Source organism: Paenibacillus sp. FSL R5-0636 (genome assembly GCF_037974255.1).
GTDB classification, from domain to species: Bacteria; Bacillota; Bacilli; order Paenibacillales; family Paenibacillaceae; genus Paenibacillus_AQ; species Paenibacillus_AQ odorifer.
This window is the reverse complement of record NZ_CP150232.1, coordinates 3460287-3517957: the sequence shown is the minus strand read 5'-3', so window position 1 is coordinate 3517957 and position 57671 is coordinate 3460287. Positions and strand designations below refer to the sequence as shown.

The window sequence follows — 57671 nt, the reverse complement described above, 5'->3', positions numbered from 1 at the left end:
ATAAGCCCGTAAAAACTATTCACAAATCCTAGCGCAAGCGTAACTACGGTTAACCCAATAATGCTGGCTACTAAAAATACTTTACGTCCATATCTGTCTGAGAAAGGTCCATACAAAAGACAGCCCAGAGCATAACAAAGAGAAAATGAACTCCCAATCCAAGCCGCCTCACTCGGGCTAATTTGAAAGGCATGTGAAAATACTTCGGATAATGGAATTGTAATATACATGCTAGTTAAAATAACTAATCCACACCAAAATAAAATAATCGTCATTAATGAATAGTTCTTATTGTAATTCTGAACGTCTATCGTCTGATTCATAAAGTGAATATCCCCCGGTTTACTATTAATTTGCAACAGTGATGCCTTCCAAGACATGGATCAACAAATCCTTTATGTAATCCGCATCCGGAATTTTTTTATAGATGAGAATTTGAAAGTAAATGGGACCATAAAGCAGATCTAAAGTTATATCCAGGTTAATTGTTGACTTCAATTCTCCCTTATCTATGTCTGCTTGGAGTAATTGTTTGGCTTCATTTCTTTTAGTCATTAAAAACAATACGTAAAAATCTTTCGCGATTTCTTCGCTCTCTGTAACTATAGTTAAAGTGGATTTCCCGATTTTGCTATTGAGGATACGAGCTAAAGCTTCAAGCTGTTGTTTAAAGTTAACCTCAATGGATTTATTGCTATCAAATTCAAACTCTGATTCTACGGTCATTAGAAAAGCGTCCAATACAAGCCGTGCTTTATTTTCCCACCATCTATAGATGGTTGTTTTGCCAACTCTAGCTTGTGCTGCAATAGCCTCAATCGTTAATGATGAATAACTGTTAGATTCCAACATTTCTAGAGTTGCAGTAAGAATCTCCTTTTTACTTCGAGGTTCTTTGTTTTTCACGTTCAATTTCATTTCACCTCCTAGATGTTATTTATTAAAAGTATGTAATTATAGAACGATACGTATCGTTTCATTTGTTACATTATCTTATATCATTTTCATCAAATTTAAAATAGCTAATTTGAGAATTATTATTTTCTGGATTTAGGCATGCGTTAGATGAGTAAACATAACTTGTGCATACAAAAACTAACGCTTCGGAATGGTCCGAAGCGTTAGTTTTTGTGGATATTTGCAATTTAGGATTTGATGACTAGTTTATCAACTATAAACATAATAAAAATAATAACAAAAATAATTACGATAATTATACCTACTGGTGATTCGAAAAAAATGAGCATGAAATAAAGTAATATCATCTCCCAAAATGACCAGTCAAAATCAACCATAGGTTCCACCTTTCTGATAATCTTGGCGAAGTGATTAAACCTTCCTGTTCGTGGGACTTGTCCCGAGTGTTATGCTTGTAAGCGTTCCTATTCTATCTTATCAAGAGTCCCAGGCCACTCATTACATAAGGACGAACAATGTCCACAAGTAAATCGGTCTGATCAGCCTCCCCCTCAATTAACCAAGTAAATGCAGCGCCATAGATCGCTGAACCTGTCATTGCTGAAATGATCTTTGTATGTTGGCGGTCTGCGATATCATAATTAATCCCTTTCAAAAATATGTTTTCAATGATTTGCTGCAGCATATTTTTCACTTTCTCATCCACTAGCTTAGCAATGGATTTAGAATCCATTCTGCATTTCTGATAAAAATCAACGATGTACTCATGAGTCAACAAGATCAACTGATTACATATTTCATCTGAAAACTCCCGTGCATTCTTTACTTGTTCAGGAATCATTTCATGAAAAGACTGTTCTGTAAATTCATCGAGTAAAGCATATTTATCTTCATAATGGGCATAAAAAGTAGCCCGGTTTATCGTAGCTTTCTGTGAGATATCTTTTATTGTCATTGAATCAAATCCTTTAGTCTGTAAAAGATTTCTGAAAGCTTCTCTTATTAACAGGCGAGTCCGTATTACTCTCGGATCTTCTTGATGTACCATCTGAGTCTCCCCTTTCTAAAACATCAATTATCGGAATGTGTTGTCTATGCAACTCTTTTCTTACAATGACGGTTGTAAGCATAATCTTGTCATACTATTATCTTATCAAACAGATGTTGCTTAAACAATCAGTGACTAGTTAGTCGGAAGGAATGATAATAGTGAACATAAAACAAAATAGGCTTCTAATATTTGGCGCTGGCGTAATTGGCAGTTTATACGCTCTTAGATTTGCACAATCGGGGTTTGACGTCACTTTACTGGCTCGAGGAAAAAGGCTGGATGAACTTAAGCGGAAGGGTTTGAGATACAACGACAACGGTACGATAAAGCAACTATCCATTAAGACGGTCGAAAAGCTTGTAGATGATGACATCTATGATTTTATCTTTGTTCCTGTACGATATGATCAGGCAGAATCTGCCCTGTCTGCGATCAAAAATAATCAGAGCAAAACAATAATTACACTGACCAACACTATTGGTTATAATTCCTGGCTTGAAATCGTGGGTGATCGGTTACTTCCAGGATTCCCTGGTGCAGGTGGAGACATTAAAGAGGATATTTTATACGCTCAATTTGGTTCCAAAACTTATTTTGGTGAAATAAATGGACAAACGACCGAAAGAGTTAAGGAGCTTGCTTTGATATTCGAAACAGCTGAAATGCAGTATGAAATACAAAAAGATATTCAAGCATTTCATGTTTCACATGCTGCACTCGCTGCAGTCAACAAGCATTTTTATACGAATGAAGGAATGGTAGATATTGAGACAGCAATAAGCGAAAGCATTCTTAGCAAAGTAGCTACAGATATCAAACAAAATCTTTACTTGGTAGAGCAAGCTGGAATCTCTGTAATCCCGACTGAAACGAAGTCAATGGGAGAACTGATGGAAGAAGAGATTATATCCCGGTATCGGCAGATGCTGAGTGATGAGTTTATCATTGATGTTAAGTTTGGAAACCAAGCTGTCAGCAGAAAAGCAGAAATAATATTATTGGATGAAATGTTTCATGAGAAGTTTTCGATTTGATCCAAGCAAATTTTTTCCATAAAAGTTATCAAATGAGTTCACACCCCATATTACTTAATACTAAAACAATGTAATATGGAGGTGTTAGATTGCCACTGAATCAAGATCAGCAGATCTTTCAACAAAGCACAACAACTCAAAGCTGGGGAAATATCCAGGGACAGACCTTAGTTGCAGGCCAGAGTAGCTTGAGAAGAGGAATGAACTATAAGTTAGGCGCTCAGGCTATGGCACAAATCAATAATTTATTAAATAAATGGGCTGAATTAAAAATATTGGGGAGTGCCGAAGTTTCGCTTCTTCTCCAAGTACAGATACAAACGCCCCTGGATCTATTCGACGAAGCCGGGCTAGCCGGTCGACTTCAAGCCGTTCTTAAAGCGGCGGTAGCGGCTGGATTAAGCATGAATATGACAGTTAAAGAGTTATTGAAAATCCTGAAGAATAAACCGTCAGGAAATGGTTTATCCGGTGAATTGATTGAGCTATTGTTAGAAGAATCAAAGCTCGAAGGTTATTTGTACGCCCAATTTGCGGTTGGTTTTATGGCGTATGCCAATTTTGTTATGCTTGGTAATTTACATAAGACAGCTACTCTAGGGGAATCTGGATTCCAATTTGTCTATGAGGCGGGAATGGGATTTATTGCGGGGGGTGGCTATAGAGGTGGCATCAATTTTAAATTCCCCGATCCTGCAAAACTGGTCAATCGTTATGGGGACCGCTTAGTTGAGGGCATTGTTAATAAAGCTATTGACACACAGCAGGAACAAGCATTAATGCTCGGTACTATGCTAAGGATAGGAGTGAAATCAGCCTATGAGGTCAGTAGACAATTAAATGAAGGTACCGGGAGCAATAACGAAAAACTAGCGCAAACCGTTCTTACATTTATTGGCGGACAGTTCCAATCGTTGTTCTTCTTGACTATGAATGTGTTCTTTAAGGAAGAGATCCTTCGTTTAATTGGCCTTGCTTCTTTACCAGCTGAACAAACCTCAGAAGTCATTCAAACCCTGAAAGGTTTTAATTCTTTTCAGTTAGTGCCGGATAACCATGAAATTTTTGTTCGTTTAGACTCATTATCAGCATTAATTCAAAACGAGCAGCTTAAGAAGGAGTTTGTCAGAAGTATTTCTGCTTTGTGGGTATCAGCTTTGTTGCTCCCCCTTGCAGTGCAAGCGGCAGATAAAGCAACCATGCCTACTTTTACGGCACAATTGTCTTACCAACCTCCTCCCGCTGTCAAAAGTGCAATTAATACAGATTTGAACCGTCCGTCTGACACAAATTTGAACCAGGGGGATCTTCTATCATTTCTACTTGATAAACCTTTGACGCTTACCATACAACATGTAGATAGCGTTCGGGAGATAGCAGCAATTCTCAAACCTGCCGTTTCAGGAACGGCCCAAGATGCAATGAAGTTCTTATTTAGTCACTCATTTCCTTCGACTACAGGGGAAAACTCTTTTAGATCAACACTTGGAGCCATAAATCAAGCTTTCGATCATTACGTGGATACGGAAATAAGTGCTAGAAAAACTGCAATCTCGAACACTTTGGCTGGCGAGGAAGAGATTAAGATTCTATTTGAGCAAGCCCTGATTCCCTGCATACAACTGACTTCTGATGTTCTAATTCCAGAGATCGTTAATGGATTTCAAAATTTTGACATAAAAACTATGCAAGAAGCATTATCCAGCGTATTACTCACAATGCTTGGAAGAAGCGTTATTCATGTCATGGACGGAATTCAGACTTCAGTTAATAAACAAATCGAGGGTCTTCTTCGCGAAGCTGCTGGTCAGGCTGCAAATGTTCTTGGACCACTTGGAGCTCAAGATATTTTAAAGAAACCGTTGGAGGCAGCTGTTAAAATTATTGCGGAAATGGTAGCGCCTTTGACACCTGAAGCACAAGAACAACTTTTTGAGAATGCTCTAAACATATTTACTCCAATAAAAGGTAACGCCGTGGACTTCGCCAACCATTTGCAAAGCGATCCGATGTGGATGCCTCAAATGGCTGAAATAGAAGCAATAGCCAAAATTTTGATAAATCATTTAACTGATCATATGATTCAATTCGCTCTAAAACTGATTCCAGCGTTGTTTCAAGCCTTGATCGATGAGCTCCTGGCCATAATCGAACACTGGCTAAATGTAATAGCCAAGATATTAAATACTATTACCGATTTCATAACTAAGTTAATGCAAGAAAAATTAATGAAAGAACTGATTGAACCTGTAATGGAAATCGCTGAAAAAGCCGCTGACGTATTAACGTTTAACATTTTTTCTCTAATCGGTGCCGGTAAAGTAAAAGATGAATTTTTCAAAGGGTTAAGAGGAGCAGTCGAAGCTATAATTCAAGAAGCAATCATCCCTCCTGTTGTTATGACAGTGAAAGAAATCAAGTTCAATCCTCGTAAGCTCGTGGATCTTTGCCGAGACGTTTCCGACTTTACTTTTACTAAATTTTCTGAGATTTTTAACGATTATATTTTTGGGGAGATCCAGAATCAACTTGAAAAAGGTTTAAATATGAAAAATTTCAAATTGGATATTAAAGTGCCCGTTTCTTTTTCGATTGACTTACCATGGCCTTTAGGGTCACAATCCTTATCTCATACGTTTAGACTTACAGATGTCCTCATTCCGTCATCAATCGTTTTGGACATTGTAATGAATTTAATACGTAACAATCTAAAATTAGGAGGAACATCGGAGTATCTTTTCCAAATGGTTGTAACAACTATCGATAATTTCAAAAAAGTAGATCAATATAAATTGGATATGGCAGATGCTTTGAAAAAGTATAGTAATTAAAGGAATATCTTTTAATTTTTCAACTTCGAAATGCTGCCTAATTGAAACCTTCTTCGCATTGTTGTATCTTTCAAACTAGCACCACCTATCGGACATAGATGACGCTAAATGCAGTATTATTGCACTTTTGGTAGGCTAACGGTCTTCATAGCCACTATTTGCATGAAATATACCACATATGAACCTCTTTATAAGCAATAGCGTCACTGGAGTCCGAAATGTTGTTCACAAGGCTGAAAATCAGAAAATAGTGTCATCTGAGTCCGAAACCCTCAGAGGCTCAGATAACGATGACACTGTTGAAGCTGGCGGCTACCAATAAACTAAAAGCAGCAAAAAACTAAGAGCAGCGAATCTCTCTTCATTAAGAGAATCGCTGCTCTTCAGTTTTTTACGATGCGACAGTCTGTTTTACTCAAGTGGAGAACGTAGTTTTCACTGTAGCCCCATTGGACTATTCATCCATATGAAATTTGACAGGTAACCTTAGCAATCGCCTGCCTCTGCCTATTGGATCAGCTCAAGAAGTTCTGCAACATTCGCCTTGTACTGTGGCTTGAAATCATCTGATTTCATATAACCCGCAAGACTGAATAAGAACTGTCTGCCTTCCGGCGTATCGCTAACCTTATCAGCATCCAATGCGCATATCAGCAGGTTGCCTGCTCCTACACTGCATTCCACTAGGAAACTCAGCTTATGATTGCGTTCAAAATTATCGATAGTCTGCACAACGGGATTCCAATCGCGGTCAGCTGCATCCATGATGAGCGATTTCGAATTCTCAACAATACTCCACCAGGGATAGGTAGAATATTCCTCGCTCGGGAACTCACGAAGCACCGGGTGCTTGTTATCAATCAACAGCCCCATAGTACCAATGGGTACTGGCCGGTTCATGCTCTCTGAGATCGAGCGGAACATTGGATAACACCAGAAATCTGTGCAGTAATAACCTTCAACGGCATTTTGGAGAGATTCCGGTTTCGGCATAAGCAGCACATTCTCACCTTGCTCCAGCAATGCAAGCGCATCATCAGACAGCTTGTCGAAGACATGGACACCTTCCAGCATGTTGCCACTCTTCACTGGATAAATCCACAGGTCGTAACTCTTACGGATATCTGTTCCCTGTATGGAGAGGGACAATACGATAGTACTCATACGGTCAACTTCAGGTAGTTTTATTGCCAGATCGCAGATATCGATATAATTCGTTCCTGCAGGTACGTCCACCTCGGTTGAACCTGCGGCGAGTATACCATTATCCGCGGTAAGCTCCCAATGCAGTTCAAATGCACTCGGCATACCACTGCGGAAACAGCTCAGTTCAACATGGGCATCGAACGATTCACCAGAGACATAGTTATACTTAGGGAATCTTGCCAACAGAACGGCATCATTACAAAAAGTTCGCCAGTCCTCCGGACTTATCATTCCTTTGGAATCCATAAAGGCGTCGAGGACACCCACCAGCGCCGTTCCCTGGCCACTGAAATCCTGCAAATCAAGCAGTTGGAAGCCCGCAAGCCGCCGGGAGCGGAATGCCGCCTCAAGTTCCTCTTTGTAGCAAGCTACTGCCAGTTGCCCCGAGGATTCAAAATATTTGGCGGCCAAATGACCCAACCCTTTACTTTCCAGTCGTTCACGGAAAATTTTGAAATTCTCAGCTTTGAGCGGACCGTTGTATTTATCGATTTCCTCATAATTAGGATAGGTAGCATACTGTCCGATCTCATGCGAGATTACCGGAATGTGCGGTATCCATTCTGCGGAAGCGTCTCCAGCCTTCACCGTCTTGGCTTCCGTACCATACTGGATCTGAATCTCTCCGCCAGCGGCAGCTTCCATCCCCTCTCCGTTGAAGAAATCCTGAGGGACGATCTGATCGTCATAGTCTTTCATCGTGCCTGGCAGATCGATCTGGACATGACCTAATGGAGCATCACACATCGCATAGGAACCTCTGAACAGCCGATCTCTGGAGAAGCGCACGCCGCTGAAGAAATCGTCATGTTCCAGAATTTCTGGCACCCATTGGTGGTTATTGGACCCCTGTGTATAGAGAATCCGGTTATCAAATGCTTTATAGTCCTTTAGGAAGGAATCAATCTTGGCTTTGCTGCCCCATAGCTCGTTGCCAAGCGACATCATCACGAAGGAGGGGTGATTGCCAAAAGCCTGAAGTATGGCATAGCCTTCGCTGATCAGATAGTTCTGCTCCGCTTGATTATGTCCCTCGTCGGTTTCTTCTGTGATTGTTCCCCAGAATGGAAGCTCTGGTTGCATGTAGATACCTAGCATATCCGCTGCGGTGAAAGCAGCTTCCGGCGGACAGCAGGTATGAAAGCGATAATGATTGATGCCGTAAGACTTGGAGATGCCAAGGATTCTTACCCATTCCTCGACGTCAGTCGGGGCATAACCGGTAAGCGGGAAGATCAGGCCGTCATGTTTGCCGCGGAGGAAGGTTTTTTCTCCGTTGATTGTAAACTTATCGCCCTCTGCCCGGAATTCCTTCAATCCAAAAACGAGCTCCTGTCGGTCCGTTATATATCCATCGCTGTCTTTCAAAACAAGGTTTATGTTATAAAGATTGGGAGCGCCTTCACTCCAGAGCAGCGCGTCTTGACCAAGCTCATAGTTGACGGAAAAACGACCCGGTGAGACTGGGTACTCCCTCTCGTCCACAGCATGTGTATTGTCGCTGTTGAAGCTCTGAGCAGACACTGTAAGTATAGATTCGTTCCTGCTGTCCAAGGTTGCCGTGATTCGGACTGAGCGTGCTGAGAGATCCGGATCGAGCCGGATGCCGCTGAGCCGTGACTCACCATAGAACTGAAGCTCCATACGTCCGGTAATCCCATTCCAGTTGGTCTGGGTATCCTGCGACGTTAAATGTCCACCTTTGGTTGGGTAACCAGTATTGTCCACACGGATGGTGAGCGTATGATTCCCAGGTTGAAGCTGCGGCAACTCGTATATATGTGGGGTGTTCAGACTGTTACGGCTGCCTATTTCCTGATTGTCCAGCCATAGAGTCGTCAGCCTCGTGCGTTCCAAATATAGGAAGCAGACTTTGCCGGCTAGTTCTTCCGGAATGACGACCTCTTTTGAATACCAGACTTGCCCTTCAAACAAATACTCATCCGTTAATGCGCTTACTAAAACATCCTCGTTCTTCGAACCTTTGCGTGCGTAGGACGTTGTTCCCGGCAGTGTGATAACATCTGTAAAAGGCAATGCCAGTCCTTGATTTCCCTCATCCAATTGCAACTTCCATTCGCCTTCCAGGCTGATCTTTGTCTGCAAAATATCACTCCTAATAATGATAATCTCTGAACTCCTGAGGTGTAGTGCCGGTTGTTTTCTTAAAAAGGAAGGCAAAATAAGCCGCGGTTTGAAAGCCCACCTGCTCGGCAACCTCGTAAACCTTAATATTGGGGTCACGAAGTAGTTCCTTGGCTTTGTTCATACGCGCTTCCTGCACGAAATCGGAAATCGTCCGGCCCATTTCTTTCTTGAAGAGAACACTTAAATAGCTGTGATTCAAGTGAAACTGCTCAGCAAGCTGCTTTACAGTCATGTTCTCATGCAGATGCTCCTCCAATTGGCGGGCGACTCGCTGGATAAGGTTATGCTGCTGAGCGACCTGCTCTCTTTGATTAAGCTTAACATATTGCGCCAAATATTCCAGTACGACCTTCCTGACTTCATCTACGCCTGTACAGTCGATCAACCGCTGCCACATGAGGATGTTCAACTCTGTATCCTTCTCATGTATACGCTTCAGTTTTCTGGCTAGTTCGCTAAGCAAACCCATTCCGAAAGCCTGCACATAGGAAAAGGACACAGGCTCTCGCGCAAGTAACACTTCGAAAGCATGGTTGAAATAAGCGGAAGCTTTATCGCTCTCTCCTCTGTCCAATAGCTTAACGATTTCCGGAATGTATTCTTCACGCAAGCGGAAATCATGATATTCGTTCATCAAGTTCCGGTCGAAATAGAGGATTTGTCCGTAGCCGGCCAGTCTGGCACCGGCCATCATATGCCTTACTTCCTTATACAGCAACGGTATTTCCGTCCAGAACAAACACTCTCTGCTGATTCCGACCGAGACGGAGGCTTTATACTGCTCTCTTAGGATGTCTTGGATAAACGCAAGCTGCTTCTCAAGTCTTGCCCGCACCAATGGCGTTGCGTTCAGCACAATGACGGCAAGTTCATCCGCTCCTGTCTTCCCTATATAGGTACCGGAGAAGCCAGATAGACCAGTCTTAACGCAGTTCAATAGCCCTTCGCTAAGCAGGATCCGATCCTTGGCATCATGCGGATTATCTAGGAACCTGCGGTCATATCCGAACAGGAATAATGTTGCCTGCCATTCCCCAATAGGCAGATCCAGCAGGCGCCGCCAGGATTCGAGCAGCTCATCACTGTGGATCCAGCCTTCGACCATATCTTTGACGAAACGTTCCTGCAGCACCTCATAGCTCTCTGTAACTTTCTCCCTAAGTACAGTGGTTTCCTGTTCAATCTGTTTTTTCTTCTCAACTACTTCTCTGAACGCAGCCAGTTTCATTTCGAGTTCTTCCGTCTTGATGGGCTTCAGAACGTAAGCTTTAGCTCCCAGATGTATAGCCTCCTGCACAAATTCAAACTCGTCATATCCACTGATCATCACAGTCTGTAAAGACTGGAGTAACGGATAATCCGCTCTGCATCTTGCGAGCAGTTCGATCCCTGTCATACCGGGCATCGAGACGTCAGCGATCAGCACTTCCACAGGAGTTTCTCCTAGGATTGTTAGTGCTTCTTCACCAGATAATGCAGTTAACGGTTCCTCATACCCCAGAGCTTTCCAGCCAATATGACGAAGAAGCCCTTGAATCTGCATAGGCTCGTCGTCGACAATTAATGCCCGCATTAAGCTCCATCCCCCTTTTTTATCTCAGGACTTTCCTCGCAAACAGGGATATCAATGGTTACACAAGTCCATTCGTCTTCTACACTGTCAATCTCAAAGCCGCCCTCTGTGCCAAAATACAAGGCAAGACGTTCACGGATATTGTTCATCCCGAATCCGTTTTGCGTACCCGTGTAGCTGCCGGTACGGATCTGTTCCAGCTTCTCACTGCCAATCCCTTTCCCATTATCAAAAATCTGAAACTGCACCGTATTCTCCACTCGTTTGATCGTAATTTGTATAAAAGCATGAGTTCTAGTTGTGATGCCCCCGTGCAGATAACAGTTCTCGACCGTTGGCTGTAGAATCAGCTTAATGCTGTACAGGTCAAGAACGTCAGGCTCTACCAGCCACTCTACGGATACCTGACCGGGATAACGCAGCTGCTGAATTTCGATATACGCCTTAAGATGCTCAATTTCGTCACGGATCAGCGTCACATTAACCCGGTTATTGAGTGCCAGCCGATAGAATGTCGTCAGCGCATCTATGGTTCGGATTTGCAATTCGTCCTGCTGATCTAATGCCCGCCAACGGATCAGACTTAGCGAATTATAGATGAAATGAGGGTTAATCTGTGCCTGCAACGCCCTGAATGATTGCTCCCGCTCTTTGAGCATGGCCTCTGTATGTTCTTCGACCAGTTTTCTCAAACGGCCAGACATGGAATTGAACAATATCTCAAGTTCACCCAGCTCATCGTTGTCACGGTTTCTCACTGTAACTTCGAAATAGCCCTGTGAGATATCTGTCATTCGGATGCCCAGCTTGCGGATCCGCCAAATCACATTTTTAAGTACAATCATGATTAGAAAGATGGACAACAGCAGGAAAAATGCAATACCTGCTCCGATATAGTACATAATCCGCGTAGACTGCTCCTCCAGTCGGTCAAGATGCACAAGCGCGGCAACCGTCCAGCCAGACTTAATCTCCTGAGTGATCAGCATCATCCCGCTTTTTGTCGCCGATGTTTCCAACGAGTTATTCCAGTACTGACCTAAGGAGGATGAGGATAACCGGCTGCCAATTTCAGAGGGCTCCGAGGATGCAATAATTCGTTCGTTGTCGTCAACAATATACAATTCTCCGGCCCCTTCAAAAGGATGCTCGAACGATTCCATGAAGACACCGTTATAGTTCAGTAACAGGTACACAATCCCGTAAACATCTCCATATGCGTTCAGAATTTTATGGGATACTACTAGCTTAGTCCTGTCGTCAGCTGCATTAGTCCATACCAGATTGTCTGTTGTGCGAAGCATTTTCGTATACCATTCCCGCTCTCGAATTCCCGAAAGGCTCCGTTCTTCCGGCTTCCACAGAAGCCCTCCATCTTGCACTAGTGTATCGTTGGTATGATAGATCCGGAAATTCTCAATACCTGGCAAGTATTTACTGGTGAGCAGGAAGGAACGGTCCACATAATTGACCGTACCCAATTGTTCATCGATATCCGCATAGTCCCTGGCTAATCTAGAGATCAGCTCACCATCCGTAGCCGTCCGGGTAGCCAGCAGATCATAGCTTTGCTTCCTGAATTCAATACTCTGCGCACTTTGCCGAACGGCTTCCCTGATCGTAAGCATATAATTGGCCCGCACCGTATGAAGCATCATGTACCCTGCACCTGCAGCCAGCAGTACGGTGGGGAGAAATACAATTAGTCCGTAGAATAATACAATCTTACTCCTCAGGTTCATAGAACGGGTCATACGGATGATCCATTTCTCTATTTGTTGTTTAATCATAGATTTCCCCCATGAAGTGCAAAGGGAGCCCCCTCCAAGTGAGAGGTGCTCCATTAATTTTTTTATCGTTTAAGATCCGCGACTGAAAGAGCATCACGGTTGTCTATTGCAAGGCGGTTACTTCCTCCTTGTACGTATCCAGCCACTCCTGCTTGACTTCACTCCAGTGCCCACGCTTCTCTAGTGCTGCTTGGAAATCGCTCCAATTCTTCTCGAATTGCCCCTCGTCTTTGGCCATTAAAAGCTTGGCTCGATATTCCTTGCGGATATTTTCGATCTCCGGTGAATATTTCTCCCATGCGCCGCCCTGTTTCATCTGGAATAGATCATAAGACTCTGCCACGCGGATCGTTCCCATTTTGCCGATAGCTTCTGTGAACTTAATTGTCTTAGCAGCTCCGGCTTTTCCTGCATCCTCTGTGTTCCACCATGGGTACCATTCATTGCTGTAAGAGGCAGTCATGTAAAGCTCAGGGGTGACTTTAGCTTTTTGTGCGGTGTCTCCGGAATTGCGGCTCGTCTTGTAGGTTTCGTCGGTGAATTTCCATTTGCCCAACGGTTGATCAATCCAATCCCAGTATAATCCCGCCGGTCCTTCATTAATGACCTGCTGCTGCTCGGGTTTCGGCTGCAAGGTATAATCGAAGAATTTCAGAATAGCTTCCAGATTTTTAGTTTTTTCACTAACATAGACATCATAGCCTGGATTCGGATTGGTAACCTGATTAATCCCGACTTTCTCTACACCATCCACTTTAGGAAAAGGGATCGCTTCGTAAAACCACCCTGGCTCTGTTGGGCCGTCCAATGTCTCCCAAGCTGAGGCAGGAATGTTCCAGAAGCTGCCGACATTGAAGGCAATACGACCTGATTTGTTCTTTTCTGTATACTGTTCTTTTTTGCTGGTAACGACCTCTGGATCGATCAACTTCTCCTGGTACATCTTGTTCATCCATTGATAAGCTGCTTTATAATTGGGATCGTCGTAAGCGAATACAAAATCATCGCCGCGTTTATCAACGCCATTACCCGCTGTAGTCACCCCAAATGCTGTCAAAATTGCGTTTTCATCGCTCCAGCCCAGATTATCACTAGTGTCCATCAGGAATGATAGAGGAATCAGCGATTTGCCGGAAGCATCCTTCTCTTCTGCGGCTTTCCGAAGGAAGGTCTCAACTCCTTCTAACGTTGCTAAGTCCTCTTTGGTCATACCTGTTTTCTCCAGCACATCACTTCTGACAATCCAGGCTTGAGATGCCCAACCTGGCCACGGATCTTCCGGGTTTTGGTCAAACCAGGTAGGGATGGACCAGATATGGCCCTCATTATCCTTCATAAGTTCCAGATACTGCTTTGGAATAGACGCAAGTCCTGGATATTTGTCAGGCATGTCGAAATACTGCTCTAGCGGCATAAGCTGTTTCGACCGGTTCATCGCGCTTTTGACCGTTTCGTTTCGGCTGAAGATAGCTGCATCCTCAAAGCCGCCAGTGTTTATCTTCAAATTAAGTGCAGTCATCGCGTCGCCTTGGGTGGTTTCCAGCTTCACATTTACTCCAGGCTCCTGTTCACGCCAATATTTCTGGACCATACTATCATTATTGATGGTTGCCGTCCATCCGAGCCAGAGATTAAAGGAAGTCGAGCCACTGGCGGGCTGGTTATTTGACGTTTCATTGTCACTTCCAGGCTTGTTCGCAGTATTCCCACCTGATCCGGAGCATCCGGCAATAGACATCAGTAAGGTTGCTGCAGCCAAGGCGACTAGACCCGTTTTTTTGATCATCATTGTTTAATTCCCCCTGTTCTATTATTGTAGATCAACCTTTTACTGACCCTACAAGAACTCCTTTCACAAAATATTTCTGCAGGAACGGATACACGCACAGGATGGGGATTGCACTCACCATAACGACTGCCATCTTAATCGACATCAGCGTAATATTCTGCATTTGTGAGCTCCTCGCCAAAGCTTCCTGGTTGGTATTCGAGCCAAGAACAGCGGATAAATCCTGAGCAGCGAGCAATTGCTGCAGGAAGGTCTGCACCGGAATCAGATTCTGCTTCGTGACGAAGAAAGCACCGGCGAACCAATCATTCCAGTGTCCCACTGCGGTAAACAGTCCCAGCGCTGCAAGCATAGGTTGAGAGAGTGGAATAATAATCTGAATCAGAGTACGAACAGGACCGGCTCCATCTAGTTCAGCGGATTCTACCAGAGCTTCAGGGATTCCCTGTATAAACTTCAGCATGACAAACATGTTCCAGACCGAGAACAGCCCGGGGAAAATATACACCCAGAACGTGTTGATAAGCCCGAGATTATTAAGCTGAATATAGAAAGGAACCAGTCCTCCACTGAATAACATGGTTAAAAGAATATAGCCTAGTATCGTGCTTCTTAAGGGAAGACCGCGGTAGGACAAGCCAAATGCCACCAGAAGTGTGACGATAAGTCCTGCGAATGTGCCAATGACTGTCCTAGCGATTGTAATTAGATAAGACTGCCGGATAATTTCATTTCCTAATACGATCTCATAATTTATTAATGTGAAATTCTTGGGCCATAGATACACGCCACCTTTGGCTGCACTTGCACCGTCATTCAGTGAGATTGCCAGCATGTACAGGAATGGATATAGTACAGACAAGCACAGACCGGCCAGTACTATGACGATGACGTATTGAGCTATTTTTTCACCTCTGCTGAGCTTCATATGCCATCACCATAATCCTTCACCATTTATTTTTCTGGATAACTGATTAGTCGAAACAACCAATATCAAGCTGATCACTGAGGATAACAGTCCTACTGCGGTCGCCATCCCAAAATATCCCTGCTGCAATCCGTTGCGGATGATATACGTATCCAGTACATCCGCGACCCCTTGATTAGCAGAATTCATCAGCGGATAAATCTGATCCATCCCTACAGTAATCAGGCTTGGGATACTTAGAATTAGCACAATCGATATCGTCGGTAGAATACCCGGGAAGGTGATATGCCGAATCTGGGCTAGCTTTCCTGCCCCCTCTACCTTGGCGGACTCATACAATTGCGGATCAATCGTTGTGATCGCAGCCAAATAGAGAATCGTGTTCCAGCCGGTCTCTTTCCACAAGCCGCTTAATATAACCATGGGCCGGAACCACTCCGTGGAACCTAGAAAAAATACGGGATCACCACCTGCTTTCTCGATGAACTGATTGACCAGCCCACCATCCAAAGTCAGAAAAGACTGCAGGATGTAAGCGACTACAATCCATGAGAAAAAATGTGGCAAATAGCTGACCGATTGCACGAATCGTTTAAATACAGGCCGGGTTACCTCGTTAATCACCAGCGCCAGCAGAATCGGTGCCGGGAATCCGAAGATGAACTTAAGCACGGATATATATAACGTGTTTTTGACAACAGTTAAAAACTGGGGATCTTGCAGGAAAGAAAAGTTGTCTAATCCCACCCATACGCTATTCCAGATCGAGGTGCCAATCTGAAAGTCGCGGAAGGCGACCTGAATCCCTGCCATCGGAATATAGCTGAACAGAAATAGCAACAGAACTCCCGGAAGAATCATTAAATATTGCCATCGGTACTTGTAGAACTTAGCGTACAATTTACATCCCTCCTTGATATTTCTATCATAAGCTGCAGCGGGAACCCTGCCTATATAACAGTGATTGGTTATCTATTGCTCTGATTGGATATTTAAAGCGCTTACGTTGATAGACAAGCTCCGCGCGCACGCAAATAAACGCAGCCTTAAACGGCTGCGTTACATTTTTTATGACGAAAGCTAAATATTGAAATTCAAATTAATATTATTGTTAATGTATGGCTTTATGCCCTGCCGGTTGAGATGCCTTGGAATAGCGGTTCTCAGGCAATGGAATACCGAGATTTCCACGCAGGGTGCTACTTTCGTATTCAGTGCGGAACAGACCCCGCTCTTGCAGAATCGGCACTACCCGATCGACGAATTCCTCCAGTCCGTTAGGAACAGCAGCTGCGATCATAAATCCGTCTGCTCCTCCACCCTCAAACCAGGTTTGAATCTGATCCGCCACTTGCTCAGGTGTGCCAATAAAGCTGCTGCGCGGGGTAGCGGATTGTAAGGCGACCTGTCTTAGTGTTAAGCCTCTCTCCTTCGCGTCCTTTTTGATTTTATCCGTGCCGCTCTGAAAACTATTGCGCCCCAACTCGCCAAGCTCAGGGAACGGTGCATCCAGCGGATATTGCGAGAAATCATGATGCTCGAAGAATCTGCCCAAATAGTTCAGTGCATTCTCAATCGTCACGAGACCAGCAACCTCCTGATATTTGCGCTCTGCTTCCTCTGGTGTGTCGCCAATGATTGGTGCAATGCCAGGAAAGATCAGCACCTCATTCGGATCCCGGTCAAATGAAGCTACCCGTGTCTTAACATCGCTATAGAATGCCTGGGCATCTTCTAGCGTTTCGTGGCCAGTGAAGATAGCATCCGCTTCCTTTGAGGCGTAATTTTTACCAACTTCTGAGGAACCTGCCTGAAACACGACTGGCTGCCCCTGCTTCGAACGAGCAATATTGAGCGGTCCCTTCACGGAGAAGAACTCACCTTGATGGTCCAGGGTATGCATTTTTTGCGGATCAAAGAATACACCTGATTCCTTGTCTCGGACAAACGCATCATCTTCCCAGGAATCCCATAATCCGCGCGTCACCTGCAAATATTCGGTAGCAATGCGGTAGCGCTTGCCATGGTCAGGATGCTCTTTTTTGCTGTAATTAGAGGCAGAGCCTTCCAGCGGTGAAGTCACCACATTCCAGCCGGCCCGGCCTCCGCTGATTACATCCAGTGAGCCGAATTGACGCGCGACAGTAAACGGTTCACTGTAGGAGGTGGACAGGGTACCAACCAGACCGATGTTGGTGCTGACGGCGGCGAGTGCGCTAAGGATGGTCAGCGGCTCAAACCGGTTAAGGAAATGCGGAATGGACTTTTCATTAATGTACAAACCGTCTGCGATGAAGATCAGATCCAGCTTGCCTTCTTCTGCCTTCTGTACCCACGCTTTGTATAATTCAAAGTTTACACTTGCATCCGGCTTAGCATCAGAATGGCGCCACATCGACGTGCTGCCTCCTACTCCATGCAGCAGTGCGCCTAGCTTCAGTTGTTTTGGTTTGGTCATGTTCATTCCTCCTAAAAGTTTTGTGAGCATACGATTCCCAGGTTTTACTTTGTGCAAAACTCACTTTATAAGCATTTATTGCACGAACGATGCATTGGCAGCGCCCTGCTTGATTCGCTCGATCTGGCCAAGATGCCTTTCCACATGTGCGGTGAAGCTATGGACGATATCGGAAATTTTCACGATCTCCCCCTTGAAGTTAATCCCGCTTTTCTCCCAATCCTCTGCGCTGAGCCGTTCAAACAATAGACTGTTATAATAAAGCAGGCTGCGGAACAACTCCAGGCTATCGGAAGCATAACCACTGTTGGCGTACTGGCCGCTGACCCAAGCGTCCTGATTGAAGACTGGCAGCTGCGCAGTTGTAGCAGCGAGAATATCACGGATGCGGAACGAAACCACAATGCTGTGATCAGCTAGATGAGCCAGCACCTCAGTGACACTCCAACTTGTTGGTTCCGCCTTCCATTTCAGCTGTTCCTCTGTTAACCCTGCAGTTGCATGCACCAGCTGGTTGTAAGTACTTAAAAAATTACTGATTTGAACTTTGCTCATTAAATCCCCTCCAATATAAAGCCTGCTTGCGAATGATCAGGTGCAAAACGTGATAACGAAAAAGGTTGGATGTTGTGGTTGGTAGCTCCACTTGTCGCCATATCAGCAAGTATTTCACCTACAACACTAGAAAATTTAAAACCATGCCCTGAGAACCCTCCGGCTACCAGCACATTGGAGTGGAGCGGATGGCGGTCAATAATGAAATCTTCATCAGGCGTATGCTCATATTTGCATACAGAACCTTTAAGTAATCGGCCAGCTGCACCCGGCATATAAGACTCCAGTACTCTACGAAGGTCTTGCTCATCGCTGGCTTCACTGCCAAAGGGAGCAAGTAGTGTGCCTGGTTTCCATTCCAGCCCCGTATCGTGCCGGCCGATCTTCAGACCGGTTCCATCAATGCTGGGAAAGCCATAATAGCCACCTTCCTCAGCCCCTAGCGTGAAGCCAGGGAAGTTACCGGCTGCAAAAGCAGGTGAGCTCTCAAACCAGCCCACAACTTTGCGGATCGCCTTGATTGGCAAATGCACAAAAGGCGCCAACGCACCAAACCAGGCTCCGGCACTAAGGATAGCTGACGCTCCGTGATAATCGCCGTTTGTTGTATGAACTGTCACACTGCCTTCGCGGGCGGTGATGTTTACTACCGAAGTGTTCGTCAACAGCTCCGCACCCTGTCCAAGGGCAAGCTGGCGGTAGGCGGAGATACAGCGCTCGCTGTACAAATACCCGGCATCTGGTTCATACATTGCTGCGAATGTTTCTGGAATGTTCAATCCCGGCCAGCGCCGCCGGACCTCTCCGGCATCCAGATGCTGAACCTGCACCTTCCGTTTCTTCGCTTCCGCGAGACGACCGCTGAAGGAATACACTGCACTATCTGCTAGATTCAATACGCCCGAGCGGACAAGCAGTTCTATTCCGCTCAACTGCTCGGCTTCTTTCCATAAACGATCTGCCCGCAGAGCCAAATCAATGTAAGCGGGATCACCACTGTAAGCGTGCCGGATCAGCCGGGTTTCCCCGTGATGGCTTCCCTGTGTATGTGGAGGATCAAAGGCATCAATTAGCAGCGTCTTCACTCCGCGCCTCGCAAGATAGTAACCGGCGCTCATGCCCATCGAGCCTGCGCCGACGATAATTACATCGTAACTGTTATGTTCAGCTATAATTCTGCACCTCCATCGGGACTGTACTGCACTAGGGAACGAACAGCTACATCCGCAAGGAAACGTGCTGCCACAGGGAGTGCACGTTCATCCAGATTGAAGGCCGGATGATGCCATTCCTGGCTTCCTTCAGTGCCTACAAAAACGAACAGTCCGGGTACCACGCGCTGATAGAAGGCGAAATCCTCTCCAGCCAGAGAAAGCTCTGGCTGAATCTCACGGTAACCAAGAGCTTCGACCGATTCAACTCCAAGCGCTGCTAGGGAGGGGTCGTTGATAACCGGAGGTGGCCCTTCTATCCAGCGAACGGTAGCTTCTGCTCCAAAAGCCGCTGCTACACCGACCGCCACTTCCTGAAACCGGTTCAGCACTTTGCTGCGCACCGTTTCATCAAAGGTGCGGATCGTCCCTTCAAGCACGGCTTTTTCGGGGATAATGTTCCATGAATTGCCGCTGTGAATCTGCGTCACACTGACCACCGCACTCTGCAGTGGGCTGACATTGCGACTTACAATGGACTGGAATGCCGTCACAATATGCGAAGCCGCTACAATCGGGTCTATGCCAGCTTCCGGAACGGCAGCATGAGAACTGCCACCCTGCACTTCAATCACAAACCCGTCAGCTGCTGCCATTAAAGGACCCCCCTTAATACCGATGGTTCCGACTGGCAAGTCTGGCTTGTTATGCAGCCCGATCACTGCCCGGACGTCTTCTAGTGCCCCGCTAGCAATGATTCGCTGTGCACCCTGCGCCTTCTCCTCCGCTGGTTGGAATAACAGGCGCACCGTTCCCTGTAATTGCTGCTCTCGCTGTTTCAATTGAAAGGCGGCACCCATCAAGGCAGCCGTATGGAAATCATGCCCGCAGGCATGCATTTTGCCGGGATATAATGAAGCAAAGGATACTCCGCTTTCCTCCTGGATTGGCAAGGCATCAATATCTGCGCGCAGTGCGATGACCGAACCAGGCTTTTTGCCGCCAATCTCTGCGATCACGCCGGTAGACAGACCGTATTCTACGATCCTGACTCCTGCCCGCTCCAGCAGGGAAATGATATATTCTGTTGTGCCATATTCTTCATTGGACAGTTCCGGGTGCCGGTGCAGATGACGGCGTATCCCGATTAATTCTTCTTCAAGCGCTTCCGCACTTAACTCTTTAGCTTTACTTGTCATATACAGTCACCCTCCTTTACACGATTTCCTGTGTGATACCGAGCCCGCCCGCTTTATGCCTCTGCCGCCACTTCAGCGATTGCTTCGCTCAATAGCTCAAAGGATCTGAGCCGTTTGTCAAAGGGCTGTACATTCGTCGTTATGATGAACTCCTCGACACCGGATGCCTCTGAAAGTTCCAACAACTGTTCACGGACAGATGATTTAGTTCCTTTGGTAATCTCCGGTTCCAGCTCTTCAATCGTGTAGGCTTCATTGCTCTGGCGGGCAAATTCTTCCGCCTGTTCCAAGGTCCCTACTGTCAGCTTCTTCCCGCTCGCCAGTTGAATCCGGATCAGCTTATGCGCACCTGCCAGTTCTTTCGCTCCCTCCTCAGTCTCAGCCACCACTAACGATAAAGCGATAATCGCTTGCGGTTGTCTGCCCTGTGAAGAAGCAAAACCGCTGCGGTAAGCACGAATGGCATCCAGCGCTACCGCCTTATCGCTGTTAATAAACAGGGAGAATACGTACGGTAACCCCAGTTCAGCGGCAATTTCCGCGCTGCTTACACTCGCACCAAGGACATACAGCTCGGGAGGAATACCAGGAAGGGGACCTGCCTTCAACCCTGCCAGCGGATGGTTTTCTTCGAGGCGGTTATGTACATACTTTTCCAGCTCGATGATTTTGTCCGTCAGGTCTGGGGTCTCAGCTTTTCCCTGCTGCAGTGCCTGTGTGCTGCGTGGGAGTCCACCGGGAGCACGTCCCACACCGAGATCCACTCGTCCAGGAGCCAGTGTAGACAGCACATTGAAGTTCTCCGCTACCTTATACGGGCTGTAATGCTGGAGCATGATTCCACCGGATCCAATGCGGATTCGCTCTGTTTTAGCCAGAAGATGTGAGATAAGTACTTCCGGGGAAGAGCCGGCTACCTGCTCGGAGTCATGATGCTCTGAAACCCAGAACCGGTGGAATGCAAGCTCTTCGGACAATTGTGCCAGCTTGACCGTATGCTGGAATGCTTCCTCCGGCGTTTCTCCCGGATAGATCGGACTTTGATCAAGTACGCTGATTGTAATAGCCATTGTTTTTCCTCCTATATGGAATAGTTAAATTCAGGTGTGATCCGCTTCAGGAACTGCTTCGTTCTTTCTTCGCGCGGATGGTTAAACAGCTCTGCCGGAGTCCCTTCTTCAACAATGACGCCTCCGTCCATAAAAACCACATGATTCGCCACATCGCGAGCAAAGCCCATTTCATGAGTCACCACAATCATTGTGATGCCTTCCTTGGCAATTTTACGGATGACGGCCAGCACCTCACCCACTAACTCTGGGTCCAACGCCGATGTGGGTTCGTCGAACAATATAACCTCCGGCTCGAGCGCCAAGGCACGGGCAATGCCAACCCGCTGCTGTTGGCCTCCGGACAGCTGACTTGGATAGGCGTCCAGCTTGCTGCCAAGACCAACCTTTTCAAGTAGGGCGATACTCCGATTTTTCGCTTCGTCCTTCGGAAGCTTTTTGACAATCAGCAGTCCCTCCATCACGTTCTCCAGCGCGGTTTTATGGCGGAATAAATTGTACTGCTGGAACACCATTGCCGTTTTTTGCCGGAGCAGATGAATCTCCTTTTTACGGGCGTGCTTGCAGTTCACTTTGAAATCGCCGATGGCGATCTCTCCGCTGCTTGGCTTCTCCAGATAATTCACACAGCGTAAAAGTGTCGTTTTGCCTGAGCCGCTGGGACCGAGAATGACGACAACTTCACCCTTCGTCACCGTTAAATCTATATTGTTGAGCACCTGATTCCGACCGAATGACTTCGAAATTTGCGCAAGCTTGATCATGCTACTCCACCTCGATTGTACAGATTAATTCTTTTTTCAATCAGCGACGTCACGCGTTCGATCAGGAACGTAAGTCCCCAGAAAATCAGTGCTGCCGCCAGATAAGCCTCAAAAAACTTCCAGTTCGTTGAAGCAACAATTTGCGCCTTAGCATTGATATCCACCACCGAAACGGTAAAAGCAAGGGTAGATCCATGCAGCATACCAATTACCGAATTTGACAGATTGGGCAGACTCGCCGCCAGCGCCTGAGGAAAAACAATCCGCCGCAGTGCCTGGGGCGTGGTCATGCCGATAGAATGTGCCGCTTCCAACTGACCGCGATCCACCGCAAGCAGACCGGAACGGACGACTTCGGACATATAGGCTCCCGCTGTAATCGAGAACGAAATATAGGCAAAACCGATCATCGGAATCGATACTGACCTGAAGCTCCAGCCGAACTGTACCGCCAGACCATCGATTAATACGGGAAGCCCAAAATAGATGAGCAAAAGATGCGTCAGCATCGGTGTCCCGCGGATGAACGTAACATAACCGACAGCCAGCGGATACAGCAGCGGAATTCTGTATATCCGGATCAACGCTACAGCCACACCAATCACAAATCCAATGAGTACTGAGACAACAGTAATAGATAAGGTCACAGGAATTGCACTTAAAATTTGCACCAGAGCAGTCCAGATAAAAGATGGGTCCAGCTTCATAATCCGCTACCTCCTTTACCCGGTCCAAGTTCAGCAATGATGCGGCGGTAGGACCAGCTTTTGTTGATTTTGAACGATTTTTTCTCCGGTGTATTCCGTTTCTCATGCCGCAGCAGCCGGCGTTCTGCTATAAGCAGCAGTTTCTCGATTGTAAAGCTGATGACCAGATAGATTAGCGCAAGCGCGATATACGTTTCAATAAAATGCTGAGTTAAGCTGCCTAGCGTCTGTGCTTTACCTGACATTTCCATCACCCCAAGAGTAAAGGCCAATGACGTATCTTTCAGTAGAGCAATCACCAGATTGGAGAATACCGGAACTGCGATTCCGAGCGCCTGCGGCAGCACGATTCGCGTAAAGGCTTGAAACCCCGTCATTCCTGTAGCATAAGCAGCCTCTACCTGCCCCTTATCCACCGCCATTACAGAAGCCCGGATCATTTCGGACATGTATGCCCCCGTATGCAGCCCGTAAGTAAGTATCACAAAAACAAGCACGGGAGTCCGGGTCATATCGACATGAACCAGCTTCATAATTTCGGGCAGACCATAATAAAACAAGAAGAGCTGGATAAGAATCGGAGTTCCCCGAAAAAAAGAAATATAGATTTCGGAGATGGTTTTTAACACAGGCACTTTATAAAGTCTTGGCAGAGCTACGAGAAAGCCGACAATAATTCCTGTCAGTAGAGAACAGGCGACAATCAGAAGCGTGGTGCTTAAAGTCTCTAGTAACTTAGGCAAAAACGAAAATACAAAGCTGATATCAAACTGTGCGCCCATATATTCCCTCCCTTCCCGTGCTCACCGGCTCAATCATTTAACCGAATCCGCTGTAACATCCGCACCCAACCATTCCGTACTAAGCTTGCCTAGTGTGCCGTCTGTCTTCAGCTCTTTAATCGCACTGTCAATCGCATCTGACAGCTTTTGCGAATCGGCATCATCCTTACGGAAAACATAGAGAATGTCCGCGGAGGACAGCTCGTCGCCCGTTGCTTTTAGCTGATTCTGCGGATCAATGATCGGCAGGACAAAATCTGCAGCCAGCGTTGCGTCCACACGCCCAGTACTGATTTGTGCGACGGTATCATTCGCTGCACCATTCTGATACACGATATCAATCGCATTGTCATTCTCTTTATTGTAGTTCTCGAGTATTTGTGCTTGTGCACTCGTTGCACCTACAAGCACCTTTTTCCCTTTGAGATCATCAAGCGATTGGATTGAATTATTATCCTTTGCCACTACAATGCGGTTTCTCCAGTGGGCATAGGCTTCTTTGTTAAAAGAGTACTTCAACTCCCGTTCCGGATTTTTCTCCATGACATGGGCGACCAAATCGATTTTTTTGGTTTCCAGGCTCAGCAGCAGATTGCTGAAATCCATGGTTTGAAATTCGAATTCATATTCTGGCAGCTGCTTATCGATTTCTTTGAGCAGCTCCACATCAAATCCGGTGAGTTTGCCGTTCTCATCTATGAAGCAGACTTTCGGAAAAGCAGTACCCGTGCCCACAATGATCTTAGTTACCTTAGCCGAATCCTTTGCCGGTGCCGCAGCTTCTGCTGTATTTCCATTCTGATTGCTGCTAGCACTGTTACTGTTGTTTCCGCAGCCGGCAATCGCCAGTGTCAATATCGATGCAAATACTAGTGAAATGGACTTTTTCATTGTTTTATCCCCTTTGAATGAACTGTGGTTTGTCTGTAAGTGTTTTTTTCAGCAGATACATAATGCCGTCACCGTTCTGCTGATCCAGTTCTAAAAACCGTTCGTACCCCCGGCGTTCATACATTTGAACCAACCACGGATGTTTCTTCGCCGTTGCCAGCGTGACTGCAGCCGAACCTAACTGTCCAGCAATAATGTTCTCTTCCACCCATTCCAAAAGTTTTCCACCATAACCTCTGTTACTGTAATCTGGATGAGCAGCAAACCATTTAATAAAAGGCAGTGGGCTAATCTTCTTAATCTCTTCTTCCTTTGAAAGGGTTATGGTCGCAACTATCGTTCCGTCAACTTCAAGCACATAACACTCATTCGTAGCTATATTGTCTTCAATAAGCGCCAAGTCGGCTGTGGCCGCCGGCCAATGCAGCCCGAGTTCACGAATCAGCTGATAGGCACGATATGTAACATCCAGCAATTGCTCCGCATCCTTCAGTTCTGCCAGCCTGTATACCTCACTCATCACATGCCCTCCAGCCTTTCGAAAATTAACTTTATAATCCCTATCGAAATAGTCGTGATTATATGCAATTAACTTTATCACTGCATGTGTCCATGCGCTAATAGAGTTTTTTAATACATCTATACAATTAGTCGATCTCCCACTTTACCAATCCCCAGTTCTAGCAGGGTTTTGATGAATTCTGCGTTCTCTCCATTTAGCGAAATCAGGCTGGTTCGCAAGGAGATGCCTTCCGTCTCCGCAATATCCACCCGGATCAGTGACCCAACCGCCACTTCCTCCTGCACACTGAGGGCGGGAAGAAAACAGATGCCTGCTTTTTTCAATACCAGCTTTTTGGCTGTCTCCAGGTTATCTACCTGATATTCAATCTTCGGCGGCTGTTCCATACTCTCAAAAACACGATGCAGCCGCATCCAGTCCAAAGAGCCACATTCAAAAAAAACCAACGTCTCCTGGCGGATATCCTCCAGTGAAGCCCGCTGTGCTTTAGCAAAGCGGTGTCCCTCATGTACATACAGTGAGATGGGGTCCTCGCAGAAAGGAAAGGTTTGAATTGCCGGATTTACGATCTTACGGATAAAAGCCAAATCAAGCTCCTTCGATTTCAACTTTTCAGTCAATACTTCCGTAGAAGCTGTCATCAGCTTGATTGTGATATGAGGATATCTGCGCTTTAAATGGAGCATCAGATGGGGCATTAAATAATTGGAAACCGAGACCGTACTGCCGATTCTCAGTTCATTTGGAATGTGTCCCTTAGCCTGAACCTGATATTTACCGTTCTGATAGATCTGGAGAATCTGCTGGGCATAGGGAAGAAACTGTTTACCTTTATCCGTCAGGTTAATCTGCTTGCCCAACCGATCAAACACTTTGCAATCCAGTTCCCTTTCTAGCGATTGAATCCGGGCCGTTACTGTCGGCTGTGAGATATATAGAACTTCGGCCGCTTTATTGAAGCTTCCATAATGGTTAATGTAGACAAAAGCCTCAATATTTTCAATGTTCATCCCTAATCCCCCTATGCTTTTATTAATTTTACTATTCCGATGTAAAAACAATGAATTAAAGCGATGCTACCCTATAGATTTTGTTTATATCTTAGTCATCACCCTATTTTTTGTCAACAATTAATTCCGTGTAAATCAATCGGATTTTGAACTGAAAGTCATGTTTATTTCATATAGAACTTTTCTATTCCTAAATCAGAATTATGAAACCCCTCTTATACCACTAGGATTTATCATGTATAATAATTTCATTCGAATGAACATTACATTTGTCTGAAAGGGGATAGCGAAAACATGTCACAAAAGATCATTATCCGTGAAGCGGAGAATAAAGATCGAAATGCTATCGCCGATTTGCTGTTAGATGCATACCACCAATATTCGGAGATCATGCCTGAGCCGTTGTGGCTGGAGTATCGGAAATCGCTTCTTGATTCCGTTCATGGTGATGCCCCGCTCGTTCGGATCATCGCTGAAATCGACAAGAAAATCGTTGGTAGCGCACTCTTGTTCAGTTCCTCGGAAACGGCTTACGGGAAACCGGAGCTCGGGATTCACTCCCCTATCCTACGTCTGCTAGCCGTATCTCCATCCGCTCGTGGTCTTGGCGTTGCAACCCTTCTGATTCGCGATGCTGCACGGAGATCACTACAGTTGGGTGCCACCACCTTGAACCTGCACACCTCGGAAATGATGTCTTCAGTCATCAAACTGTACCAGCGCTTAGGCTTTAATCGTGCGTATGAGACCGATCTTATGAACGGTGACACTCTAGTACAAGGCTTCCGGCTAGACCTGCTGTCCTCCGTCCGTTCTACAGCGGGACAAATATAGAATTCGAGAATTCTTAAATATTTGTCTTTTAAATATAAAAAGAAGCCTTGGAAAGCTTACCCAATGATCTTGTGTGATCGTTGCGGTGAACTCCCGAGGCTTATTTATTTTTCTTTTTTATAAGTAATTTCTTTAAAACTCACAGTGATTTCCCCCGTATTATCGGCATCGCCCATTCGAAGATCTGTAGAAACGGTAGCACGGGAAGGGATGGACGAAAAGCTTGCCCCCTTCTGCTTCTTTTTTACATCATAGAGATAATAAGAAACATCCTTAACATTAAGCCCTATATTATCCTTGTGCATAAGTTCTACAGTATAGGACTTTATCACGGCTACATTAGCGTCCATCCACCCCACAACTTCAATAGCCGTATCTTCATGATTGCCTTCAGTCTTAATGGATCCGATGGAAAGACCATCCTGATTATAAAAATTAATTTTTTGTGCAGCTATTTTCAGATAATCGATATCGATGTCAAGAATTCGGTTTTCGTTGATCTCTGCTGTATCCATCCAGGCAATCGTGCCCGCCGGGTTCCACTTTATTTTCTCAGAAGGTACATATTGCTCTTGTGGTAACGGTACAGTACGTAGCGAAACTCCTTTATTATCGTAAAAAGTTAATTCGCCGCTCTCATCATCATGTACAAATCTCTTAAAAGTTGGTGAGAGGAACATGGATGGCGCCCCGGTCGTCGAATGTGGGATTACGCGATATTTCAGAAGATGGACATCGTCCTTTCCTGTTTTCAGATCAAAGATCCATACATTGCCGAGATAACTCTGCATAAACAATTTTTGCTCATCAGCTTTCCATTGAAATTTATAAATGTAATCATAATCATCAGAAAGCGGCCAGAAGTTTTCCCGAAGTCGTTCAATCTTTCCTGTAACAACATTATATGAGGACAAATGATATTGCCCGGCTTTTTTCGTCACATCCGATTCCAGAAATAATAGATGATCCTCATCCAGCGGGATTAGCATATTATAGTTGCTCATAAAAGCATTATTCCATCGATTATTGGAATCGTTGAGCTCTTCGCTCCATTTCACCTTTACCTCATCCGTAGCAGGATCATGGGCTAATAAAGCGTTGACAGCATTATGGTCGCCATAGAAAAGATGAATGGTATGATAAGAGATCCCTTGCAGTTCAACTACTTCTCCACCGTTTAATAGATAGTTATTTTCGGATAGGCCCATCGGTTTGGCCACCAGATCTCCAATAGAGTTCCGTTTTGTATTAAACTCCAAACCATTAAATTTTGCTTCCGAGAACAGAATCTTTTTTAACTCGGCAGTTGATTCCTTAGTAATTGTGTAGCCTGTATCCGTTTCGTTCACATTCATTAACATGCCTTGCTCGCTTGTCTCGTTAATCCATAAATGAAAGGCATATTTATTATTATCTGAAATTAGAACGATATCGTAGTTAGGCGTTGCGGTATTTAAATTCCCTGGTATTTGTTCAGCGGTACGGATGGCTCGGACGAAAGTATCTATGGTTTCATGATCTGTGTATTCATCCTTTATGTTAGCATTCACTGAACCATGTGCTAGAGAGTTTGCTAATGTGATTCGCTTGATGGTCTCATCTAATTTTAGATTATCTGATTCTACTTGTTGATCATTTGATTGAAATAAGGTAAGCAAAGCAGCCTTATCCGTTTCTGATAACTTGTAATGCCCATTTACTCCTGATTTGGTGAAAAGACCATTATTATTGCCCATAATCCAGAATGAGAATTTTTCGTTTTCTTTACTCTTCAATTCAACAGTAACCTCATAATCAGGTGCTGCAATATCAAGCTTCGCGTTGTCATACTCAGCAGTATGTATAGTTTTATTGAAACGTTCTATTAGCTTTTGGTCCGTTATGGTTATTAATCCGCCGCTATCATTATGGATTGTAATGGAGTCCACAGAACTCAGATCGATTAGCGTTTGATTCGCTTTATCTTTATCCCCTGTATTGACACATCCAACAAAGATTATTGAAATAACTGCTAAAAGGGCTAGTAGATTTAACTTTTTCATATAGGCTCCCCCTTCTTATTCTCTCTTCTTTAACGCCGGTTAGAGGATAAAGTTGCAAAAAATGAGATTTTGCACCTATTTAAAAAGACCTAAATAAGCCAAATCTAGCCTGTAGCCATTGGATCAGATTCTTGATCTGAGCAAAGTTACAGTGTCTGTAGCGATAAAAAAAGCCACCGCACAGGCCTGTTCTCCTGTAAGGCAGCTTCTTCTTTATCTCAATATATCTCTTACAGCACCTGTCAGCACACCAATAACTTCTTGCTCGGTGGCCAGCGGAGAATCTCCTTCTACTGTGTGGGCTAGCATACCGGCCGTGGCCGCAAAGGCTACAGTATGCTGAGGATCAAAACCTTCCAGCTCTCCGTGAATTATACCACTGGCATATGCATCTCCAGCCCCGACTCTATCAAGCACCGGAAAGCTTAAGGTCTCGGAATATGCGAAGCGACCGGATTTGAAGATATAACCGCGCAACGAATGGCGGTTATCTTCATGGATGGACCGATGCGTTCCTGCTATCGTACATAGACTGTAGCGTGAAGCTACTGCGGGAATTAGCTCCTGAAGTTGTTCTTCCCTTGAAGTTCCCTCGGGCTTCATACCAAGGATTAGCATTGCGTCTTTTTCATTCATCAGCACGATGTCGGCCAAATGCAGCATGTCTTCGTAATGGAAACGCGCCAGCTCATAGCCTCTCTCTCCCCAAAGCGATGGGCGGTAATTGCAGTCAAAAACGACTAGACCACCGCGCTGCTTAACCGTTTCTGCATAAGTTTTCATCGCTTTTCGCACACCGTCGTTCATTGCCAGCGTTATCCCACAGAAATGAACAGCATCCGCGAGGTCTGCCAGCTCTGCGAATGGATAAGTGCCCGGAGGAGCAGTATTGAAGCTGCTCTCCGGGCGACCGGAATAAGTCACTCGGGAGGGGCGAGCCCCGAATCCGTTTTCAAGAAAGTACATCCCTATACTTGAGCCCCCGCGCTGGATATGCTCCGGCTGGATACCCAGTCGCCGAAGATAGGCTGTTGCTGCGTCACCAATAGGATTCGCAGGCAGCCTCGACACCATGCTTCCTTGATGTCCGTATCGGGACAATGCAGACAGTACATTGACGCCGGTGCCGGAAAAGGAATACTTCAGCAGGTTACCCTGAGATAACAGTTCAAAGCCTGGTACCTGTAGCCGCATCATTATTTCACCAAAAGCGGCGATATGTTTAGGCATATTGATCCGCCAGCTTTTTCATCGTCCGATACAGCTGTTGTATGTCCGCCACTCTCGTTCTTCCGCTCTGCGGATCGATGATCGATGTATAGACATGGGGAATCACCTGCGGCACTCCTGCTTCCAATATAATGGACAAGATCTCTTCAAAGTTGTCCAGATCGATACCGCCGGTCGGCTCCAGCGCAAACCCCTCTTCCGCACAGGCTTTGGCCACAGCGATTAGCTCCGCTTTACGGCTCAGCCCCTGCATCGGAAAATACTTTAAAGCATTTCCGCCCATATCCCGAACCAATGCAATCGCCGCATTTACGGGAATTACAGCTGGTACAGATTGTGCCGCACTGGCCGGGCCGGTGGAGATATTCACAAAACCAGGTTGTCCCGTTGGTGCGATCATGCTGTTAATCCAACTATCTTTCGCTCCAAGGTTGGCACGGGTCGCACCAACTGCCGGGAACACCTGATTAATATGGCTGCCAGCATAGGATTTGACAATCTCTGCAACAACAGCAGCTTGCCGATTATCACCCGCGCCTAGTCCTATCGATACCGCACCGTCAATTTCCCGCCCATATGCCTCCATCGCCTGCACGGCTTCCTCTACCGTTGCATAGTCTTTGGACAATACACCGACCAGTACATAACCTTCGGCGGCAGTAAACACTTCTTTGGCATTTTCTATATCCTTAGCCAATACGTTTAAGGCCACCCGACCTTTATAGAACCGCTTGTTAATTTCAGACATTGCTTGCCCCTCCTGTCAATTCCCTTATCCTCGCAGTAATCATTTCTATGTCATCACCCATTAGCGGACGCGGATCAATATCAAAATAACCTTGCCTTACCCCATAGTCTCTAGTGTAAATAGCCACTTCACCTTGTTGAAGCTGCTGGGATAACTCAAGTGCTGTTATTGCGCACTGATTCGGGTCCACATGGATGCGTCCACGGTAAATTGCCCGGCCTGCTTCATCCTGCACGATAGTTACCCGAATTCCGGGAAGCCCGTCGAGCGGCATCAGCAATTGGAGCGTAACTTTTTCCTTTTCGCTTGTATCCTGCTTGTGAGCATATTCATCCAACGCCTGCATCAGGCCGAAGGATGTTTCCTTACCAACCTTCATGCTGCGTCCAATGCCGTGAAGCTGCACTTTCAGCCATTCAATATAAAGACGTTTTCCCGCCACAAGTCCGGATGTTGGACCTTCTATGGCTTTGGAGCCACTGTAAATGACCAGATCGGATATTTGCACATATTTTTGCAGATCCTCTTCCGCTGCAGCATCTACTATAAGCGGTACGTTATGAGTTTGGGCCACAGCCCAAGCTTCCTCTACAGAGATCATATTCTTCTGAACGGCATGATGAGATTTGACGTACAAGATAGCCGCAGTCTGATCCGAGATCGCAGCGGCCAAATGCTCCGCCCGTCCTTCATTGGCATAACCTGCTTCCACCACTTTACCGCCACCGAGATAAACCATGGTTTCCACTGGTGCACCGTATTGTACGTTATGACCTTTTAGCATTACAATTTCATTTCTAAAAATGCTATCCTGATGGAGCCGCAGACTTGTACGAATATTACCGCGGGTTACCAGCGCCGCCACGGATAAAGCAATTCCACTGGAAGCCGAGTTCACGATCACCGCTGCTTCAGAACCTGTATGACGTGCAACATAATCTCCCGCTTTATCCACCAAATCGGCGATTTCCACATAACTCTGTCCGCCTTGACGCATAGCTTCCATCACCGTATCGGTCGGTGCCGATACCCCGAGGATGCTCATCCGGCCGCTTGCATTAATAACTCTTTTCAGGCCGTATTTCGCATTCCATGTATTTGTCACCTATGATCACCCCTATTGCTTGAATGGTTTGCTGCGCTACCCGGCGTTCCCCCTCAGAATCTACCAGCTCAATCTTCTCATCCGTCACACGAAAAAGGGTCAGATTCGCCTTGTTATTGATCCGAATCTCCCCAAGTTCCGGGCGTCCCAGCCACTGGGCTGCTCTGCTCGTCACCCGCGCAATTGTTTCTTCAAGGGAATATCCCAGTGCAAGGAATTTGTTCAACAGATTCGCCATGGAGTAGACGGGACCATTCATACGGTTGCCTCTGTATATGTCCGTGCTGATCGTATCTGGATCAATACCGTTTTGTTTGGCCGCCTCGGCCACAGCGAACGAGAAGCTAGCCGTACCATGTCCCACATCCAAGTGAACTCCACGCTCAATAGCATCTTTTAGCACCTGGAGCGGTCGATTCTCCTTATCGAATAAATTGTTGCTTTTACCATTTAGATAATGGGTTATCACGTCGTTGCGTTGAAGTAGCGGTAGAACCTCACGGATATCCGGCGGAGCGGAGCCAATATGTACCATCAGCGGCAGCCCGGTCTTCTCCGAGAGCTCCAGCGCATGATGAAGGGGTTGAATGCCATTGTCACCCACTACGCTTTTGCTGATTCTGGCCTTCAAGCCTACGATAAATTCTGGATAAGCAACTACCGCCTGAAGCACCTTTTCATGATCAATCCACTCTAGTTGGGACAACTCGTCAATTCGCATTAGGCCAATCTTTGAAATGTTAAGAAAAGCTAGCAGTTGCGTTGCTGACTTTTTCCCCGCCTCCGCCAGCTCACCCATCCGCTCCGCTCCGCAGCTGCCTGCGTCCACGAGCGTAGTCACGCCGCATCTGATTCCAATCTCATCAATCTCGTCTCCATACGGATTCAGTTCTGCAAACGCATGTACATGCAAGTCGATCCAGCCGCTAGAGACATATGCCCCATTGGCTTCCACGACCTTGAAACCATGGTCTTCGGCGGTGCCACCGGGAACTATCTGGACTATGTTGCCATCAGCTATGACAATGTCCATTTCCGTTCCATTCAGGACTTTCGCCCGGCGGAGGAGCAAACGTTCTGCTGTCATCGTCACACCTTCTTTCCAAATTCAGAACATTACCGTCCTAGGTCTTTCCCGCACACTCTATAACACAAACAGTCCCAATGGATGTAAGATCTTTTTTCACAGGGACTGTTTGGATGAACTATTTAATCTTTATTACTACCGTGTTCAGAGCCGAAAACCCTTCAAAAAATTCACAGCCTGGCGGATATCTTCCTCCGGATTAGTGCCAACCTCCCGTTCTATGGTCAGGAATCCTGTATAACCGATGTCGTTCAGCGCTTGCAGATAGTTGTTCCAATCAACAGAACCCGCTCCGAGCGGAACTTCACGGAATGCCGAGCCGGTCTCGGCCATTTCAGCGATCTTCTCATGGTCTAATGCTGGTGCTTCATAACCATATTGACCGTAAACATCGCGCGGATCGATATCGGCAAGCTTGAGACCATCTTTAGCATGGGTGTGTACAATGTAATCTTTTAGAGTATGAACACCTTGCACCGGATCATCACCAGTCACCATGACCATATTGGCCGGATCAAAATTAACGGAAACCCCTCTGGAACCCAGACCGTCGAGGAAAGTCTTCAGACGTGCAGCGGGTTCTGGCCCAGTCTCAATCGCAAAATAAGAATTCATCTCATGTGCATATCTGCTAAGTTCCTCACAGGCAATGTGCATGGTTTCATAAATTTTACTGGCTGGGTTAGAGGGAACAATACCGATATGTGTAGTTACGATATCTGTACCTAGCTCCTTAGCCAGCTCCATAATGCGCTTGGACTTTTCAATTTTGGCACGGTTCTGGGCAGGATCCTGAAAGCCATGTCCGCCTAAATCTCCAACGAGGGCAGAGATTTCTAAACCCAGCGAAGCAATGTAATCCTTCCATTCACGGCGTGCTGACTGAGAGAGAGTAGCGGGATCAAATTCGCCTTGCACCGCATAAATCTGAACTCCATCTGCCCCAGCTTCTTTTGCCTTACGCAATCCCTCTTTCACTCCAACCTGAAAGCTGTCTACGATAACACCGATTTTATTAGTGATAATTGGTTTAACCATGGCAATAATCCTCCAGTATAATGAATTAGATTTGGTTCCAAACCCGCTTGATGTATTCCAGCCCCAGTCTTGTTCCCTTACGGCACTCTTCCATTCCCTCAAATTCTACAGAGATATATCCGTCGTAACCGCTTTCTTTAACGATTCGAATTACACTTGGCATGTCGATGTCTCCTTGACCAACGATGGCACCTCTCAACCAGTTCCCACCGGAGGATTGGAACCAACCTTCGCCAGGCTGGCGGTCTTGTGGACGAATATAGAAATCTTTGAAATGCACCATCGAAGCAAGCTTGATGTTGTTAGGTACAGCTATTAGCGGGTTCTCATCTGTGCACAGGAAATTCCCAATGTCGAGTGTTGTACGGAAGTTGTCTCTTCCTACGGCATGAACCAGCGCCTGTACACGATCGCTGTGCTGAATAAAGTATCCATGATTCTCCACACTGGTCGTAATGCCCAAACCTGAAGCATAATCGGCAATTTCTCGGCAGGCTTCAGCCAAACGTGGAAGCTCTTCCAAAAAATGCGTGATGGATAGATCGTTTGAGGAGGCTACATCATGCCGCATCCGCTGAATGCCTAATGCCGCGCACACGTCTACTTCCCGCTTTACCCGCTCGACTTCCCGCTGCATTTCCGCTGTCTCTAGCCCGGCAAAGTTCGCCCCGATAGCATAATTGGATAACTCTAGTCCACGACCCGCTGCTGTTCGTACAATCTGATCAATTAGCTCAGGATTTTCAACCAAATTGATACCCAAGGGTACAATCTCCGCATGTTCTGCGCCCAGATCGGCGATCGTCTCAATGACTCCTTCAAGCGTGAGCTCACCCGTCGAAAAAGCTGAATGCAGACTGTAAGTGCTGATTCCTAACTTCATAGTTTCACCTCTTCACCTTTGGCTGCGGATTCATAGATCGCGCCGAGTACCTTCATGATTGTAACGCCGTCTTGCACAGGACTAATCGGTGTAGAGCCGGTACTGATGTTGCTCGCAAAATGATTAATTTCATTCTGGAATGCACTGTTGAACTCAAATCCTTTATTATCAGTCTGCGGATAGGTATTGACGATCGTATCCGCCTGTTCTTTAACGATGACTATCTCAGGATCGATTTCAAAACCACCCTTGTCCCCGTACAGGCGTACTGAGCGCTCGTCTTCTTTGGCATGCAGTGTAAAGCTGACATCGACCATCAGCGAAGCTCCATTCTCAAAGCGAATTAGTGCATTTGCTAAATCTTCCACCGTATTGTTCGCTGCGTCGTAATCCGCGGCTTTATAGAAAGAGAGATTCTTAATATTAGAACGATTGCCGAGCTTCCGGTAGGTATTGGCACTTACCGATACTGGATTCGGACGGCCCATCAAATACCAGCAAAGATCGATCACATGGACGCCAATATCGATCAGCGGTCCGCCGCCTGAGCGTTCAATATCACTGAACCAGCCGCCGGGATTGCCTAGTCTACGGAACGTCGTTGCCTTTGCATAGTAGATTTCGCCGAATTCTCCTTGTTCCACCAATGTCTGAAGGAGCTGGGCATTGGAGTCATAACGTCGTACAAAGCCTACTTGCAAAATCTTGCCGCTCTTTTCCACTGCTTGCTGTACCTGAAGCGCTTCTTCAACCGTACGGCAAAGCGGCTTTTCCACAAGCACATGCTTGCCTGCCTCAAGCGCCGCAATGCTGATCTCGGCATGAGAGTTGTTCCATGTGCAGATGCTGACTGCATCTATTTCGGAATTGGCCAGTAGTTCACGATAATCCGTGTATACCTTCTCGACGTTATATTCTGTAGCAACTTCGCGTGCACGCTCTTCATTCAGATCACATACCGCATATATGGTTGTCTGCGGATTATTCCGATAAGCACTTAAGTGCATGCCGGAGATAGAGCCCGTACCTATCACGCCAATTTTGATCTTATCCATTAACACTCGCTCCTTTATTTTGCATAGGTTATGATTCGTATTATAATGATTTCAACCCTAAACACCATGCAGAGCCTTGCGGTTTCATTTGTACAATTGTGCTATAGGAGGTGCAGTCTATAAATGTTGGACTATGATAAACATCTACAGGAACCCATGGACATGCCGGATCCCGAGTTTCCGATTAAAGTACATACCCAGCGTTTCAACCAAGAAGGAGTTATGTTGTTCCCACATCACTGGCATGAGCATCTTGAGTTTATATTTATTGAAAGTGGTGAGGCTGTTTTTGAGTGCGGACGAACACCGATCAACGTTCGAACTGGCGATTTAGTTGCTGTGAACAGCAACGAGCTGCATTATGGGGTAAGCGCTTCTTCTGATTTATTGTATTATGCGATTATTGCAGATACTTCTTTGCTGCATAGTGCGGTAAGCGATGCTGCCGAAACCAAGTTCATCGCCCCGATTCAGCGGAACCAGCTGCTGTTACGTAACCATATCCGGGGGGATCAACATATTACAGACTGTGTGTTGGCGATTATCCGGGAACTGGAACGTCGCGAATTTGGTTACGAGCTGGCTGTCAAATCCGAGTTATACCGCCTGCTAACGCTGTTGTTGCGCAGACATATCGTCACCGTACTCTCACAGGCTGAGCAAGAGAGGCGTATTCAGACCGTTGAACGCTTCGCACCTGTTTTGCGTTATATCGATACCCATTACCAGGAGCCGATTCAAGTTGACGAACTTGCGGCGCTAACGGGTCTAAGCCGCTTCCATTTCAGTCGTCTCTTTAAGGAACTAACTGGGCATACGATATCGGAATATGTAAATGCTGTCCGTTTAGACCGTGCAGATTATTTGCTCCGCCATACCCAGCTAACGATTTCTGAAATCGCTACCACTACTGGCTTCAGCGATATCTACTATTTCAGCCGAACCTTCAAAAAGCATAAAAAAGTAACACCTAGCAGTGTAAGGGGATTCTAGTTAGAGTGAACAAAGGACTGCCTCTTGGCAGTCCTTTGTTATTGTATGTATCGTTCCTCTAGTTAAACTATCATTGCCATACAAGCTGTCCCTTTCTTATTTTTGCTGCATAAATGATTTGGCCTGTATGATAATGGACTTCTCTCACCATCGCTATCATGAGATTAAGAGCAGTAGTCTCGTTATTTACTTGGCTATATGTAAGTGGTGGTAAATTAAGAAAGGGTTGTGACATCAATAACTCCGGGTTAGATTGGAGCCGTTCAAGATATTGGATGATAATATCAAAAGCATCCCTGGTCATGGTTATGGCTTGTTCTTTTGTCATTTCTAGGCCTCTTTCAAACTCCCTCTCCCTATCTCTAGTATCCGGAATATCTAAAAGGATGGTTTCAATTCGTGAGTGTACTGCCCCGCTAATATGAGCAACCAAATTTGCAATACTGTTACTTTCCACGGTTGGGGACCATGTAATATCCTCTTGGGTACATTGCTCGATTGCTTGGAGCGTCCATTTCTTTTCCGATCTAAATTTGACTAACATACTTTCAATTAACTCAATGGCGATATCCATTGCTAACCTCCTATTAATAAAACCTATGTATAATTTTACCAAACACATCTCCTCTGTCAAATGAAATCTAGTCCCAATGCTATTTTTATGCCACAATGTTTTGTTACATTCTTATCCTGGCTCCTGAGAAAAAATAACTCTTTCATTTAACACCAAGAAGATCAGGTTAGGGTAGTTCCCTCTACTGACCTTCTTTTATTTTATTAATTGTGTAAAAGAAACTATCTTCCATCTTATGGGTATAATTAACATAAAGCTCTATAGGAGGGAAAATCATTGAGAAAATTAAGGAAGCTGATTCTTTTAGGATTTTGCATCATGATTTTACCGGGAACCGTGATTTATGCTGCAGCTGGCTCATCTGAAGTATCATTATATTTGAATAATGTGCTTCAAAAACAGCCCGCAATATTATCCGAAGGTTCGATTTCCTTGACGACTGAACAGTTGTCTAAAGATTTATTTGCACTATTCGCCTTGGATGAATCAGGTAAAACGGTTCGAATCTACAAGCCTAATATAAACATGGTTATGCTCGATAATAATGGAGAGATTTTTGGTAAAGTAAAAAGCCCGTCACGTTTTGCATTTTCTACTCTATTACAGGTGGATCATTTAAAAGCAGAAATTTCAGATATTAAGGTTGTGATCACCGATCCTGCGGACAAAACAGAAACCATTGATGCTCAACAAATTAAGAACAGCGAAGAAAACTTTTGGTTCAAAACCAACGAGTATACATATTCCTTTAATACAAAGGGCACCTACACTATTCAAGTGTTTTTTAAAGATGTGGCTTCGAAGAAGTGGTTTCCTGTCTCCGAAATCGATATATTTGGCATTTGAATTCCAGTTATAAGGGACTCAGCTCATTCTATTCTTATCGCAATATTACCAAATTGTTCTCCCTGCTGCATTCGGTGAAATGCCTGAACTGTGTCTTGTAAAGGATACACTCGATCAATGATAGGTCGAATCGAATGATGTTCCATAAACTGAAGCATATCCGCAAACTCTTCACTACTTCCCATTGAGCTACCTATGATACTAATTTGCGGGAAAAATATGGCTCGCGTCGGGATTTCCATTCGATCTCCTGAGCTTGCACCTAACGTGACAATACGTCCATTGGGTTTAATAATATCAAAGTAATGCGGGAACGTCGCAGGCCCAATGCTGTCGAGGATGAGATGAACGGTGTCTCCATTCATGCTTTCCTTCCAATTGCTATGACTGTCAAAAGCATGGTCAGCTCCATGAGCGAGTGCAGCTAGTCTTTTCGATTCACTGCGTGAAGTGACACTGATACGTGCACCCACCGCTGAAGCCATCATCATGGCATAAGTCGCAACCCCACCACCAATGCCAGGTATAAGAACGTGTTCACCTTTCTTTAAGCAGCCTCTAGTAAACAGCGCCCGATAGGCTGTTAAGGCTGATAAGGGCAGCACGCCGGCTTCTTCCCATGACAGGTAAGCTGGCTTGCTGACGGCATTTTGCGCTGGAATGATGATTGACTCAGCGAATGTACCCTCTGAAGGTCCCCCTACAATGGCTGGAACGTTAGGAACATTGTCGGCATATTCCCATCCGATGCACGGATTAATGATGACATCTTCACCAACATTATGATCAAGTACACCTTCACCTATTGCTTCAATTCTCCCCGCGCCATCAGAGCCGATAATCAAAGGAGTATCCTGTTTTGTTCTGTCATCCATGATAAACAAGTCCCTGTGGTTCAGCCCTGCAGCCTTTAAACTAACCTTCACTTCTCCAATCCCCGGTCTTTTATCCATAATCTCTTTATAGTTCAAGCCCTTCAGGCCACCTTCTCCAGCATGTACAATGGCTTTCATCATCCAAGCCCCTTCCTCAAGTTGTTATTAATGAATCTATAATAAATTTTACATAGTGGGTGTAATCCAGTAAAATGATCAAAACTGAAGGTGACTATCATAAATCATCATACCAAGAAGGTGCAAAGGAAATGGAAAGTGGAGATTTGAGAATATTTCAAGCGGTTGCTCGCGAGGGTAGCATAACGAAGGCTGCTCAAGTCTTAAATTATGTCCAGTCAAATGTGACAAACCGGATTCAGTATCTAGAAGCTCAGCTGAAAATCCCCCTATTTCGCCGATCCAATCGAGGGATGACGTTAACGCCGGCAGGTGAGAACTTACTGGCATATACAGACAAAATATTATTACTAATGGACGAGGCTGTAATAACCACACAATACTCTGAGCACCCTACTGGTCCGCTCCGTTTAGGTTCCATCGAAACAACAGCGGCTACTCATCTAACGCCTCTGCTAACCGAATATCACTTACGATATCCCGATGTTAATCTATCGCTTATAACGGGAGAAACGCATAAACTCTTACAAAAAGTGCTTGATTACCAACTAGATGGAGCCTTTGTTTATGGACCCATTGACCAGCCTGATATAGAACATGTAGTTGCTTTCGAAGAGGAGCTGGTGCTTATCTCACAACCAGGTAAGAGCGATATGCGCGAATTGCTTACAAAGCCAATGTTGTTTTTCGACGTCGGATGTACACATCGTGCCAAAGCTGAGAGTTTCCTAAATGAAAGCGGGATGAGCTCTTATAAGATTATGGAATACGGAACGTTAGATGTAATTCTAAGTGGGGTTTCCGCTGGACTCGGCGTGTCTATGCTGCCCCAATCTTCGATCTCTAAGGCCGAAGAGGCGGGAGTAATTACTTCCCACCGTCTGCCTGAAGGATATCGAGATTTGCAGGTATGGTTTGTGTATCGCCGGAACGCGGTTTTTACTAGTGCGTTGTCAAAATTAATCCAAATGATCGAAGAAATATAGCAACATACATATTGGGGTTTGATTATATTCGAGCGCAAAGCTTGTATATTAATCAAACCCTTTTCAGCTTTTTCCGATTATACTTGATGTCTTGTTCCCGTCTACTCACCACGAATCACTCGAAAACCTTGATCAGGACCCATACCATTCGCTTCGAACTTTCCCCGAAATGAAATCTCGTTGTTGTTAATGCCGCCGATCCACCCGCCACCCTTTACAACCCGGAAAGAACCGCTCTTACTATCTATATCTCCGTACCAGTTCCAACACCATTCCCTAACATTCCCTGACATATCGTAAAGACCTAGCTCATTAGGTTTTTTGCCACCAATAGATTTTGTTTTGTTATGGTTGTTTTCTATGATCGGCCAGTTCCAATCTCCTGATAAGAATTTGTCTCCAGCGTTTTGCCAATACCATGCTACTTCATCTGCTTTATTGCTTCCACTGTAGGTGTAACTTTTGCTCAACTGTCCTCCACCCGCAGCATATTCCCACTCTGCTTCTGTAGGCAATCGGTAACCATTAGCTCCTGCATTGAGCGTTACTGTCCATTTTAAAGTATCGTTATCACTTTTATTATTCGGATCTTTTTTATTTTTATCTATATTGTAATAGGGTTTGAGCCCCTCTTTTATACTTCTTTTATTACAGTAATCTATTACGTCATACCAGTTAACCATTTCTACTGGCAAGTTTTCGTCTTTGAATGCTGAAGGGTTGCTTCCCATTATTTCAACCCACTCTTTCTGAGTAACTTCATATTGGCCGATATAGAAATTTGATATAGTTGTACTTTTGTAGTTGGAATTTGTGTTAATGAAATTTCCACCTTTGACCAATACATAAGTATCCTTCTGTTCAGGCTTTTCTTGCGAACAAGCGCTGATAGCAACAACTATTAAAAGAGAAATTAATAGTTTTCTCATGGATATATCTCCTTTCCAACCACTGGTATGTAGTTAAGTATCATTTGCTGAATGATCTAGAATGATCTAAGGCTGCCGGTTGTGGACCGACAACCTTAGCAATGATAGTGAATACTTATAGATAACCTGTTATTACCATACTGTTACGTTTGAGCTCCCACTACTTTGATATCCTTCTGTCGCTAATACCTGGTAAGACCAACTGCTGCCCAGATTCATTCCGTAACTTTTCCAAGCATTAACGTGGTTGGCAAAAGTGATCGCGACATTGCTTCCCGTTGCTCGCTTGGATTGTCTTACACTCCAAAACTGTGTGAAGGTTGCCGTACCATCAATAGAAGGGGCGTTCGTTCTCGTAGTCGTATATATATCATATGTGCCTCCATCACTAGTCACGGTACCTTTATAGGTTCCAGTAGGTCTATAAGTGCCCCAACTATCAACGACGTAATATTCTATGAGGGAGTTTCTCGTCCACCCATAAAGAGTTAAATACCCATTGCCGGATGGTGCCCAGACGCCTGCATTGTAGTTTATTGTTCTAGATGGGGATCCAGTATTCCAACCTTTACCAACAACAAAGTTACCAGTATTTGACCATGTAACACTGTAATTCCCACCAGATCCATTAGTAGCATTTACTGTCCCGCCACCATCGGTCCAATTTTGCCAATAGTCTGTCGCTGCACTTGAGGTTGCTGCAAACAAGCTGAAACTCATTGAAGCGGCCATAATTACAGTCACGATTTTCTTGTTAAATTTAAACATAATCTACCTCCTGAAATTTTTTGTCACTACATACCTACATTCTGCTTGTCTGTATTTCTAGTAGTCGAAGCAATTTCTTGTTGGGGCAGATTCGCAACACCACTTCCTTCCATATATATTAATGTAAGCGATTACATATGGAATCTTATCATAGATCGTTTACTATTTAATCTCTTCAAATTAAAGATTTTACCCTAAAAAGTATTGTTCTTTTGGGATACCTTATTCACTGGATTTTTGTATCTGCCACAATTACAATCCAGTATTTTTTAGTAACACGTTCATATACCATGTCTTAATCAGTGGTACAACTACTGCTGGCTGCATAGCTTTTGTATGGTCCATCTGGGCTCCCGAAAGGATTTCAACATCCCAGCCTAAATCCGCCAACTGCTCCTTATTCTTTTTTAACAACCCGACGATGTCAACGGTAACGCTCCCGAAATTTTCACCGTAAACGATCGTATCATTTCCACCTGCAAAAGCTAGTTTAGGGAGACTAGGCAAATGTTGAATTCTGCGATCATCAAAGGCTGTGAGGCTCTGGTATAGGGAGACAAATTGTGCTGTAACACGGGTATCTATGGTAACCTTTATATTGTCCCAATCCATTTCGTTTGGATTATCCGGTCCAGCAGGGCTTTCCACAGATTCATTTTGGTTACTCAAAGCTTGTGTATGTGTTTTATGGGTCACAACCCTCATTTCTTGATAGGGGCCATTATAGGGTGGAAAACCTCCCATTACCAAACTCTCCAAGCGATCTGTTCTTATAGCCATTTGCAATCCAATCAACGCAAGCCAGGAATAACCGTAGTAACTAAAGCTTGTAACATTCATTTCATCCGCAATGTGGAGAAGATCCTTCACAATATGATCTGCTGTTAGATTTTCCACTGGATGTTGAAATAGATGACCTTCATAATCGAAATAAAGCACTTGAAAAGTGTCCGCTAGTCCTTCAACAAAATGTTTACCTAATTCGGGATCTACTCCCCACAGCTTTAAGTTTTCTGCTTCCTGATTGTACACAGATTTTTTAGCGATGGGTAACATGATGGTTGGACGATTTGGAAGCCCTGCCATACCTACTTCTATTTCTGATTGGTTTGCTAATTGTATTATCTTTTTCAATGAACTCACTCCTTTGTGTTCTATAAAAGTATCATATAACATTCATGCAATCTTTCGGTTTATCCCTTTACCTCCCTTGATATATCTGCCTAAATTCGATTTAATATTGTTGTAGCACTTGAAGGTTCAACTTTAATGTTTTGGGGCGATGATGATTATGGAAGAGATATATACACCTACACTGATAGCTAAGCAATTAAATGTGAGTACCACTACTTTAAGGAGATACGAAGATCAAGACTTAATTCCAGATGTATCAAGGACCGCCAGCAACCGCAGATGTTACACTTCCATCCATGTACAAGCTTTTATTACCATTCGCGCATTATTGCAGGGATATGAAATTCCGGTTGTGTACGATGTGATGAGGAAGATTAAAGGCCAGCAGATGGAGTCTGCTCTTTGGGCAATCAATCAAGAGCAACATAAGACCCAAGTGGAAAAAGAAAGGTTAGAGGAAGTTTTACGCATGTTTCGGGATGTTGATTTATCAAAATACAAAGATTTAACTGTAACAGATTCAATGACGATTGGTGAAGTTGCACAAATGGCAGGAGTTAATCCATCAGCTATTCGGCATTGGGAACAAGAAGGGCTAATCTCTTCGAATAGGAACAAAGATAATGGCTACAGAGTCTTCACTTTAACGGAATTAAGAAAAATTATTCTTATCAGCAGTTTAAGGAAAACTGTTTATTATATCGAGAATATGAAACAGCTTTTGAATGAAATAGAAACACATAACTACAAAAAAGTGGAGGTATCCTTTCAGCTTGCCTTACAAAAATTGAATTCTCAATTAACGAAGCAATTTTTCGCGATAGCTGAACTTACAAACTATGTTAAATTGTATAAAAGTAATGCCAAGTAACATATTGATCATAGAAAAAGGACTACCTTGCGGTAGCCCTTTCGTGCCTATTTGAACTTGATGTCAACAATCTTTCCGCTTTCCACAAAACCAATATTTCGATAAACCTTATTGGAGTCAGGATTCTTTAAATCAGCATAAAGCATGGGCACTAAATCCTCCGATAAAAGAACAGAACATAACTCTGCTACTAGTGCACTTGCATAACCTTTTTTCCGGCAAGACGGAGGTGTGTATACCGCATTTAATCTGGAATATCTTGCCGACCGATGTGCAATGTACGCCATCGATACAGGTTTATCGTCTACAAACCATAAATACAAGTCACCTGTCTCAATCATCCTCTTGGCATCTAGAATTTTAGTTTCTGGGTTCACCGTAATCCCATAAGCCCCCTCTGAGAAACCCGCCAAAAATTCTGCTACAATGGCCACATTTTTTCTCGTTGCTTGTTGCATTATGCCCTTTACGTTCAAAGGTTTCTTTGGATCTGTACAGAAATAAGATTCTATAGTCATCGTGGACTCATATTGAAGATTATTTGCCTGAGAATACAGCTGTGCAAAACGTTCTGTTGTTTTTGGTTCTCCAGATACTCCCGATAATGTTGTCCCTTTAAGGAATTCTATAAGTTCTTCGTAGAGAACGATCTTCTTATCCTCGGCAATCTCCTTAGAACTCCAAAGCCATGCGTTATGTCCCGTTGACTGGGCATAGATCATTGTTTCACCAGAATCTTTTAAGCATCTAGAACTCTTCGACTCGCAAATAAGGTGAATCAGGTTGTATTGAACCTCATCAGCAATAAACATATCCTGGCTTAGTATGCGATCGGAAACATTGATTGTTTGGAACATCGTTACTCCTCCTTATTTATTTATATGAACGCAAAAAACTCCGTCCCATTAGGGACGGAGTAGATTCCGCGTTACCACCCTGATTAGTGTATTCGTGAATACACCCTCTCTGCCATCGTCCAACAACGATGCTTCTTTGTAACGGCAGAATCCCGGGCCCGCCTACTATGATTTCGGGAGCCAGCTCTGAGGCGATTGTTCGATTCGGGTGTCCACTGCCTCGCACCAACCGGCAGTTCTCTGATCGACATATCCGGATTTACTTGTCCTCTTCGTCGCATTTGATTGCAATGTAATTAGATACAATATAAAGTAATAGGGATTTTATGTCAATAATATATTATTGTTCATTGCGAAAAAACACTAAACACCAAATTGTCTTAAATGATGGTCTAGATGTTTATAAATCCCTTTACCCCATTGCTCTGGAGTGAATTTCCCGAAAAAAGGATGTGGATGGGATGAACATTTCTCCGGACCGTTACTTTGAAAATTCATAATCTTTTGTTTCAGTATTTCTTTTTCTTCTCCAAAATCTCTGTCATCTAAAATAAGTATGGTCGGAATTGTTGACATATTGTGTGGTACCGGCTTGTCATTGTAAAAAATAGATTTTACAAACCTTCCTATTAGCATTCCTAGCCAATTTCTAGGGGGAAAGGAGTTTCCAATTGCGATGTCTTGAAATGCAGAACAGTGAGCCAACATTTGAGCAACATTCATCTTTCCCCATTGTGGTTTAGAATTTGGACTTAAATTCTCGATACGGCTCAGTATCTCCGCGGTATGTAAATTGTTATATATACTTTCCATAAACACACTCCCCATTGCGATTTTTGGGTTTTCGATTTTTTCATTATTAGGCCTGTTGATCCATACATCACGATAGTCAATTGTATTCATGATTGCATCATTATAATTTTACAGCATACTGCCGATCTAATATTCACCATTTTATATCATTATATCCTTTATTTACCGTAATGTCCGTTAACGTAATAAAGCTATCCATCATGCAGGTAGCTCCTCGTCTTAAAATGTCTTTAAATATCGTGTCCCGTAATTTCAGCAACCTACGGATTTCTGCAATACAGAAATACTTTCCTTTAGGAACGCCCTGTTCTTTTCAATCCCTCTATTTTTACACCAGACAACAGCACTAAAAGCATCGTAAAAATTATAAAAGGGTAGTATTCTTTCCAAATCCATTAGAGGACGAATTGTTGAATATCCCTCTTTATACGAAATTCTACTTTGAGGATTCACTTCCCAAACATATCGGTTAATTTTTGTGAAATCAATTTCCGAGGATCCACCCCGTGCACTCTCAAAATCAATAATTCCAGCAACCACATTATTATTTGTTAGTATATTACCTTGTCGAAAATCCATATGAACAACACACGGGCCATCAGGAGGAGGTAAAACTGAGAAAGCACCCTCAAAGTGATTAATACATTTTTCGAAAAGTCCTCTCTCAAGGACTTCCTTGCAAGGTTCTATAAATTTTTCAAAGCTATTTCTTATATAAAGTCTCCAATTGTTCTGATTAAAAAATTGAAAACCGTCTAATCCTTCCACACCATATCCCGGCATTTTAACTTCATGCAGCCTTGCGTGAAGTACCCCAATTTGAAATGCTAATTCATCGTCAATAGCACCTGTACATGGTATACCTTTAATCTCCGATAAAAGTAATGCACCAGAAATTAAGTCATCCCCACTCCAGAAATCTAACACCTTTGGAACCGGTAATACCTCCCTCAACAGTTCAAGCATACGATATTCGCGATATAGCTTATCCCTGTTATAAGGGATCTTCGCATACACCGTTTCTCCATTAGTAAGATTCAGCTTGTATACTTGTGAACTAAAGGACTCAGGAACATTATCTATACTTAATACATTAAGGTTAAATCTTTTTATGATCGTATCTACTAAGTTCAACTCGCACCTCACATGTTATGAATGAAATAGTAATTAGTTCAGCTATCTTTTTCTTAATTTTATTTGAACTATCCTAACCGTTAGTGCAATAAGATTACACTTAGCTCTTTTTCTTTCTTGCTCTCAGGTAAATGACTGAAATCATTACTAGTACTATTGCAATTACGATATACAAATCAGTATCCTGCTCAAACATTAACCACATCTTGTATTCTATGTGTACTTGCTGTTTGGGTCGAAGTCCTTCACCGAATAGTTCTGTTGCTTGGTTAAGGTTATTCATTTCAATGGTTGAACTGCATGGACTACTGCTTGTTACGCCATCCACTTCGCTTATGTATATTAAGTATTTATTACCTTTCTTAAAATCAAAACCCCAAGTGTAGTCTGTTCCCACAATAATTTGAGAGTCAACTTCAGTATTCCAACTTCTTTCAACATCCACTAATATATATCTGATTTTCTCTTTTGGCCCCGCAAATCCTTCTTGTTTCAAATCAACCTTTATTTGTTTTACTTCACCATAAATAGCTCCACCGTAGACCTCTAGGGCTTCTTGGGGACTTCCTATCTCGACACAGGATAAAGCTTTAGCATCTTGTCCATTTGCAATAAAGAACGCGAATGTGAATAAACATATTAACGTGATTAAACGAAGATTCAATTTACCACCTGCTCTTATGATTTTATTTCATAACATCTTTATTGACTTTATTAATAGGTGAAATGTTGCACTAATTTTCCAGTTCCTTCAATGCAATAGGGAGTACACCTAGATGGTATGCTCCCTATTTGGGTGAGAATAGTATTCTGTTAGCCATGCATGCAACGCAAGCGCCGCACCTCAGGTGATAGAAGCTAATGAATTCTTCCAAGGAGCTGAAAGCTTTGAAGAAGTATTACCCAAGGAGTTAATTCAACTTTAATCCCTAATTCATTTACAGTTAGATGTTGAACTGAGTTTTTATTAAACTAACGCACCTGTTAGCTCAATAGCAAAGATGTGCAACTCCTTATTTCTCCCAAAGCTCGATCAGTCGACCTTCTGGGTCTTCAATCCAAATAAACTTTCCAAATTCACTAATCTCTATTTTCTTTGCAAGAGGTACACCAATCTGTTCAAAATGCTTAATCGTCTCGTTTAGATCATGCACTTGGAAATTTAACATCACTTGTTGTTCTGTTGGAAAATAACTATCATCCTCGGTAAAGAAAGAAAAGATAGTCTCATTTCCCACTTGAGGTTTTATCACAGTCCCATTCCAATTCTCTATGTCAAGCTTCAACACCTCACTGTACCACTTTTTTGTAGCTTCAAGATTCTTAGTTCTCCAGAATATTCCTCCGAAACCTTTAATCATCGTATCTACACTCCTGTCTGCATTAAATTATCTAATAATATACCCTTTAGGATTAAGGAGAATCCACCGTTAACCTCCAGTCATTACATCGAATGGTAGTGCCAACGGGGTATTCAACATCATATTCACCAATAAACGAGAAGCCAAGCTTAAGACAAATGACAATAGAAGCATGAGTGAAGTCTATCGGACTCTAGAGTCGCTATTAGCCATAATTCGGCTCATTTGAGAACCTATCGGACTCTATAGTCGCTATTGGCTCGAAAATCCCTCATATCGCGCATATTTGGAACGAATAACGCCTCTGGGGTCCGAAACACTTCTTAAAAGACAAAATTCAGCCAAATAGCTGCAACTGAGTCCGATCGCTCATGGTGAAGAGAGAGTGTGGGAATGCAAAACTTACAACAAGCAGCAAGTAACAAAGTCGCACATCCGGTATCACAGACGCCAAACAAACAGCAAAATAGCACATTCGGTAATCCAGGCGCCCAACAGCAAAGCACCAATCAAGTATTGAAGTATTCGTGTATTCGTGTATTCGTGTATTCCAGTCTTTCAAGTGTTCAAGGAGTTACATCGTGCTTCTTCCATGGGGAGATCATTCCTCCTAACCCCACGCAGTGTCCATTGCTCATTACTTCTCCTACTTATGTAAATAATCTTCATTTTAGATTCTAGATTAGAATTATTTGCTATAATGTTCTCATGAAAAATAAAACTATCCTAAACAAATTAGCTATCATTCTACTTTTTATCAGCATTCTCTTTGGCCTACGCTGCATTTGGTTGAGTATATTTAAGGTTTCCAACACTGTACCTGTGATTAACAATGGTGTACTGGATTTACGCGGCCAGGATCTGGAGCAGGATAATTTATTCAGGCTGGATGGTGAATGGAGCTTCTATCCTTCGCAATTCGTAACGTCCAAGGATATTTCAACTTTACCAGAACCTTCCCTCCCGCTTCAAGTTCCCGGAGACTGGAGCCGCGCGATAGGAACGGATGACCCTTCTTCATACGGTTTTGGTACGTATCGTCTGCGAATTTTGGTAGAACCCCTTCAGCAGCCTGTAGCATTCTGGATCAAACAAATCTATACTGCATCCAGTGTAGAAATTAACGGCAGCACAGTGCTCAATAATGGGACAATATCTCTTGATGCCGATACTTATGTGCCCAAGACCACCTCATATAAAGTATCCTATTTCACAAAAAACACAACAGTAATTGATGTGTTTATTCGTGTAGCAAACTTTGATCTACCCTATAAGGGGGGGATTGGAGGGCCTGTTTATTTTGGTTCTCAGGAAAAAGTTGACCGTACATACTTTTATACCGTAGGTTTTCAATTGTTAACAGCAATTATCCTGTTATTGCATGGGCTCTATGCCTGCATTCTTTATTTATTTAATCCTAAAGAACGTGCTTTGTTTCTTGTAGGGTTAATGACATTATCCGTAGCTGTTATCATTTTAGCCCGTAATGACAACTTACTTCTTGCAATAGTGCCGATTAATTATACCTGGTCATTAAAGATCCGATTGCTTGCTTTTTTGTGGCAAAATCTTTTTATTCTGCTTGTTTTTAGAAAATTCACCTCAGTTGCCAAAATCAATAAGGGGTTACGTGCATACGTAGTGAGTCTTGGTCTTTATTCTGTTTTTATACTTACCGTCCCAGCTTATTGGGTCAGCACATCCATTCATTTGGGAATCATTCAAGTGTTCCAGTATATTCCCTTCATTTGGTTGCTCTATAGCTTAGGGCGCTTATTATTCAAAAAGCAAGATGATAAAGATGTTGTTTTTCTGCTGTTATCAGGTGCGGCGATCGTTTCTAATTTGTTATGGAATTTGTGGGATAGTAACGGACACTATTCAATTGTCTATTATCCTTTGGATATTATCGCAGCCATCGTGGGCTTCTCAGCATATTGGTTTAAAAAGTATTTTCAAAATGCTAAAGAGAACATGGAACTGAATGAGCAGCTGAAAAAAGCAGACAAACTTAAGGACCAGTTTCTCGCTAACACCTCACATGAGCTGCGCACACCGCTTCACGGAATCATGAATATCGCACAAAATATTGTCACAAAGGAAAAGGACAGACTTTACGAAAGTAGCCGTCAAGATATGGAGCTGCTGATTACAATCAGCCGCCGTATGTCTCATATGCTTGGTGATCTACTGGATGTGGTCCGTCTTCAGGAGCATCGTGTTATTTTACAACAGGAACCTATTTCGGTTCAATCGGTAGTTCCCGGTGTGATTAGTATGCTTCAATATATGATTGAAGGTAAGCCAGTACAGCTATCTATGGATATCCCGGAAGCTATGCCGCCAGTTCTTGCGGACGAGAAAAGACTGTTGCAGGTTTTATTAAATCTGGTGCACAACGCGCTCAAATACACCGAAGCAGGACTTGTAGCTGTTAAGGCTGAGGAACAGGACGGACAGGTTCTTATCTATGTGACAGATACCGGAGTGGGCATGACTGAAGAGACTATGGCAAGGATATTTCTACCCTATGAGCAAGGCCCTCACGGAATAAATGACGGGCGTGGAATTGGGCTGGGATTAAGCATATGCCGGCAGCTGGTAGAACTGCATGGAAGCAGCCTACGCATTCAATCAGAGCTTGGTAAAGGTTCAACTTTTAGTTTCACACTCTCTCTTGCCGATTCTTACAGCGAACAGATAATAAGACAGACGGAACCTACAGTTTCGTATATGGCAGATGAGATTCATAGACAGATGACTGAGTGGGGAATTTCCGAACATCAGCCAAGTAATCACTCTGAAAAAATTCCACCGCTTTTTACAGAGATTAAGGTAAATATTCTGGTGGTAGATGATGATCCTGTCAATCTGAATGTACTAAAGGGTATTCTTGAAACCGAACCTTATATCATAACTACCGTGAACTCAGCCCATGAAGCATTGGAATTGTTGGATAAAAGGAACTGGGACTTACTTATTGGCGATGTTATGATGCCACAGATGTCGGGATACGAATTAACACAGAAGGTTCGTACTCGCTACTCCTTATATGAGCTTCCAATTCTATTGCTTACTGCCCGTAGTCAGCCTGAGGATATTTATACTGGATTTTTGTCCGGTGCCAATGATTATGTCACAAAACCTGTGGACGCAGTGGAGCTTAAATATCGTATTCGGGCTTTAACTGCAATGAAGTTATCCTTCAATGAACGGGTGCGGATAGAAGCAGCATATCTACAAGCACAGATACAACCACATTTTTTATTCAATACGTTAAACTCTATTGCCGCACTCAGTGATTTGGATACTAAAAAAATGCAGGAGCTCATTGGTGCGTTTACTTCTTTCTTAAGAATCAGTTTTGACTTTTTAAATGTCGGAGAGCTCGTGAACCTCTCCCATGAACTGGAATTGGTAGAATCTTATCTGTATATTGAACAGACTCGATTTGCAGAAAGGATATCTGTTGTCTGGAAGATAGATCCGAATATTGATATCCTAATCCCTCCTCTATCCATCCAACCGTTGGTAGAAAATGCTGTTAAGCACGGTATACTTAAGCGCCAACAGGGTGGAACTGTTCAAATACGTATTATCCGTCTGCACAAGGCTGTAAAGATTGAAGTGGAGGATGATGGGCAAGGCATGGATTCCGGAACACTCTCTTTACTGCTGAAGCCATTGATGGAAGGCAAAGGTGGCATCGGGCTGGCCAACACCCATCGGAGGTTAAGTCAATTATATGGTCAAGGTCTCTCGATCCAGAGTAAGCCTGGAGAAGGCACCTTGGTATCCTTTGTTGTACCAGAGGACAGTGATAACTTTTCAAGCAAAAAAGCCGCTCCATAAGGAGTGGCTTTTTTGTATCGTTATCTATATCCTTTTAGAGTACGCTTAAAAAATAGTCGGCACCATTCCCCCATCCATGCGAATTGAAGAACCTTTAAATGCAGAGGCATAAGGACTGCATACAAATGCTGCTAGTCTGCCTATTTCAAAAGGTTTAATAAATCGTTGTATTTCAGATTGAGGAAGATTTGTAGTCATGAATTTTCTTTCTTTTTCTGAAAAAGTCATATCCTCATTGGAGTATATCCCATCAATAATTTGATGCACATTTTCAGATAGTGTTGGTCCTGGCATGATCGTATTGACTGTAACTTCAGTTCCTATCGTTAACTTAGATAAGCTTTTTGACAATGATAATAACATTGATTTGGTCATTGCATATTGAGGCATTTGGCCTGAAGGCATAATGGCTTCTTCACTAGCAATAAAGAGAATTCGGCCATAATCTTTTTGTAACATTTTAGGTAAATAGAATTTTGTTAATCCATTCGCAGCAAGGACATTAGTACGGATGTATTTTTCAAATATTTCGTCGTCAACGTCCTCATATTTCATAATTTCATAGATACCCATATTATTAACTAAAACATCTATATTAGGGTATTTTTCGAATAAGGCTTCTCTCTGCGCAATATCCACAATATCCGCTGTAGCATTTTGTGGAGAGGTAGCCGGGAAATTCGACTTTATTTCATTTACAGTCTGTTCTACCTGATCATAATTCCGTCCATTAATTAGTACATTAACTCCTTCTTTAGCGAGTTCAATGGCGATTGCTTTACCAATACCTTTTGTTGATCCTGTAATTAAAGCTGTTTTATTATTTAATCCCATATCCATATTACATTTCTCCTTTTATCCCGGCGTGCTGAGTAGTTGTCATTTTAAGAACAGTCCTGTGTGCCGGCTAGGATTATATTATCGTACCGGGGTTGTTCAGTAACTAGCGGATTGCGCCAAAGTTCTTGTTTAACACGCCAATGATAAAACTCTGAAAATACTGTCTTTATGAAGAGGGTATCGTGTTTAAACCTAAATGTTCATTACGCCAATTTGAAGGAGTATCACCTTCCCAAAGACGAAAGGCACGGTAGAACGAGTTCTGGTCTTCATATCCAATCAAGAAAGCCACTTCTTTAATATCAAGCGAAGGATCTGCCAGATACTCTCGTGCTTGCTCATGTCTAGCTTGTGTCAGCAATTGCTTGAAGCTTGTGTTTTCTTCAGTAAGCCTGCGTTGCAAGGTACGGTCACTCATACTTAATACCTTCGCAACAGCTTGAATGTCAGGGCGTCCTCCGCTGAAGCTGCGTTTCATGATCCATTTGACCCTCTCGGTTATAGAGCGTGTGCCCTTCTGTTCAGCAAGCGTCCGGTCCAAAACGGGAGTCAGAATCTCCAGCAACTCTTCGTTGTACGAGATAAAAGGATGATTCAAATCATTTCGACGCAACGTCAAACGATTATATTGAGCATCTATCTGAATTCGGCAACCGAAATAAGCTTCAAGAATCTTTACATTTCCTATAGGCTGTGAAAACTCGACAAGCTGTGCTGTCAAAGGTAGACCTGTGCCTCGCCGTCCGAGTTCTAGAAGAAATGCCAAAGTGAGGCCGAGCAGCAGCGGTGGACCAGAATGCCCGGGATGCTGCCATTCCAATTCGATTGTACATAACTCGCCTTCCTCGGTAATACGCAAGCTTTCAGGAGGGCACATTTGTTTGTATCGTACCATTCGGTTAAGAGCATCGCGATAGTCCTTAGCATGGTATGTTGCTAAAACCGTCGGCGGATATTGTGTGGTTTCAAAGACGGTTGCAAGCTTAATGATTCCTTCGGCAGTATCCCCAATGAGATCGTTATATGCCTGCCAGACTGCGAAATATTGAGCAGTGGTGACTTCTGACTCTCTGAGATGGCTAAGTGGAAGATTTGCTTTGCTGGCTACATCTTGTGCAGTTATCCCTAATTGACTTAATCCAGCCCAAAATCCTGGTGGGATTTTAATTTGATCAGAGGTATGAGACTTCATACATATGGACCTCCTTTATTAAGAACTCCAGCACGCTTGGGCAAGCAGTTCGAACGAATGCAATCGTTTCTCATAATCTGGAACCATGGTAACGATAATGAATTCATTAACTCCATACAAAAGAGATAACCGTTCCAACTTACCTTTAACACTTTCCGGAGTACCTACCAGCAGCTTGCGTTCCAAGGGCTCAGACTTCGCTTCGGCAGAACCTTCTTGTTGGAATAATGCCGTACCAGATGAGGCCAATCGCTCTGCCTCTTCCTCAGTCTCGGCGCAAATGACGCCAACAGCAACCATGGCCCGCGGTTCAGGAGAAAGTGAAGAAGGAGTAAATGTTTCACGGTAAGCTTGCAAAACCTCCTCCCCTGCTACATCGCTCATGAACTGGCCGAACACATAACCTGCTCCAAACTCGGCAGCATATACCGCGCTTTTCTTGTTTGTACCCAGCAGCCATAGCTCTGGAGATACGGGTGGGACCGGACGGGCGGTTATTGAACGTCCTTCATAGGAATAGTTACCCTGCAATAATTCAGTGACTCCTTTAAGCAGTTCTGGCATTTTCCAAACATTTTCGAGAAAATTGCCACTCAGTGCTAAACTTACTTCAGCAGTACCGCCGGGAGCTCTGCCTAATCCAAGGTCGATACGTCCCGGGTACAAACTGGCCAGCAAATGAAATGCTTCCACCACCTTTAGCGGCTTATAATGTGGCAGCAATAAAGCGCCTGAGCCAAGGCGAATGTGTGTTGTTTTCGCTCCAATATGCGATAAAAGCACCTCCGTAGAGGTACATGCTAATCCCGGCATATCATGATGTTCAGCAACCCAATAACGAGAATATCCCAGTCTTTCTGCTGTCTGAGCCAGCTTCACTGCTTGTCCCAATGCGGTACTAGCATCCACCGTATTAAAAACAGGTACGAGATCTAATACACTAAGCTTAATGGATGTTCTTGTCATGATTAAGTCCTACTCGAGGGTTTCGGTAAAATTCGATCATATCGATAAAAATAAGCTTGTAATCAACTGCAACCGCGGCCAGATCATACATTTGGCCATGGCCGTCTTCTTTGGAGGCAAAAACAACATCGTGCCGCAGCTTATCCATAATCATTTTGCCGATGAACTGATGCTCGTATTCCGCGTACTTCTTTTTGAAAGCTTCATTAAACTCCCACAGCTCTTGGTAAGACCGCTCTAGCATTGCGTTTACCAAAGTCAGCTCATTGCCCTCTTTTTGTACAGCTACGTAATAATTTCCGCGATCATCCTTGATCAAATCCTTATATAACTCAACATTCAAAGTTAACGTCTCCTCTCTGATTACCTAGAACTCAATTTTATAGGCTTGCAGTCAGCACCGTTGGCTCTGTCGTGATTTCTACATTTCCTGCAACAGCTCTGGAGATCATGCAGGAGCCTTCTGCTTTATGGGCAATACGGATGGTTTTATCAATATCGTCCTGTGACGCATCTTTGGTAAGGGTGATTAGGGGTGAATGTTTGATGGCTTCATATGTAAAAATGTTATTCGTTACATCGACCGTCGCCTCTGAGGTTAACGTCAGCTCTGAAGTCGTCAGCCCTGCCCGCTCCAGCATTGCTGCAAGTGTAATGAGATAACAGGTTGCTGCTGCTCCCAAAAGCATCTCATCCGGATTCGTTCCTACTCCGGGTCCTCCCATTTCTTTCGGAATGGAAATTTGAGTCTTAAGCTGTCCAGCTTCAATAGTTCCGTCACTGTTACGGCCACCGTTCCATACGGCGTTCAATATAAATGGGTGCTTCATTTTTATATATATCCTCCCTAGCTTGATATTGCATGATATATTTTTCATCGAATACTTTACATGCTAACATAGAAGAATGTGGTGAACAAACAGGCTCAGGCCTACTATTCATGAAACTTATCTATAAATTAAAATCCAGGAGGTTCTACCATCATGATAAACGACACGGATATAAAACATCTCAAGCGTTGTATTGAACTTGCCCGAATTGCACTAGAAGCTGGGGACGAACCCTTTGGTTCAGTCCTTGTATCAGCAAGTGGAGAAGTGCTGGCGGAAGACCGCAACCATGTAGGTAGCGGTGACCATACTCAGCATCCCGAATTCGCTTTAGCCCGCTGGGCAGCTCAGAATATGACACTGGAAGAACGTAAGCAGGCAACAGTGTATACCTCCGGAGAACATTGCCCTATGTGTGCAGCGGCACACGGTTGGGTTCGTTTAGGACGAATTGTATATGCCAGTTCCTCGAAGCAATTATCGGCGTGGTTAAATGATATGGGAATTGCAGCATCACCCGTCCGTAATTTAAGGATTCAAGAGGTTATTCACGATGCGTTCGTAGATGGCCCTGTACCGGATCTTGCAGAACAAGTACGGGAGCTTCATCTACAATTTCACGAGAAAAGACTTCTTCAGTAATACGAAGAATCAAAAATATTTTATTTTTCCGTAAAAAAAGAACCTTCGGATAAAGGTTCTTCGGCTGTCGAGAAAGTCTCGGCAGCTTTATTTATGTCCAGAAAAGGGTGATTTCACATCCCTTTACCTTTTATTATTCTTAATTACTTCGCTAAAGCGGTCAGGGAAATTTGTATGTACACCATCTACACCCCAAATTACGGCTTTATCCATATTCACTTGATAATTCACAGTATATGGAAACACCTTTAGCCCTGAATTTTTTGCCTGCGCGACATATGCCGCATTTATTTTTTGAAAGTTAGGACTTATGCCTACCGCATAAGTTTTTAATCTATTCACATAGGATTCTGATATTTTATAAACAGGAAAATCATACCATACAATTTGATAAAGAGGGACTGCTGGATTTATGGAATGGAATCTACGTAAACTCGCTTCACTAAATGAATGTATAGCAACATGAGCCGACAGATCATAATTTAAGATTTCTTCATTTAACAATGCCTCGATGTTCGAATTCGACGTGGGATCTTTAATCTCAATCATATAGTCCACTTCTTTTCCGAACCTTTCAAATACCTCTTTTAGTGTCGGAATACGTAAATCTACATATTTATCTCTAGCGAACATGGGATATTGTTCATTAAACCATGATCCCGCGTCTAAT

At 44.0% G+C, this 57671-nt stretch carries 53 protein-coding genes and 1 other annotated feature (2 of these 54 cut by a window edge); of the genes, 9 read left to right on the top strand and 44 right to left on the bottom strand.

Going from position 1 to position 57671, the window contains the following annotated elements; genetic code table 11:
- The 3 genes from MKX34_RS15960 to MKX34_RS15950 all read right to left on the bottom strand — a co-directional run.
- Positions 1-275, bottom strand: the beginning of a protein-coding gene (locus MKX34_RS15960; protein ID WP_256717621.1) for an MFS transporter. It extends 913 nt beyond the left edge of the window; 275 of the gene's 1188 nt are visible here — the first part of the coding sequence; it begins with the start codon at positions 273-275; its stop codon lies beyond the left edge, outside the window.
- A gap of 73 nt (positions 276-348) precedes the next feature.
- The gene (locus tag MKX34_RS15955; protein ID WP_076099198.1) at positions 349-918 is read right to left on the bottom strand and encodes a TetR/AcrR family transcriptional regulator; all 570 of its coding nucleotides are present in this window, start codon (positions 916-918) and stop codon (positions 349-351) included.
- 469 nt (positions 919-1387) lie between these two features.
- A complete protein-coding gene (locus tag MKX34_RS15950) occupies positions 1388-1966 on the bottom strand; it encodes a TetR/AcrR family transcriptional regulator (protein ID WP_076296661.1) in 579 nt (192 codons plus the stop codon).
- 161 nt (positions 1967-2127) lie between these two features.
- Here MKX34_RS15950 and MKX34_RS15945 point away from each other — a divergent pair, with 161 nt between their 5' ends.
- Positions 2128-3003, top strand: a complete 876-nt coding sequence (locus tag MKX34_RS15945; RefSeq protein ID WP_076099199.1) for a 2-dehydropantoate 2-reductase N-terminal domain-containing protein — start codon at positions 2128-2130, stop codon at positions 3001-3003.
- An 89-nt stretch (positions 3004-3092) separates the two neighbouring features.
- Positions 3093-5834, top strand: coding sequence for a hypothetical protein (locus tag MKX34_RS15940; protein ID WP_076296662.1), 2742 nt, complete (start codon positions 3093-3095; stop codon positions 5832-5834).
- Between the two features lie 507 nt (positions 5835-6341).
- Here the strand turns inward: MKX34_RS15940 and MKX34_RS15935 are convergent.
- The 17 genes from MKX34_RS15935 to MKX34_RS15855 all read right to left on the bottom strand — a co-directional run bounded on the left by MKX34_RS15935 (position 6342) and on the right by MKX34_RS15855 (position 26378).
- Positions 6342-9146: a glycoside hydrolase family 2 TIM barrel-domain containing protein gene (locus MKX34_RS15935; protein WP_076296663.1), complete on the bottom strand. Its 2805-nt coding sequence runs from the start codon at positions 9144-9146 to the stop codon at positions 6342-6344.
- A 10-nt stretch (positions 9147-9156) separates the two neighbouring features.
- Positions 9157-10761, bottom strand: coding sequence for a helix-turn-helix domain-containing protein (locus tag MKX34_RS15930; protein ID WP_076296664.1), 1605 nt, complete (start codon positions 10759-10761; stop codon positions 9157-9159).
- On the bottom strand, positions 10761-12551 hold the full coding sequence (locus tag MKX34_RS15925; protein WP_076296665.1) for a sensor histidine kinase: 1791 nt from the start codon (positions 12549-12551) through the stop codon (positions 10761-10763). Before MKX34_RS15925 ends, MKX34_RS15930 begins: the two co-directional genes overlap by 1 nt.
- 103 nt (positions 12552-12654) lie before the next feature.
- On the bottom strand, positions 12655-14340 hold the full coding sequence (locus tag MKX34_RS15920; protein ID WP_076296666.1) for a hypothetical protein: 1686 nt from the start codon (positions 14338-14340) through the stop codon (positions 12655-12657).
- Positions 14341-14371: 31 nt separating this feature from the next.
- On the bottom strand, positions 14372-15268 hold the full coding sequence (locus MKX34_RS15915; protein WP_036677267.1) for a carbohydrate ABC transporter permease: 897 nt from the start codon (positions 15266-15268) through the stop codon (positions 14372-14374).
- A gap of 6 nt (positions 15269-15274) precedes the next feature.
- On the bottom strand, positions 15275-16168 hold the full coding sequence (locus MKX34_RS15910; RefSeq protein ID WP_052097050.1) for an ABC transporter permease subunit: 894 nt from the start codon (positions 16166-16168) through the stop codon (positions 15275-15277).
- Between the two features lie 211 nt (positions 16169-16379).
- Entirely contained in the window at positions 16380-17726 is a 1347-nt protein-coding gene (locus tag MKX34_RS15905) for an LLM class flavin-dependent oxidoreductase (protein ID WP_036677270.1), read from the bottom strand.
- 75 nt (positions 17727-17801) lie between these two features.
- Positions 17802-18281 (bottom strand): DinB family protein, encoded by a 480-nt coding sequence (locus tag MKX34_RS15900; protein ID WP_036677271.1) that lies wholly within the window; start codon positions 18279-18281, stop codon positions 17802-17804.
- Positions 18281-19453 carry an N-methyl-L-tryptophan oxidase gene (solA, locus tag MKX34_RS15895; RefSeq protein ID WP_076296667.1) on the bottom strand — a complete coding sequence of 391 codons (1173 nt, stop codon included), beginning with the start codon at positions 19451-19453 and terminating at the stop codon, positions 18281-18283. The genes MKX34_RS15900 and solA overlap by 1 nt, the downstream gene beginning before the upstream one ends.
- Entirely contained in the window at positions 19450-20631 is a 1182-nt protein-coding gene (locus tag MKX34_RS15890; RefSeq protein WP_076296668.1) for an amidohydrolase, read from the bottom strand. Before MKX34_RS15890 ends, solA begins: the two co-directional genes overlap by 4 nt.
- A gap of 53 nt (positions 20632-20684) precedes the next feature.
- Complete coding sequence (locus MKX34_RS15885; RefSeq protein ID WP_076296669.1) at positions 20685-21701, bottom strand: LLM class flavin-dependent oxidoreductase; 1017 nt, start codon at positions 21699-21701, stop codon at positions 20685-20687.
- An 11-nt stretch (positions 21702-21712) separates the two neighbouring features.
- Positions 21713-22465, bottom strand: coding sequence for an amino acid ABC transporter ATP-binding protein (locus MKX34_RS15880; protein WP_076296670.1), 753 nt, complete (start codon positions 22463-22465; stop codon positions 21713-21715).
- Positions 22462-23172 carry an amino acid ABC transporter permease gene (locus MKX34_RS15875; RefSeq protein WP_036677282.1) on the bottom strand — a complete coding sequence of 237 codons (711 nt, stop codon included), beginning with the start codon at positions 23170-23172 and terminating at the stop codon, positions 22462-22464. The genes MKX34_RS15880 and MKX34_RS15875 overlap by 4 nt, the downstream gene beginning before the upstream one ends.
- Positions 23169-23954, bottom strand: coding sequence for an amino acid ABC transporter permease (locus tag MKX34_RS15870; protein WP_076296671.1), 786 nt, complete (start codon positions 23952-23954; stop codon positions 23169-23171). Before MKX34_RS15870 ends, MKX34_RS15875 begins: the two co-directional genes overlap by 4 nt.
- Before the next feature lie 33 nt (positions 23955-23987).
- Complete coding sequence (locus MKX34_RS15865; RefSeq protein WP_038571128.1) at positions 23988-24845, bottom strand: transporter substrate-binding domain-containing protein; 858 nt, start codon at positions 24843-24845, stop codon at positions 23988-23990.
- Between the two features lie 4 nt (positions 24846-24849).
- Positions 24850-25365, bottom strand: a complete 516-nt coding sequence (locus tag MKX34_RS15860; RefSeq protein ID WP_076099212.1) for a GNAT family N-acetyltransferase — start codon at positions 25363-25365, stop codon at positions 24850-24852.
- Between the two features lie 119 nt (positions 25366-25484).
- Positions 25485-26378, bottom strand: coding sequence for a LysR family transcriptional regulator (locus MKX34_RS15855; protein ID WP_076144092.1), 894 nt, complete (start codon positions 26376-26378; stop codon positions 25485-25487).
- Between the two features lie 294 nt (positions 26379-26672).
- Between MKX34_RS15855 and MKX34_RS15850 the strand changes: the two genes are divergently transcribed.
- Positions 26673-27212: a GNAT family N-acetyltransferase gene (locus tag MKX34_RS15850; RefSeq protein WP_076296672.1), complete on the top strand. Its 540-nt coding sequence runs from the start codon at positions 26673-26675 to the stop codon at positions 27210-27212.
- Positions 27213-27316: 104 nt separating this feature from the next.
- Here the strand turns inward: MKX34_RS15850 and MKX34_RS15845 are convergent, their stop codons facing one another.
- From MKX34_RS15845 to MKX34_RS15810, 8 genes are all read right to left on the bottom strand, one after another.
- On the bottom strand, positions 27317-29254 hold the full coding sequence (locus tag MKX34_RS15845; protein ID WP_076296673.1) for a hypothetical protein: 1938 nt from the start codon (positions 29252-29254) through the stop codon (positions 27317-27319).
- 213 nt (positions 29255-29467) lie between these two features.
- A complete protein-coding gene (locus tag MKX34_RS15840) occupies positions 29468-30484 on the bottom strand; it encodes a sugar kinase (protein WP_038571120.1) in 1017 nt (338 codons plus the stop codon).
- Positions 30477-31232, bottom strand: coding sequence for a KDGP aldolase family protein (locus tag MKX34_RS15835; RefSeq protein ID WP_038571118.1), 756 nt, complete (start codon positions 31230-31232; stop codon positions 30477-30479). The genes MKX34_RS15840 and MKX34_RS15835 overlap by 8 nt, the downstream gene beginning before the upstream one ends.
- On the bottom strand, positions 31225-32337 hold the full coding sequence (locus MKX34_RS15830; RefSeq protein ID WP_076296674.1) for a DgaE family pyridoxal phosphate-dependent ammonia lyase: 1113 nt from the start codon (positions 32335-32337) through the stop codon (positions 31225-31227). Before MKX34_RS15830 ends, MKX34_RS15835 begins: the two co-directional genes overlap by 8 nt.
- Complete coding sequence (locus MKX34_RS15825; RefSeq protein WP_076296675.1) at positions 32291-33424, bottom strand: amidohydrolase/deacetylase family metallohydrolase; 1134 nt, start codon at positions 33422-33424, stop codon at positions 32291-32293. The genes MKX34_RS15830 and MKX34_RS15825 overlap by 47 nt, the downstream gene beginning before the upstream one ends.
- Positions 33425-33568: 144 nt before the next feature.
- Positions 33569-34462 carry a sugar phosphate isomerase/epimerase family protein gene (locus MKX34_RS15820; protein ID WP_076099218.1) on the bottom strand — a complete coding sequence of 298 codons (894 nt, stop codon included), beginning with the start codon at positions 34460-34462 and terminating at the stop codon, positions 33569-33571.
- Positions 34463-34487: 25 nt separating this feature from the next.
- Positions 34488-35345: a sugar phosphate isomerase/epimerase family protein gene (locus MKX34_RS15815; RefSeq protein WP_076099219.1), complete on the bottom strand. Its 858-nt coding sequence runs from the start codon at positions 35343-35345 to the stop codon at positions 34488-34490.
- Positions 35342-36400 carry a Gfo/Idh/MocA family oxidoreductase gene (locus MKX34_RS15810; protein WP_036677306.1) on the bottom strand — a complete coding sequence of 353 codons (1059 nt, stop codon included), beginning with the start codon at positions 36398-36400 and terminating at the stop codon, positions 35342-35344. The genes MKX34_RS15815 and MKX34_RS15810 overlap by 4 nt, the downstream gene beginning before the upstream one ends.
- 123 nt (positions 36401-36523) lie before the next feature.
- Here MKX34_RS15810 and MKX34_RS15805 point away from each other — a divergent pair, with 123 nt between their 5' ends.
- Positions 36524-37393 (top strand): AraC family transcriptional regulator, encoded by an 870-nt coding sequence (locus MKX34_RS15805; RefSeq protein WP_076099220.1) that lies wholly within the window; start codon positions 36524-36526, stop codon positions 37391-37393.
- A gap of 70 nt (positions 37394-37463) precedes the next feature.
- On the opposite strand, the gene MKX34_RS15800 is transcribed toward MKX34_RS15805, so the two are convergent.
- On the bottom strand, positions 37464-37967 hold the full coding sequence (locus MKX34_RS15800; protein WP_036677310.1) for a DUF1572 family protein: 504 nt from the start codon (positions 37965-37967) through the stop codon (positions 37464-37466).
- Positions 37968-38243: 276 nt separating this feature from the next.
- Here MKX34_RS15800 and MKX34_RS15795 point away from each other — a divergent pair, with 276 nt between their 5' ends.
- Complete coding sequence (locus tag MKX34_RS15795; RefSeq protein ID WP_076099221.1) at positions 38244-38813, top strand: hypothetical protein; 570 nt, start codon at positions 38244-38246, stop codon at positions 38811-38813.
- A 23-nt stretch (positions 38814-38836) separates the two neighbouring features.
- Here the strand turns inward: MKX34_RS15795 and MKX34_RS15790 are convergent, their stop codons facing one another.
- A complete protein-coding gene (locus MKX34_RS15790; protein ID WP_076296786.1) occupies positions 38837-39826 on the bottom strand; it encodes a zinc-binding dehydrogenase in 990 nt (329 codons plus the stop codon).
- A gap of 131 nt (positions 39827-39957) precedes the next feature.
- Between MKX34_RS15790 and MKX34_RS15785 the strand changes: the two genes are divergently transcribed.
- The gene (locus tag MKX34_RS15785) at positions 39958-40812 is read left to right on the top strand and encodes a LysR family transcriptional regulator (protein WP_038574483.1); all 855 of its coding nucleotides are present in this window, start codon (positions 39958-39960) and stop codon (positions 40810-40812) included.
- Positions 40813-40913: 101 nt separating this feature from the next.
- Here the strand turns inward: MKX34_RS15785 and MKX34_RS15780 are convergent, their stop codons facing one another.
- The 3 genes from MKX34_RS15780 to MKX34_RS15770 all read right to left on the bottom strand — a co-directional run bounded on the left by MKX34_RS15780 (position 40914) and on the right by MKX34_RS15770 (position 43643).
- Entirely contained in the window at positions 40914-41741 is an 828-nt protein-coding gene (locus MKX34_RS15780) for an SUMF1/EgtB/PvdO family nonheme iron enzyme (protein WP_076296676.1), read from the bottom strand.
- Between the two features lie 132 nt (positions 41742-41873).
- Positions 41874-42509 carry a glycoside hydrolase family 11 protein gene (locus tag MKX34_RS15775; RefSeq protein WP_036677315.1) on the bottom strand — a complete coding sequence of 212 codons (636 nt, stop codon included), beginning with the start codon at positions 42507-42509 and terminating at the stop codon, positions 41874-41876.
- 252 nt (positions 42510-42761) lie between these two features.
- Positions 42762-43643, bottom strand: a complete 882-nt coding sequence (locus MKX34_RS15770) for an alpha/beta hydrolase (RefSeq protein ID WP_076296677.1) — start codon at positions 43641-43643, stop codon at positions 42762-42764.
- A 157-nt stretch (positions 43644-43800) separates the two neighbouring features.
- On the opposite strand from MKX34_RS15770, the gene MKX34_RS15765 reads away from it, so the two are divergent.
- On the top strand, positions 43801-44514 hold the full coding sequence (locus tag MKX34_RS15765) for a MerR family DNA-binding transcriptional regulator (RefSeq protein WP_038571099.1): 714 nt from the start codon (positions 43801-43803) through the stop codon (positions 44512-44514).
- Positions 44515-44561: 47 nt separating this feature from the next.
- On the opposite strand, the gene MKX34_RS15760 is transcribed toward MKX34_RS15765, so the two are convergent.
- The 5 genes from MKX34_RS15760 to MKX34_RS15740 form a co-directional block, all read right to left on the bottom strand.
- Positions 44562-45371, bottom strand: a complete 810-nt coding sequence (locus MKX34_RS15760) for a GNAT family N-acetyltransferase (RefSeq protein WP_038571095.1) — start codon at positions 45369-45371, stop codon at positions 44562-44564.
- Positions 45372-45418: 47 nt separating this feature from the next.
- Positions 45419-45656, bottom strand: a binding site (T-box leader).
- A gap of 78 nt (positions 45657-45734) precedes the next feature.
- Entirely contained in the window at positions 45735-46184 is a 450-nt protein-coding gene (locus MKX34_RS15755; RefSeq protein WP_076296678.1) for a DUF1569 domain-containing protein, read from the bottom strand.
- Between the two features lie 252 nt (positions 46185-46436).
- Positions 46437-47318 carry an aminoglycoside phosphotransferase family protein gene (locus MKX34_RS15750; RefSeq protein ID WP_076296679.1) on the bottom strand — a complete coding sequence of 294 codons (882 nt, stop codon included), beginning with the start codon at positions 47316-47318 and terminating at the stop codon, positions 46437-46439.
- A 100-nt stretch (positions 47319-47418) separates the two neighbouring features.
- Complete coding sequence (locus MKX34_RS15745) at positions 47419-47982, bottom strand: hypothetical protein (RefSeq protein ID WP_076296680.1); 564 nt, start codon at positions 47980-47982, stop codon at positions 47419-47421.
- A 349-nt stretch (positions 47983-48331) separates the two neighbouring features.
- Positions 48332-48679, bottom strand: coding sequence for a VOC family protein (locus MKX34_RS15740; RefSeq protein ID WP_036677331.1), 348 nt, complete (start codon positions 48677-48679; stop codon positions 48332-48334).
- A gap of 789 nt (positions 48680-49468) precedes the next feature.
- Here MKX34_RS15740 and MKX34_RS15735 point away from each other — a divergent pair.
- The gene (locus tag MKX34_RS15735; protein WP_305953654.1) at positions 49469-52531 is read left to right on the top strand and encodes an ATP-binding protein; all 3063 of its coding nucleotides are present in this window, start codon (positions 49469-49471) and stop codon (positions 52529-52531) included.
- A gap of 45 nt (positions 52532-52576) precedes the next feature.
- On the opposite strand, the gene MKX34_RS15730 is transcribed toward MKX34_RS15735, so the two are convergent.
- From MKX34_RS15730 to MKX34_RS15710, 5 genes are all read right to left on the bottom strand, one after another.
- Positions 52577-53371: an SDR family oxidoreductase gene (locus tag MKX34_RS15730; protein ID WP_076296682.1), complete on the bottom strand. Its 795-nt coding sequence runs from the start codon at positions 53369-53371 to the stop codon at positions 52577-52579.
- A gap of 166 nt (positions 53372-53537) precedes the next feature.
- On the bottom strand, positions 53538-54563 hold the full coding sequence (locus MKX34_RS15725) for an AraC family transcriptional regulator (protein WP_038571075.1): 1026 nt from the start codon (positions 54561-54563) through the stop codon (positions 53538-53540).
- An 18-nt stretch (positions 54564-54581) separates the two neighbouring features.
- Positions 54582-55529, bottom strand: coding sequence for an LLM class flavin-dependent oxidoreductase (locus tag MKX34_RS15720; protein ID WP_076296683.1), 948 nt, complete (start codon positions 55527-55529; stop codon positions 54582-54584).
- On the bottom strand, positions 55510-55872 hold the full coding sequence (locus tag MKX34_RS15715; protein ID WP_076099232.1) for a hypothetical protein: 363 nt from the start codon (positions 55870-55872) through the stop codon (positions 55510-55512). Before MKX34_RS15715 ends, MKX34_RS15720 begins: the two co-directional genes overlap by 20 nt.
- A 37-nt stretch (positions 55873-55909) precedes the next feature.
- Positions 55910-56359 carry an OsmC family protein gene (locus tag MKX34_RS15710; RefSeq protein WP_038571065.1) on the bottom strand — a complete coding sequence of 150 codons (450 nt, stop codon included), beginning with the start codon at positions 56357-56359 and terminating at the stop codon, positions 55910-55912.
- A gap of 153 nt (positions 56360-56512) precedes the next feature.
- Between MKX34_RS15710 and MKX34_RS15705 the strand changes: the two genes are divergently transcribed.
- Positions 56513-57001, top strand: a complete 489-nt coding sequence (locus tag MKX34_RS15705) for a nucleoside deaminase (RefSeq protein ID WP_076105706.1) — start codon at positions 56513-56515, stop codon at positions 56999-57001.
- Between the two features lie 123 nt (positions 57002-57124).
- On the opposite strand, the gene MKX34_RS15700 is transcribed toward MKX34_RS15705, so the two are convergent.
- Positions 57125-57671, bottom strand: partial view of a glycerophosphodiester phosphodiesterase gene (locus MKX34_RS15700; protein WP_052097044.1) — the 3' portion only. The gene runs 353 nt beyond the window's last position; 547 of the gene's 900 nt are visible here — the last part of the coding sequence; its start codon lies beyond the right edge, outside the window; its stop codon occupies positions 57125-57127.

Excerpts from the sequence above, each read along its gene's own strand:
- MKX34_RS15710 (WP_038571065.1), bottom strand. The coding sequence starts at position 56,359 with ATGAAGCACCCATTTATATTGAACGCCGTATGGAACGGTGGCCGTAAC.
- MKX34_RS15875 (WP_036677282.1), bottom strand. The coding sequence starts at position 23,172 with ATGAAGCTGGACCCATCTTTTATCTGGACTGCTCTGGTGCAAATTTTA.
- MKX34_RS15755 (WP_076296678.1), bottom strand. The coding sequence starts at position 46,184 with ATGGAAAGTATATATAACAATTTACATACCGCGGAGATACTGAGCCGT.
- MKX34_RS15765 (WP_038571099.1), top strand. The coding sequence starts at position 43,801 with ATGGAAGAGATATATACACCTACACTGATAGCTAAGCAATTAAATGTG.
- MKX34_RS15740 (WP_036677331.1), bottom strand. The coding sequence starts at position 48,679 with ATGATTAAAGGTTTCGGAGGAATATTCTGGAGAACTAAGAATCTTGAA.
- MKX34_RS15915 (WP_036677267.1), bottom strand. The coding sequence starts at position 15,268 with ATGAAGCTCAGCAGAGGTGAAAAAATAGCTCAATACGTCATCGTCATA.
- MKX34_RS15835 (WP_038571118.1), bottom strand. The coding sequence starts at position 31,232 with ATGTCTGAAATTAACAAGCGGTTCTATAAAGGTCGGGTGGCCTTAAAC.
- MKX34_RS15730 (WP_076296682.1), bottom strand. The coding sequence starts at position 53,371 with ATGGATATGGGATTAAATAATAAAACAGCTTTAATTACAGGATCAACA.
- MKX34_RS15760 (WP_038571095.1), bottom strand. The coding sequence starts at position 45,371 with ATGTTCCAAACAATCAATGTTTCCGATCGCATACTAAGCCAGGATATG.
- MKX34_RS15785 (WP_038574483.1), top strand. The coding sequence starts at position 39,958 with ATGGAAAGTGGAGATTTGAGAATATTTCAAGCGGTTGCTCGCGAGGGT.
- MKX34_RS15885 (WP_076296669.1), bottom strand. The coding sequence starts at position 21,701 with ATGGCTATTACAATCAGCGTACTTGATCAAAGTCCGATCTATCCGGGA.
- MKX34_RS15950 (WP_076296661.1), bottom strand. The coding sequence starts at position 1,966 with ATGGTACATCAAGAAGATCCGAGAGTAATACGGACTCGCCTGTTAATA.
- MKX34_RS15930 (WP_076296664.1), bottom strand. The coding sequence starts at position 10,761 with ATGCGGGCATTAATTGTCGACGACGAGCCTATGCAGATTCAAGGGCTT.
- MKX34_RS15900 (WP_036677271.1), bottom strand. The coding sequence starts at position 18,281 with ATGAGCAAAGTTCAAATCAGTAATTTTTTAAGTACTTACAACCAGCTG.
- MKX34_RS15920 (WP_076296666.1), bottom strand. The coding sequence starts at position 14,340 with ATGATGATCAAAAAAACGGGTCTAGTCGCCTTGGCTGCAGCAACCTTA.
- MKX34_RS15955 (WP_076099198.1), bottom strand. The coding sequence starts at position 918 with ATGAAATTGAACGTGAAAAACAAAGAACCTCGAAGTAAAAAGGAGATT.
- MKX34_RS15720 (WP_076296683.1), bottom strand. The coding sequence starts at position 55,529 with ATGACAAGAACATCCATTAAGCTTAGTGTATTAGATCTCGTACCTGTT.
- MKX34_RS15840 (WP_038571120.1), bottom strand. The coding sequence starts at position 30,484 with ATGCCTAAACATATCGCCGCTTTTGGTGAAATAATGATGCGGCTACAG.
- MKX34_RS15820 (WP_076099218.1), bottom strand. The coding sequence starts at position 34,462 with ATGGTTAAACCAATTATCACTAATAAAATCGGTGTTATCGTAGACAGC.
- MKX34_RS15775 (WP_036677315.1), bottom strand. The coding sequence starts at position 42,509 with ATGTTTAAATTTAACAAGAAAATCGTGACTGTAATTATGGCCGCTTCA.
- MKX34_RS15855 (WP_076144092.1), bottom strand. The coding sequence starts at position 26,378 with ATGAACATTGAAAATATTGAGGCTTTTGTCTACATTAACCATTATGGA.
- MKX34_RS15905 (WP_036677270.1), bottom strand. The coding sequence starts at position 17,726 with ATGACCAAACCAAAACAACTGAAGCTAGGCGCACTGCTGCATGGAGTA.
- MKX34_RS15850 (WP_076296672.1), top strand. The coding sequence starts at position 26,673 with ATGTCACAAAAGATCATTATCCGTGAAGCGGAGAATAAAGATCGAAAT.
- MKX34_RS15890 (WP_076296668.1), bottom strand. The coding sequence starts at position 20,631 with ATGACAAGTAAAGCTAAAGAGTTAAGTGCGGAAGCGCTTGAAGAAGAA.
- MKX34_RS15705 (WP_076105706.1), top strand. The coding sequence starts at position 56,513 with ATGATAAACGACACGGATATAAAACATCTCAAGCGTTGTATTGAACTT.
- MKX34_RS15865 (WP_038571128.1), bottom strand. The coding sequence starts at position 24,845 with ATGAAAAAGTCCATTTCACTAGTATTTGCATCGATATTGACACTGGCG.
- MKX34_RS15725 (WP_038571075.1), bottom strand. The coding sequence starts at position 54,563 with ATGAAGTCTCATACCTCTGATCAAATTAAAATCCCACCAGGATTTTGG.
- MKX34_RS15805 (WP_076099220.1), top strand. The coding sequence starts at position 36,524 with ATGTTGGACTATGATAAACATCTACAGGAACCCATGGACATGCCGGAT.
- MKX34_RS15800 (WP_036677310.1), bottom strand. The coding sequence starts at position 37,967 with ATGGATATCGCCATTGAGTTAATTGAAAGTATGTTAGTCAAATTTAGA.
- MKX34_RS15815 (WP_076099219.1), bottom strand. The coding sequence starts at position 35,345 with ATGAAGTTAGGAATCAGCACTTACAGTCTGCATTCAGCTTTTTCGACG.
- MKX34_RS15860 (WP_076099212.1), bottom strand. The coding sequence starts at position 25,365 with ATGAGTGAGGTATACAGGCTGGCAGAACTGAAGGATGCGGAGCAATTG.
- MKX34_RS15870 (WP_076296671.1), bottom strand. The coding sequence starts at position 23,954 with ATGGGCGCACAGTTTGATATCAGCTTTGTATTTTCGTTTTTGCCTAAG.
- MKX34_RS15790 (WP_076296786.1), bottom strand. The coding sequence starts at position 39,826 with ATGAAAGCCATTGTACATGCTGGAGAAGGTGGCCTGAAGGGCTTGAAC.
- MKX34_RS15880 (WP_076296670.1), bottom strand. The coding sequence starts at position 22,465 with ATGATCAAGCTTGCGCAAATTTCGAAGTCATTCGGTCGGAATCAGGTG.
- MKX34_RS15780 (WP_076296676.1), bottom strand. The coding sequence starts at position 41,741 with ATGAGAAAACTATTAATTTCTCTTTTAATAGTTGTTGCTATCAGCGCT.
- MKX34_RS15845 (WP_076296673.1), bottom strand. The coding sequence starts at position 29,254 with ATGAAAAAGTTAAATCTACTAGCCCTTTTAGCAGTTATTTCAATAATC.
- MKX34_RS15810 (WP_036677306.1), bottom strand. The coding sequence starts at position 36,400 with ATGGATAAGATCAAAATTGGCGTGATAGGTACGGGCTCTATCTCCGGC.
- MKX34_RS15925 (WP_076296665.1), bottom strand. The coding sequence starts at position 12,551 with ATGATTAAACAACAAATAGAGAAATGGATCATCCGTATGACCCGTTCT.
- MKX34_RS15825 (WP_076296675.1), bottom strand. The coding sequence starts at position 33,424 with ATGACAGCAGAACGTTTGCTCCTCCGCCGGGCGAAAGTCCTGAATGGA.